The sequence below is a fragment of the Alcanivorax limicola genome (assembly GCF_019931215.1).
GTDB classification, from domain to species: Bacteria; Pseudomonadota; Gammaproteobacteria; order Pseudomonadales; family Alcanivoracaceae; genus Isoalcanivorax; species Isoalcanivorax limicola.
This window is the reverse complement of record NZ_JAIOUB010000002.1, coordinates 746,680-803,704: the sequence shown is the minus strand read 5'-3', so window position 1 is coordinate 803,704 and position 57,025 is coordinate 746,680. Positions and strand designations below refer to the sequence as shown.

Sequence of the window (57,025 nt, the reverse complement as noted above, 5' to 3'; positions counted from 1 at the left end):
GCCACCAACGCACGTCACGCATCTCGTCACTGATCCGGTAACCCAGCAGACTGTTGAAGTTGGGGCTGATGTAGGTGATCTGGCGGTCGTGGGCGCCAGCGCTGTAAATGACCGCCGGTGCGGAGGTCATCAGGCTGTCCAGCCGCCGCCGCTGCGCAGCAACATCGCGCTGCATGATGATGTGCTCGGTCTGATCGATGACATAGCTGCGCAAACCGACCAGCTCGTTACCGCCGCGCCATTCAGCACGAGTAAAATCGTAAAGCCAGCGTTCGGCGCCATCCGCGCGCAAAATGCGATAGGTCATTGCCCAGCTCGTGAGCCGTTGCTGCAGCGACTCCTCGATCTGGCGCGCCACGCGCTCGTGATCATCCGGATGCACCAACTCGGCGTACTCGAAATCTGCAGCCGTCATGTGCTCATCGGTATAGCCAAACAGGGATTTCACATTGGGGGAGACATAGACCAGCTTGCGCTGATCATCGTCATGCCAGACCAGCACCGCAACGGCGCCCCCCGCATACAGGTCCCGCTCGGCGCGCAGCATGGTGTTGGCATCTCTGATGCGCGTACCCATATACTGCCGCACATTGCGCACCCCCCACACCAGCGCCATGGCCAGCAGCAGAAACAACACCACACTGACATAGGTCGTGCGCAGACGCTGGGCGCGCATGGTTGTGTAACGCTGGGATTCATCACTCCAGACAATCAACGATCCTGATACCACCGCCTCTGTCGATTCCTGTGCGGCAGCATCTGAAAACAACTGCATGTCAGAACGGGCGACAAAGAACTTGCGCTTGTCATCACTGGGCTCCCACCATCCGCTATCCCGGGCAGGCAAGTGCTCTGCAACCGGCGTGAGGAACGGATCACCCACAACAATATCCGGCGCTCGGCCCGGCAGGTCGGCGAGTAACGCGATACCGATGCCAAGATCAGCAGCCAGACGTGACAACAGTTTTTCTGTATCCATGCCGACATCCACGACGGCAAGCAAACGCCCCGTCTCGTCCGTGATCGGCACGAGCCCACGGACACCGGACGCGCGCGTACCCAGATCTACGCCATGCCGCGCCACCCCGTCGGCAAACACCGCACGCACCATGGGCCGCTGCCAGCCATTGTGATCACCATAGGCATCCGGCGCCTGGGCCCGCAGCAATGCCACGCCTTCCGGCGCCAGATAAAAATGCAGTTGGTTAAGGCCCACCTTTTCCTGCAGCTTCGACCAGAGCGTGGCGATACGCCGTGTCAGCTGCGCCCGCTCTTCATCCAGCGTGGCCTGTCCCGCTGTCTCACGCAATTTACTTTCTGCGCTGGCGAGGATGGACGCCACGGCCGGATCAGCGGCGATCAGCTCCCCCATCAGCTGACCCTGTTCACCGGCCGTATCCAGCGCGCTGCGGATCAGGCTGCCGCGCTGTTCCGCCAGGGTATTCATTTCCGTACGCAGGTCCTCACCCAGGTGATACCAGTTCCAGCTCACCCAGGCCCCGCACAGCAACCCCAGAACGATCAGGATTGGCATGCTGGACAACAACTGTCGGGTGAAGAAGGCGCGCATCCGAGACATGCTCCGTGTCGTGATGGTTGATCGCATCTGGTGCATCAACTCAGTAAATCATGAAAAGCACTGCCATCACGAGTCCCGTGCCGATGATCCCCCGGCGCAACAGTTGATCCGGCAGATATCGGCCCCACCAGGCGCCGGCATAGCCTCCCAGTGTCGCCGCTACCATCATGGGCGCACCATAGCGCCAGTCAATGACATCACCGGCGCCATACACCAGCACGGCCACCAGCGTCAGCAGGGTCGACACCAGATTCTTGAGGGCATTGGCCTGCTGCAGCGACCGCATGCCAACCAGGGCAAACAATGCCATGAGCATGATGCCCAACCCGCCATTGAAATAGCCGCCATAGATAGCCACCAACAGCAGCCCGGGCAGCAACCAGCCCGCTGACAGTCGCTCCGCGCGCTGCAGCACTGCCGGTGCGGCAACAAACAACAGGGTGGCCAGCAGCAATAGCCAGGGCACCAGGGCCCGGAAGAAGGTATTGGAAGTTGCCAGCAGCAGCAGCGCGCCTGCCACACCGCCAATCAATGAGATCAGCAGGATGCGGCCCAGTGGATAGTGGCCCGCCAGCTGACGCAGCTCCCGGCGGTAGCCCAGGCAACTGGCCAGATACCCCGGCAGTAACGCCAGTGTGCCGGTGGCATTTGCCACCACCGGGGGCACGCCGACAGCCAGCAGCGCCGGCAACGTCAGGAAGCTACCGCCCCCGGCCACCGCATTCAGTGCGCCACCGAAGAAGGCGGCCACCAGCGCCAGACAGAGTGTCCACGTCACGTCAGAACCCGGCGCTGGAAAGACCCGGCATCACTCATCCAACTCGTAGGGTTCTACCTTGTCGGCAGTGATGGTGTACCCCGTCAGTGCCAGATCCGTTTCGCTGGTCTCCACGGTCATGGTGCCGGTCACCCAGACCGTGAAGAAGGCATAGCGAATGCGGGCACTTTTGCCCTCGGCCATGTTCACCAGCACGGTCTGGTTACGCGGCGGCGGCGGCACATGAATGCAGGCGCCGAAATACGGTACCAGCAGGAAACTGGTCACCGTGCGACTGTCGCCCTCCAGCGGAATCGCATAGCCCGGCAAACGCACGCGCTTGCCGTCCAGGGATTCCACCATCGGTGCTTCGTCCCACAGGGCCTCGATCTGGGCAAAGAACTCGATCGCTTCCGGATCGTCATCCTCCAGCTCATCCAGGTTGACGCCCTCAAACAGCTCTGGCGGCGGCCAGCCGGGAGGGATCATGTCATCCCATTCCAGCGTGATGTCTTCCGCCGCCAGCGCCGACGCCGCACATAACAGAAGCGCGGCACTGCATGCCAGCAGACGGGTCAGAATCAGACGTTGCATCAATTGGAAGCCTCTCAACAGGGTCGCAGCATGTCCGTTGCCATTACATACGAGTTGCCATTACATACGAATAGTCATGCCATCAGCCAGCGCATTGCGGTAGGCACGCCATGCTGGCCAGAGGCCAACCAGTATGCCACCGGCAAGCAGCGCTGCGAGTATTTTCAACTCGTGCAATGTGGGCGGCCAGAGGCTGATGGTCAAGCCCAGTTGGCCACTGATCCAGCCGGCCGCACCGAGCGCCAGCCCCTGCAACAGCAGCACGCCCAGCACAGCACCCAGCAGGCTCAACAGCAACGATTCACCGATGATCAACGCGAATATTTGCCAGGGGCGCGCGCCCAGTGCGCGCAGCAGCGCCATCTCCCGGCGGCGTTCGTTGAGGCCGGTGAGCAGCGCGGTAAGCATCACCGTCAAGGCCACCAGCAGCACCAGTGCCGATACCGCGAGCAACGCATTTTCGCCCACGCGCATCAGGTCCCAGAGTTGCTGCAGTGTCAGCCCGGGCAGAATCGCCATCATGGCCTCGCTGCGATCCGTATTGATCTGGCGCTGCACCTGGAACACGGCACGCCGTGAGGTCAGCCCCACCAGTACCGCCGTCACCGCATCCGGCGTCAGGTCCATATTGCGCACCCGATCCGCGCCGATCGACAACCCGGGTATCGGCGCGCCACCGCGCCAGTCCACATGCACCGCCTCCATACCCTGCAGGCTGATGTGCACACTGTTATCGACCGGCGTACCGGTCGGCGCCAGAATCCCCACCACCGTAAATGGCTTGTCATCGTGCTGCGTCAGGCTGACCTGGCCAGTGCCATGGGCCAACACAATGCTGTCTCCCAGGCCGTATCCCAGACGCCGGGCAACACTCGCCCCCAGCACGGCATCAAAGACATCGTCAAAGCGCTCACCTTGCGCCAGGCGCAGGGGCTCGCCGCGACCGTAACGATAGTGCTCAAAGTAATCCGTCGTGGTGCCGATCACCGGAAACCCGCGCAAGGAGTCGCCCAGCGACAGCGGCACGACCCAGTCCACCTGCGGGTGCGCGGCCAGTTTCTGATAGCTCTCCCAACTGACATTGCTGACCGGATCACCCAGCCGGAAGACGCTGTACAACAGCAGATTGATCGGCCCACTGCGGGCGCCAACGATCAGGTCGACACCGGAGAGGGTGTTGGCAAAACTTTCCCGGGCCTCGGTGCGCAGGCGCTCCACGCCCAGCAGCAGCGCAACACTCAAGGCCACGGAAAACACCACCAGCGCCGCGGTACTACGGCGATTCCAGAGACTGCGACGGGCCAGCGACAGCACGGTCATACACTACCCTCCGGCAATGCCGCGTTGATCTCGGCCAGACTGACCTGGCGCTGAAAGCGCGGCGCCAGGCTCAGGTCATGGCTGACAAATAACAGCGCGGCACCGGAAGCGTCGCACTCCTGCGCCAGCAGCTCGACAAATTCCAGCCGGCGGTCGGCGTCCAGCGCAGAGGTCGGCTCATCCGCGATCACCAGATCCGGCGCGCCCATCAAGGCGCGGGCCGCCGCCACACGCTGCTGCTGGCCCACCGACAATTCGGTCACCGGCCGGCGCAGCATGGCATCCGCCTGCAATCCCAGCGCGCCAAGCAAGCGCCGGGCTTGTGCCTCCTGACTGCCGTCCCGCGCCACTGCCTGCTGGCGGCGGGCGGGCGAAAAACGGCACGGCAGCATCACGTTGTCCAGCACCGGCAAATAGGGCAGCAGATTGAACATCTGAAAAATGACGCCCAGATGATCCGCACGAAAACGATCCCGGGCGGCCGCTCCCAGGCCGGGCAGGGAACGGCCCAGCACCTGCACATCGCCGGTCTGGGGGATGGCAATGCCGGCGATCAGCGCCAGCAGCGTGCTTTTGCCCGCCCCACTGGGGCCCGCGAGAAACACCCGCTCCCCTGCCGCCACCTGAAAGGCGGGGATCGTCAGGACCGGGGGCAGATCACGCCGCCAGCGGAAGCTGACCTGTTGCAGGTCCAGCACCGGCGCGCGCTCTGCGGCAGACACAGCATTCATAAACAATCCGTCTTTGCGTTCAGTGCAGGCAAGGATCAGCGAGCAATCGTCACGGCGTTGCGACGTGGCCCCAGTCGCTGCTGTGATTGCCCCGTGTCGGACACCACCTCGGCAATCACGCGTTCAAGCTGCGGCAGGTGCTCGAACAGCACCACCTTCAGGGCATCCAGCTTGTCCGGGTTGCTGCACTGGAAAACAAACGCCGCAGTGAAGTCGCCGTGGCCGTTGCCGCCCTGCTCAAGACCGGAGGCAGCGCTGCCTTCTGTCAGCGCACAACCCGCCGCGTCCGGCAGCTGCAGCACATTGTCGGCATTGCCCAGCAGCGCAATCGCGTCCCGAACAGCTTGCCGCCCCGCATCATCCTCCGGCGCGCGTTCGAACCCGACAACGTCCATGCCCGGCACCGTCAGATCGGCGTATACCGCATCGCCTTCCGCCACCAGCTGCAGGTTACCCTGCCCGTGCACGTGCGGGCCATGGGAATGGTCGTGATGCTCATGCGAGTGCTCATGTGAATGCTTGTCGTGCGAATGACTGTCATGCGCGTGGCTGCCATGCGAGTGACCGTCATGAGAGTGGCCGTCATGTGCTGCGGCAAACCCGGCAAACGTCATGCCGACACCCACCATCAAGAGGCGGCAACGCCCTGATAAAAGATCCATGCTGCTATCTCCGTACGCCTGAATAATTGTTACAGGGTAACACTTCCGCGATTTCGACACGCGCACTCCCGCACCGTTCCCCGATCTCACCGCGTCTTCACATGATGCGCATTGCCTCCGGGGCAAGCTGACGCTGTTATCCCCAGTATCCGGCATCATGATGAACCTTGTGTGCAACAGGCTCGCTCTGACCTTCTCCGTCCTGGCTCTGCTCGGCTCGGCCTTGACGGGCCTGGCAGGCTGTACCAGACCTGCGCCCGGCACGGCAACCGCGATGCCCGACCCACCGACCGGCGCCCGCATGCGGCCTGATGCCCTGCAAGCCCGCGATGGCACCTTGTTACCCTTGTCCGTCTGGTTGCCCGAGACCCGGGATTCCGCAGCAAACGCCGCCGATGGTGTGGCGGCTGATCGCATCGCGGGCACGATTATCGGGCTCCACAGTTTCGGCGATTACCGCGCCGCCTTCGACCACATCGGCCCCTGGTTTGCCAAGCGCGGCTATGCTTTCTATGCCTGGGACCAGCGCGGCTTCGGCAGTCATGACGACGCGGGCCACTGGCCCGGTCGAGAGCCGCTGGTCAGTGATCTGGAGGATGCCATTACCTTACTGGCAGATCAGCATCCCGGCCCGCTTTATCTGCTCGGCGAAAGCATGGGGGGTGGCGTTGCCATGATCACCCTGGCGGAAAATCCCGCGTTGCCCGTGGATGCCCTGCTTCTGGCCGCGCCATCCGTGCGCGAGGGATTGCGCACCCGTTATCTCTGGAACGCCGGTCTGGCCGTCGGCGCAACCCTGATGCCGGGCCACACCTTCAACCTGACCCGCGACGCTGCAGACCCGCGCTATGCGCCCCATAGCGCCGCGCGGCTGGCGGATGATCCGCAGATACTGCTGCAAGTGCGCATGGACACCTATCGCCAACTGATACGCTTTACCGACTATGCGTCGGACATCGCCCCTGCGCTGCAGCAACCCATCCTGTTGCTGTACGGCGGCCGGGACGACCTGATCCCGGCCGTGTCCATCGCGCGCCTGCGCGAGCATCAGCCCGCGCGACTCAGCTACCGATTCTATCCGGATGCGCCGCACCTGCTGCTGCAAGGCGCCGACTGGCAGCACTATGCCACCGATATGCTGGCCTGGCTGGACCAGACGGCGCCGCGCTCCGACAGCGACGGTTCTGGCCACGCAGCCGACAACACGCGACAATAAATGCCCCCTTGCCTGCGGAACTGTCATGAAAGCCCGCGCATCGCGCCATCCCGTCACCCGTTTCCTGCTCTGGTTTGTCGCCCTCGCCACGGCAGCGGTACTGCTGATGCATCTGTGGTTCGCCGCCTGGCTTGTCTGGTATCGCACTCATCCGCCGCTGGAAACCGCATTCATGGCACAGGAACTCTCGCGCCTCCAGGCAGCGCGTCCGGATTATCGTCTCCGCTATCAATGGGTCGATTACGCGCACATCTCCGTGCACCTCAAACGCGCCGTGCTGGCCGCCGAGGACACCCGCTTCACCGAGCATGGCGGCATTGACTGGGACGGCGTGCGCCACGCCTTCGACCGTAACCGCGCTGCGGGCAGCACCGTCGCCGGCGGTTCCACCATCAGCCAGCAACTGGCCCGCAACCTGTTCCTCTCCGGCCAGCGCTCCTATGTGCGCAAGGCGCGGGAGGCGAGCATCACACTGATGCTGGAACAGGTGCTGGAGAAACAACGGATTCTCGAGTTGTACCTGAATGTCGCGGAATGGGGTGAGGGCGTGTTCGGCGCCGAGGCCGCCGCACAACACATCTTCGGCAAGTCCGCCGCCGAACTGAGTGCCTGGGAGGCGGCCGATCTTGCAGCGCGCCTGCCGCGCCCGCGTTATTACGATACGCACGGGCGCACCGACTGGTTACGCCAGTACAGCGGCATCATCCAGTCACGCATGCACCAGGTTCAACTTCCCTGAGGAACCTCTGGCGTCCCGAAGGGCTCCTACCCATGCTGGCCGATCTCGTGTTGCCGATCACAGGTGACCGTAAACAGTTGGCCTGCCTCTGATTCCTTTTCCAGCCACCGGAGCCCGCCGCTATATGCGTTCGCTGATCTTTCTGTCATGCCTTGCCCTGCTCGCCTGCGGAGACCCGCAGCCCACGTCTGCGCCGCAGACAACGGCACCCGCCACACCGCCCGCAGAGGACGCCGTGGCACAACTTGGCGGCGTCTGGGTCAACAGTGACGCAGATATCATGATTCTGGCGGACGATGGCAGCCTGCACTGGCTGTCGATGGACGCGCTGCAGGGCCTGCACTGGCAGGCCGACAACGGGATGCTGACCCTGCACAGCATCGCGCGAAAGACCGGCAACGCGGTAACGCAGGTCCTGGGCTTCCAGTTCGACGGTGATCAGTTGATGCTTGCGGCGCCGCTCCCGAAGGCCACAGAGGAGGTCACAGAGGAGCCCCCGGAGGAGGCCACAGACGATCCCGCTGAGGACAGGCAAACGCAGCGCTGGCAGCGCCAGCCTGGTGCCGCGGCCAGCGTGACCGGTGAAGTGCGACTGCCCGGGGGCCACAGCCCCCCATCCCAGGCAGTGCTGGCGCTCAGCCTGGAAAAACAATCCTCCGATAGCGCCGACGATGGCGCCATACAGCGGCGCGTCACGCCACTGACGGAGGATAGCGCCTCCTATCGCCTTTACTACGACCCCGCTGCCCTTGATGATGGTGATATATTGCACATTCACGCGTCGATCATTGCTGACGGCACGCCTTATTACGGCGCCCGCGAGCCCGTGCCGCCACCGACACAGGCGGACAATGCGCTGATTCTGGAACTCTCACCGATGGGCCCCGGCCGCAGCAACGGCGCACCGGCACAGTAGGCCGTAACAAATGGCGGAGCAGCGATTTGCGGCTGGCGCAATGTCGGAACATTCGTCACAATATTCGCCGTCTGATTTGCCGCTTGAGTCGGCCACCCTGAAAAATGGAGTCCTTTGATGCAGCGCGCACTGATTATCCGGCATGTGCCTTTTGAAGGGCCGGGCGCCATCGCTACCTGGCTAACCCGTCGCGACATCGATTACCGCGTCATGGATGCCCAGCAGCCTGGCAAATGGCCCGCGCTGGAAGAATTCGACTGGCTGATCATCATGGGCGGGCCGATGAGCGCCCGGGACGACCTCATCTATCCCTGGATGCGGGAAGAAAAAAAACTGATCCGCCAGGCCATGGATGCGGGGCACAAGGTGCTGGGCATCTGCCTCGGCGCACAGCTGATTGCCTCGGTGCTCGGCGCGGATATCCGCCGCAATCCGGAGCGGGAAGTCGGCTGGTTTTCAATCACCCCGACCCGGGACTGCCCGGTGGATGTCACCAGCATGTTTGCCGATTCCCCCCCGGTCCTGCACTGGCATGGGGAAACCTTCACACTGCCGCGCGGTGCGCGCCACCTTTTCTCCAGCGAAGCGTGCGCACAGCAGGGCTTTCTCCACGGCGACACGATCATGGGGCTGCAATTCCACCTTGAAAGTGATGGCGACACCCTCGCCGGCCTGTGCGAGCACTGTGCGGCAGACCTGGCGCCAGGCCCCTGGGTGCAGCCGCAACACAAGGTGCTCGTCTCCGAAGCGGTGCTCGCGGCCACACACCAGCGGTTGTACCGGTTACTGACCTGGTTTGCCGACACCGCCTCCGCGTCAGACAACGCCTGACCTGTTCAGCCCACTGCCACCGCCTGGCGGGGCGCCGCCGTCGCACGCCCGACCGCTGACAGCACGGCCTGCAAGGTGGCAGAGGTGGTGTCATCCGCCAGCGCGGCGGCGCTGAAGATCTCACCATCAACCTGCATGCGCACACAGGCCATGGCGCTGGCGCGCGTGCCCTCGCCCAGAGCCATCTCGTCGAAGGATTCCACTGCAATACGCTGCCCGGCGCGGGCTTCCAGCGCCGATACCAGCGCATCAACCACGCCCTTGCCGCTGGCCGTGAGCTGTTCCGCCACCGCACCATTGCCGACGCGAATACTGGCCTCCACGGTGTCGCCGTCACGGCGCACATCGTAGCCCTGAAGCTGCCAGTTGACCGGGGCATTGAGGTAGTGGGTTTCAAACAGGGCATGAATGGCAGCGCCATCAAGCTCGCCGGCGGATTCCTCCGCCTGGCGCTGCACCACACGGGAAAACTCGATCTGCAACCAGCGCGGCAAGGTGATGCCGAAATCGCGCTCCAGCACATGCAACACGCCGCCCTTGCCCGACTGGGAATTGATGCGCACCACTTCCTCATAACGACGGCCGAGATCGCGCGGGTCGATGGGCAGGTAGGCCACATCCCAGGGTTCGTCCGGTTGCTGTGACACCAGGCATTTGCGGATGGCGTCCTGGTGGCTGCCGGAAAACGCGGTGAACACCAGCTCGCCAGCATACGGGTGCCGGGGATGCGTGCTGATCTCGGTGACCGCTTCCACGGTTTCGGTAATCTCGCGCATGTTGGCAAGATTCAGCCTCGGGTCCACGCCCTGGCTGTAGAGGTTCATGGCCATGGTCACCAGATCCATGTTGCCGGTGCGCTCACCGTTACCCATCAGGGTACCTTCAACACGATCGGCACCCGCCATCACCGCCAGCTCTGCTGCGGCCACCGCGCAACCCCGATCATTGTGGGTGTGCACAGAAATCTGCAGATGCTCGCGCTGCACGATGTTGTCGTTCATCCACTCCACCATGTCGGCGAAGACATTGGGCGAGCTGACCTCGACAGTGGCGGGCAGGTTGATGATGACCGGCTGCCCCTGCGCGGGCTGCCACACATCCACCACCGCATTCACGACCTCGGCGGCCACATCCAGTTCGGTACCGGTAAAGCTCTCCGGCGAGTACTGGAACACCCACTGGGTGTCCGGTTGCGCCGCCGCATGCCGGGCGACGGTTTGCGCCCCGTGCACGGCGATGTCGCGCACCCCGGCAACATCCATGCGGAACACCCGCTCGCGCTGGGTGCGCGAGGTGGAGTTATACAGATGCATGACTGCCCGGCGCGCGCCGCGCAGCGCCTCGAAAGAACGCGCAATCAATTCGTCCCGGGCCTGGGTCAGCACCTGAATGGTGACATCCTCGGGAATACGGTCCTGCTCAATGAGCGCCCGCACAAAATCGAAATCCGGCTGCGAGGCAGCGGGGAAGCCGACTTCGATTTCCTTGAAGCCGATGCTCACCAGCAGGTCGAACAGACGCATCTTCTGGGCCACGGTCATGGGCTTGACCAGCGCCTGGTTACCATCGCGCAGATCCACGGCGCACCAGTGCGGGGCCTTGCCGATAACCTGATCCGGCCAGCGACGCTGCGGGCGCGCTGGCGGGGTGAAGGGCTGATACTTGCGATGATCGAACGCCATCTGTCGAACTCCCGGGGATCGTTTGAGGACTGTCTGGAAAGTGTCTGGTCGGAAAATATGCCCGGGCCTGGCCACCGGATAGGTATGGGGCCCGGGGAGCCGCCGCAGGCTTGTGGCCGCGACGACAGAACCATTGTATGCGCGCCCTTGCGCAATGTGTTTGCCAAGTTGCCGCCATATCGCCCTATAATGGGTAATCATTGCCAGAATCACAGATTCTCAGCAATAAATAATCACTTATGGGAATGCCATGGCAAACCAACCGCACAAACTTGATCGCTACGACCGCCAGCTGCTGCGCGCACTGCAAGAGGATGGCGGCCTGACCAATCTGCAACTGGCGGAGCGCGTCGGCCTGTCGCCCTCGCCGTGCTCGCGGCGCGTCCAGAAACTCGAGGACGCCGGCATCATCCTGCGGCGGGCCGCGTTGCTGGACCAGAAAGCGCTGGGCCTGGATCTCACCGCGATCATCCAGATCAGCATGGACCGCCATACGCCGGAGCGTTTCGAACACTTCGAAAACACGGTGCGGGGCTTTGAAGAGGTGCAGCAGTGCTATCTGGTCACCGGGCAGGATGCGGATTATCTGCTCAAGGTTGCGGTGCCCGACATGGATGCCTATCAGCAGTTTCTGCTCAACAAGGTGACCCGCATCGAGGGCGTCAGTGGTGTGCACTCCAGCTTCGTGATGCGCAAGGTGGTGGATACCACAGCCCTGCCGCTGGGCTATCTGGCGCAATCCTGACGCCGAGGCCAAGGCAGGGACCGGGACAAGCGCCCGGCGCTGCGGCCAATGGCGCAAGCGCCACCATGGCTACACTGTCGCCCGCCTTTGCAACGCCTCACAGGTCACCTTCATGCTCTCAGCACTGCGCCACCGTTACCAGAACGCCCGGGACTGGCTGCGCCGGCCTGCGGATCTGATACAGGCCAACCGCACCCCGTTCGAGGTCATCTTCAGCGACGACATCGTCAGCCTGCGCTACTACCCGCCGCTGACCGACGAGCACATCATCGTCAACGGTGAAACCCTGCCTGTGACACAGACCCGGCAGCCGATCCCGCTGGTGCTGGTCACCCCGCTGGCGGCCAACACCCTGCTTTACGATCTGTTCGAGGATCGCAGCCTGGTGCGTTATCTGCGCGCCCGGGGCTTCGAGGTGTATCTGATTGACTGGGGACGGCCGCGCCGTCGGCACGATGCGTGGACGCTGGAAACCTATTTCGCTGACTGGCTGCCAAAGCTGCTGGCGGAGGTGCGCCAGCACAGCGGCAGCCAGAAGCTGGCGCTGCATGGCTGGAGCTTCGGCGCGCTGTTCAGTTATTGCTATACCGCGCTGGGCGACGATCCCGATATCGCCGCCCTGTCACTGATCGGCGCGCCCGGCGACTATCACGCCAACGGCGCCCTCGGCGTGCAATATCAGCGCCTGTCCCGCCAGTTGCGCGGACTCAAGCGCCGCACCGGGCGCCACGTGCATCAGCTGCCTGCGGCCCTGCTGCGCTCACCGGGCTGGGTCAATGCACTGAGCTTCAAGGCGGTCACGCCGGTGTCCACGCTCAAGGGGTATCTGGACCTGCTGCGCAATCTGGATGACCGGCAATACGTCAGCAACCACGCCACCAACGCCGCGTTTCTGGACGACATGTTTGCCTACCCCGGCGCCGTGATCCAGGACATCGTGCGTCATCTGTGGACCGACAACTGCGTCGCTCGGGGGCGTTTGCCCATGCGCCATCAGCGTGGCGATCTGGCCAGCGTTTCCACACCGGTGCTGTTGATCACGGGGCGCCAGGACACCATCGTGACGGCGGATTGCAGCCTTGCACTGCGCCAGCAGATGCCTGCTGCCGCGATCACGCATCATGTCGTCAAAGGCGGGCACATGGGTATTCTGGGGGGCAGCAATGCGCCGGTGGATAACTGGCCGGTGGTGGCAGACTGGCTGGCGAACATCGGCAAGGCGGCCCACGCCGAGAGCGGTGCGGCAACATCCGACGCGACGTCTGACGTTGCCTGAATAAACCCGAGCACTACTCACGGCAAGAGCGCCGAGCGCAGCAGAGAGAGCGAATCAGGCGGACTGATCGCCCGACGACTCGCTCTCTTCTTCCTCTGCGGCCCGCGCAGCCGCAGCCAGCTTCTCTGCCTCTGCGGCGCGCAGTTCCTTGAGTTTCTGCTCCGCCATGCGATTGGCAATGATCACGATCACTGCAGGGACGAAGAGAATGCGCCCCATCAACGCCACCAGCCCCAGCAGCGCGAACCCGATACCCCATGCCGGGCTGCGCACGACGAACATCAGCATGCCGGTGAATACCAGCGTCGTCAGCGCCGACACGCTGAACGCGATAAACACGGAGCGGGCCAGGTCCGGCGGCAGGGTGACGTAACCGCCAAGCGCCGCCAGAATAATCAGCCCCAGCAGAATGCACACCACAAATACCGTGAGCATGGCTCTGCGTCGCAGGGTGACAAGCTGAATCAGGCGCTGATTTTCAGTCATGGCGGTCTCTCGTGTCAGGCAGGCATGTGAAGTAAAAACAGGCGCCATGATACCCCGGAAGCCCGGCCGGGTCAGCCGCGCCCGAGCAAGCCCGCCAGCAAGTTGGTCACCGGTGACAGCAATTCCAGAATCTCACCCAGCGGCGTCAACGCATACTGGTCCAGATGAAACGCCACTTCCCGCGTTACAGACAACAGGCCTGCGGAGAGAAACTGGCCAGGCAGCACCGCCGTATCGCCTGCATCTTCAGAAAACATATCCAGCAGCAGCACGTCACGCGCGACCGTATCCAGCACCGCCTGAAGATGACCGACCAGCGTGGCGACGCCCGCGCTGGAATCCAGATTCACCACATCCGCCAACGCCAGCGCCGCCCCCTGGGACACGGTGCCCAGCACACGGGTAATACCGGCGAGCACCGGCACTTCCGCCGTCTGTGTGCCGACGCCTTCCAGAATATTCTCGATGTTGCGGGACAATTGCAGCAGCGGGCCGGCGATCAACACCAGGTCTTCCCGCACGGAACCGCCCTCTTGGCCCGGCTCCCGATCCATGCCGCCAACACCATTGGCGAGCAGTGCAAACGCCGTACCCAGTTGATCGAACGGCGCCGGGAATTCTGACGTGTCGATCCCGCTGAGCACATTGGCCGCTTCGATCACGGACAGCAGACTCTGCTCGGCCGCATCCTCGTCATCGCCGCCCAGCAAGGACGCCATGCTGTCCAGGCTGTTGAACAGCACGTCCAGACCACCCACCAGTGCGGAGATGGCTTCCTGCTGGGGCCCCTCCGGCAGTTCCGTCACAGCAAGATTAAGGCCCGATGTCAGTGCTGATTGAAAGGCCTGCAAAGGACCGCTGAAAGACGGATCGAAGCCGGTGCTATCGCCGGCCAGTTCCTGCAGCGCCGGGCCGATGAACGGCACGGAAGAAAACCGGTTCGGTGTCTGCATGCCGGCCAGCGGCTGCTGGTCGTAACAGTGGCGGTATGCCGGAACCAGCACATCATTCGCCACGATGCCCAGACCGGCCTCGTCCTCAGGATCGACAACGTAGGCTTCCGTGCAGAGTTGCGCGGGTCGCCCCAGCGCAGGCACCGCATCGACCGCTTCCATCCAGAAGAAGCCATATACATCACCCCGCTGAAAATGCGCAGGGTTGCGCGATTCATCCGTCAGGCCTCGTGTCTTGCCCGCAGCGCCGCTGACGACAAACTCGGTGCGCCCGCAGCGCGCCACGGGTTTCAGCTGCTGCAGATCGTGGTCATGCCCCGACATGTAGAAATCGGCCTGATCACAGATGCCTTCCTCGAGGAAGTCGCGCCAGCGCTGGCCTGCCAGCACCGGCAGCAAGGCACCGGGGATACCGTCGTAATTGCCCGCGTTACCGTGCAGACCATTCGAGATGTAAGGGTGATGCGCCATGGCAACACGAAAGGTTGCCGGCGATTGACGAATACCTTCTTTGGCCCAGGACAGCTGCTGCAAACCATAACGCTGGTAGGAATAATTGAAATTGGCGTCAGCAAAACCACCGGCAATCTGATTCGAGTCCAGACCAAAGAATTCAATCAACGGCTCGCCGTTGGCATTCTCGCCCCAGCTGAACCGATAGTAGCGGTCCGGCATCTGCCAGCGATCCGTCATCCGATCAGCACGAAAGTGGTAATCCACCTGGAATTCACCACGGGCATTGCCTGCACCATCACCACCAATAAAGCCGGTGTTATCGTGATTGCCCAGAATCATGTAGAACGGCAGCTCGACCGGCTCGAAGGGCAGCTCGAATTTTTCCTCGAACTGTTCATCGTAGACGTGCGTGACGCCGGACTCGTAGATGTTGTCCCCGAAGCCCAGCACGAATTCGCAGCCCGGCATGGCCTGATCATCGAGACCGGCTTTACGCTCACATACCTCGGCCATGGCACGGGCCACGGCATAGTGCTGCGGCGATCCGGTGCCGGAATCTCCCATGGCGATGAAGCGCACACGCGCCGGCGATTCGCCACCAGTCGGCGGCGACGTGTCAGGCGGCGTAACGCCCGGCGGCGTGGTGGCTGTCCCTCCCACGGAGGAATCACCTCCGCAGGCGGCCAGCATCAATGCCGCCAACAATACACTCGAGACGGGTAGCACAGGCTTCATGACAGGATCTCCGGCGTGGACGGGTTATTCAGCGCAGTGCGCAGGGTACGTGGTCGTGATAGCGGTGGATCACGCACGAGGCGACTGCTGCCGCTGTCCACTTTCATGCTCTTGGTGCGTGACAGGTCGAGCTGCCCGCGCTGATCAAAATCCGTGATGCTGCGCACGTAGTACCATTCCGCCTGCGCGCGCTGCCGGTTCACATCCATCAGGACAAAGCCGCGGGACTTCCCCTCGAAGTAGCGGATATGCGGATTGACCAGGGGCAGTGCGATGCCAGCCAATTCCGACAGCCCTTCCGGAAACCCCGGTGAGGTCACCGACGGCGTCACGAACTCGGCCGCCAATGGCTGTGCAAACAGCTCGCCGGTAATCGGTACCGGATTACGGTAGACCTCACTGGCCCAGGAGCTGTGGATATCGCCGGTGAGGATCACGACATTATCAATGGCCTGATCCCGGATGTGATTGAGTAGCCGCAAGCGTTCTGCCGCATAGCCATCCCACTGGTCCATATTGATCGCCGAAAGATTACCGCGCAGTTCAGGCACCCGCGGGTCAATGGCAGGAATCTCTGCAATATTGATCTGCGCAAACATGACCTGTTGACCGATCACGCGCCAGCGCGCCGACGAGTCGGCCAGGCCATCGCGCAGCCATTGTGACTGGGCCTCACTGATCATGCGTCGGCTGGCGCTGTTGCGGGCCGGATCAAACGGCACGGATAAAGGTTCATCGCGCCCTTCCAGCCGCGTATCAAGCATGAACAGATCAATCAGATCACCGAAACGGAAATCACGCCATATCCGCTCGATGTTGCCCGGTGTCTGCTCGCGGATTGGCAGCCATTCGAAGTACGCCTGCTGTGATGCAGCCTTGCGCGGCGCCCAATCGCCTTCCGTGGCGACCTGATGATTCTCGGCACCACCGATCCAGCTGTCATTGGCGCTCTCGTGATCGTCCCAGACGCAGATCATGGGGAACTGCTGATGCGCGCGCTGCAGATCCGTGTCGGTACGATACTGGGCGTAACGCGCGCGGTAATCCGCCAGCGAAATGATTTCCCGGGGCGGCAACGGCTCACGATCAGGAAAATTGCCGTACTCGCCCGGGCCGTACTCGTAAATGTAATCGCCAAGATGCAACACGAAATCCAGATCACTCTGCTCGGCAACAGCGCGATAGACGGAAAACAGACCGAAGGCATAATTCGAGCAGGACACCACGGCAAACCGCGCCCGATCCACGAACCGACCGGCAGCCGGGAAAGTGCGGGTGCGGCCCACCGGCGAACGCTGATTACCCACTGAAAACTGATAGTAGTACCAGCGGTCCTGTTGCAGCCCGGTGGCATCCACCTTGACGCAGTAATCCCGTTCGGGCCGCGCTTGCGCCTGGTATTGCCTGACCGTCTGCGTCATGCCGACATCGTGGGCCACGGTAACGGTGACCGGCACCACCGGTTGCTCATGAGGCGCGGTATTCTGTGGCGTCACGCGCGTCCACAACATGACCCTGTCCGACAGCGGATCACCGGAGGCAACACCGTGCTCGAACGCCACGGGCTGCTCTGTGCCACGCGGTACATCCGGCGTCGCCAGATCACCGGATGTGCTGCCCCCGCAACCGGTTACTGCCGCTGCCGATACAGCGGCAAGCCCCTTCAATACCGTACGCCGGTCGTCGTTCATGAATTGTTGTTCCCCTCAGGTGATCGCTGTGCGCTATGCTATGCCCACCGAGTTGGAACGAACGTATCAATAACGTTACTTTAGGTAGCTGCAATGAAAATCCTTGTACAGCGTATAGCGGTTACATTTGTCATTCTGATGGCGGCCGCATGTCAGAAACATGAACCCGACTGGGCGCAGCTGATCAGCGCAGAACTTGCAAGACAGGAAGCCCATGAGCGCGCCCCTCGGCACGCACGCATCGTGGGCGTTGATCAATGTCGTGCGACACAGCAGGGCGATATCGCCAGCGTGCGCTGCCAACTGGAAGCCGAGATGCTGATCAGCCGCAGCGAACTGGAAGCGCGCCACGGCAGCGCCGCAGAAAGCATCACCGTTGCCGAAATGACGCATCGCTTCGGCGACTTCGAGAAAGGCGAACGCAAAAGCGTGCCGCTGACTGCGGTGTTCATGCTTCTGGATGGTGAATGGCAGATGCAGCCTTGAGATGCTGCGGGGCGTGCTACACTGCGGCGTTCTTGCACGCCTGCCTTACACGCCTGCTCGCAAAAACCCGGGCGCAATAAATAAACGGAGCCTTCAGTGACGCATCAGCATCCCGTTCTTCCTGCCGTCGAGATCGAGCCGCAACATCGCGACGCCGACGCTGCCATTATCTGGCTGCATGGCCTCGGCGCAAACGGCCATGATTTTGAACCCATCGTGCCGGAGCTTCGGCTCCCGTCATCCATCGCCGCGCGTTTCATCTTTCCTCACGCACCGGAAATTCCGGTCACGGTAAATGGCGGCATGCGCATGCCCGCCTGGTATGACATCAAGGCCATGGATCTGGAGCGTGTCGTGGACGAAGCGCAGTTGCTGGAATCCGCGCGCCGCACCACAGACCTCATCGAGCGGGAAATCGCACGCGGCATCGACAGCCGCCGCATCATCGTGGCCGGTTTTTCACAAGGCGGCGCGGTGGCCTACCACGCCGCCCTCACGTTTGAAAAACCCCTGGCAGGCCTGATGGCGTTATCCACCTATCTGGCCACGCCGGACATCACGCGCCCCAGCGACGCCAACCGGCGCTTGCCGGTGCGCATCTATCACGGCAGCGCCGACCCCATGGTGCCCATGATGCTGGGCGAGCGCGCCGCCGTGCAGTTGCGGGAAATGGGGCTGGAGCCCTCGTGGCAAAGCTACCCCATGGGGCACGAGGTCTGCCTGCCACAGATTCGCGATATCGCGGGCTTTATCACGCAATGCCTGAATGCCTGAAGGGTGCGTACTGTCATGATCCTGACCCAGATCAAAAAAAGCTGCGATAGCCGTTGCTGCACCACGCACGCCGGAACACCATGGGTTTAAAGCGCCGCCCAACAGGCCCCTATCATGCACAGCATCGCCAACCCAAGCGCCCGCGCCTGGCTCGCCTCGCCCCTGATGGCGACGCTGCTGTGCTGGAGCCTGCTGGTCTGTCCCACCCTGGGGCTGGCAGCCAACATACTGCCGCCACACGCTGAAACACTGAGCACACACCCGCCGGGCTGCCCGCTTGCTGCAGATAATGCGATGCCTGGAACTGAAAGTGATTGCTATCCCTGTCAGGCCGCTGAGCAAATACCGGCCGAGCTCGAGCAGAGCGCACATCAGCCTGCGAGCGTCCTCCACGGCGACGCGCTGCCCGCTCATCCCGCGCGGGCACAGCCGGATCAAGCCATCCAGCCGCGCCATGGCCCACCCTTTTATCTGATGAACCAGGCCTTCCTGATTTGAACAGGGCCCGCCAACGGCTGCGCCTTTGTTCTTTGCTATTCAGGAATACCTCTCATGCAACAGACTGTCTTCGCGACCCGCCGGGTTGCTGCCAGACCACCCACCGCCGTCGGCCACCGCCGGCGACTGTTGGCACTGCTGCTGTGCTTCGGTCTGCTGTGGCCTGCGCCAGCCACCGCAGACACAACAACGCCAGAATCACTACATGCGGACGCCTCGCTCAGCGAGATGGTGCGCTACGCATACCACCATCATCCGCGCCTGCAGGCCAGTCAGGCGCTGGTGGGCGCCGCCGCAAGTCGCGGCCAGCGCGAGGCGGCCTGGCCCGATCCGATGCTCGAGCTGAATCAGGGCCTGCGCGAATCCGGCAACCAGAGTCTGGCTGTGACTCAATCCATCCCGTTGTGGGGAAAGCGCGGACTGACACGCCAGCGCGCCGACCATGAGGTCGATGCGGCCCGCGCCACGCTGCATGCCAATCAGTTAGCGGTCGAGCGTGAGCTGCGTCGCGCCTGGATCGACTATGCCTGGAGTCAGGCCGCTGAGGCGCTGATTGGCGAACAATTGTCCCTGCTGACCCAACTGACCGAGCAGACCCGGCGCCGTTATGAAGCCGGTCGCAGTGACCTGCCAGCGCTGCTGCGGCTGCAGAATGAGCAGGCACGGCTGGCTAACGAACAACAGGCGCTGCGCAGCCAGCAGCAGGCCGCACACTCCCGGCTGGCCTCTGCCCTGGCTATCGACAGCGCGGCACTGGGTCATCCCGCTACCACCTTGCCCGCCCCGCCCATACCGCCCGACGACACAGCGCCACTGCTGACCTCACTGACCGAGCACAATCCGCAACTACATGCTCTGCGTCACCAGATCGACGCGCGCGCCCGTGGCCAGCAACTGGCCGACCGCGCCGGCCGGCCGGATCTGAAACTGGGTCTGGAGTACATGCGCCAGGACATGATGCCCCGGGACGAGCTGGCGCTGATGGTCGGCATCCAGTTGCCCCTGCAGCGTGGCCGTTACCGCGCCCAGCGCACGGAAGCCGACGCCCTGCATCGCGCCAGCCACTGGCAGTTGCAGGAACAACAGCAACGGCTGGCGGCAGACCTGGAGATTGCGCTGTTCAACCTGCAACAGGCCGCGCGCACCGCCCACCTCTACCAGGACAGCCTGCTGCCACGCGCAGAACAGGCACTGGCCGTGACCGTGACCGCCTGGCAGGCCGGGCAAGCCAGTTTCGCCGACCTGATTGCCAGCCAGCGTGAGCTCCTCGGCCTTGCCCTCGGTCACCAGCGTGCCCTGGCCGACGCCTTCAGCTATCAGACCGACATCGACGTCCTGACCGGTCGTTCGCTGCTGACACATCACGGAGAGACACCATGAAACGCCTCCTGCAGCCACTGCCACTGACTTTGCTGGCGCTGCTCACCACCGGCCTCGTACCCGCGGCCAGCAGCGATGATGCGCACCACCAGCACGCGGCGCCCGCCAGCCCCGTGCCCGGTAGCAGCCTCCTGCCAGCGAGCGCGGCCCGGCAGCAATACACCTGTGCCATGCATCCGCAGGTACGGCTTGACGACGCCAACGCCCGCTGCCCGATCTGCGGCATGCAACTGGTGCCGGTCAGAACGGCAGACCACACCACCGAGCATGAGGCAACAGACACCGCACTGGTGCTCGATGACCGCGCCCAGGCGCTGATGGCACTGCGCACCGCGCCAGCCCAATACCTGAGCCTGTCCCGCCAGCTCTCGCTGGCCGGCCGCATCGGCTATGACGAGCAGCGGCTGCGCACCCTGACGGCCCGCTTTCCGGGCCGCATCGAGCGGCTCTACGTCACCAGTGCCGGCGCCCATATCGACAGCGGCACCCTGTTGGCCAGCGTCTACAGCGCCGAGTTGATGGCCGAGCAAGAGGCCCTGCTGCAGACCGCCCGGGCAGCGCGCCAGCAAGGCGACAGCAACCTGCAGAACGCCGCCCGACAACGACTGCGCCTGCTGGATATCGACAACGCCACCATCGACGCCATCCTCGCTGCGGGACGCCCCCGCCAGCACCTGCCGGTCCATGCACAACAGGCGGGCACCGTTATCGAGCAACTGGTGCGCGAGGGCGACTACGTCAGTACCGGCAGCCCCCTGTACCGGCTGGCCGATCTGTCGCGAGTGTGGGTGCTGCTGGAGGCGTACGAACAGGATCTGGCCGGCCTGACGCCCGGCGTCAACGCCGAGGTTGAGATCGACGGCCTGCCGGGCAGCCGCTTCAATGCTCGCGTGACACTGGTGGAGCCTATGCTCGACGAGCGCCGCCGTACAGCACGCGTGCGGCTGGCGCTGGACAATCCGGACGGCGTATTGCGGCCGGGCATGCTGGCCCGGGCACGGCTGTCGCTCCCGCAACCGGCGGCCGTGGTGATTCCGCGCAGTGCGCCGCTGCTCACCGGCCGTCGCGCCCTGGTCTATGTCCGCACCACCGAAGAGCCCGCCACGTTTGAGCCACGTCAGGTCACGCTCGGCGCCGAAGTCGGTGACTACTACATCGTGCTGGACGGTCTGGAGGCGGGTGAAACACTGGTGACCGAGGGCGCCTTCCGTCTCGACAGCGAACGGCAGATTCGCGGCTTGCCCAGCATGATGGCGCCGACCGGCGGACGCGGAGGGGAACATGTCCACTGACGGCCGCGGCCCGCTCAACGCACTGATCCATTTCTGCCTGACACGCAAGCCCGTGGTCTTGCTGGCGACACTGCTGCTGATCGGCACCGGCATCGCCGTGGCGCCGTTTGACTGGGATACCGGCCTGCCACGCTCGCCGGTGCCGGTGGATGCCATTCCCAACCTGGGCGAGAACCAGCAAATCGTGTTTGCCGACTGGCCCGGCCGCTCGCCACGGGATGTCGAGGACCAGTTGACCTATCCGCTGTCGGTAACCCTGATGGGGGTGCCGGGCGTCAAGGATGTGCGCAGCCTGTCCATGCTCGGCTTCAGCTCGATTGCCGTGATCTTTGACGACAACATCGACTTCTACTGGTCGCGGGCGCGCCTGCTGGAAAAGCTCAACAGCTTGCCATCCGGCACCCTGCCCGACGGCGTGCAGCCGGCATTGGGGCCAGACGCCACCGCGCTCGGCCAGGTCTACTGGTATACCCTCGAAGGCCGCGACCCGGACGGCCAGCCCACCGGCGGCTGGGCGCCGCACGAACTGCGCAGCCTGCAGGACTGGTATGTGCGCTTTGCGCTGCTGGCCGCTGAAGGCATCAGTGAGGTGGCGTCGCTGGGCGGCCATGTGCGGGAGTACCAGATCGATCTCGACCCGGAGGCCCTGCAGGTCCATGGCATACCACTGTCCGCCGTATTGAATGCCGTGCGCCGCAGCAATCTGGACATGGGCGCCCGCACCACCGAGATCAACGGTGTCGAGTACCTGGTGCGCGGCGTCGGCTTCATCCGCTCGCTGGAGGATATCGAGCAGGCCGTCGTGCGACCGGGGCCCGATCAGACACCGCTGCGTATTCGCGATATCGCCCATGTCACGCTGGGCCCGGCCGACCGCCGGGGCGCGCTGGACATCAACGGCGCCGAAGCGGTTGGCGGCGTGGTCACGGTGCGCGAGGGCTACAACCCGATGCAGGCGATCCACAATACCCGGGAACGCATTGACACGCTCAGCACCGGCCTGCCGGCACGCGCTGTGATCGACTGGCAGACCACCCGCCCCGAAGACGTGCGCCGCTTTGCCACCGCGCAGCAATTACCGGTGGACCAGAGCTGGCAGCACACGGCCGATGACGAGGCCTGGTTGCAGTGGCTGCGCAGCCACCCGCGCAGCGAGTGGCCGTCCTGGCTGACCCTGAGCCAGGTCACCCTGGTGCCCTTCTACGACCGCACCCACTTGATCCAGGAAACGCTCGGCACCCTGAACGACGCGCTGACCCAGCAACTGCTGGTCACCGCAGTGGTCGTGCTGGCACTGCTGATGCATCTGCGCACGGCCATGGCGGTCGGACTACTGCTGCCACTGGCCGTACTGATGAGCTTCATCGCCATGCGTCTGTTCGGCATCGATGCCAATATCGTTGCCCTGGCCGGCATTGCTATCGCCATCGGCACCATCGTCGACATGGGCATCATCGTCGCCGAGAACATTATTCGCCGCACCCGGGACCACCCTGACGAGTCGCTGTACGAACAGGTGCTGCAAGGCACACAGGAAGTGGGGTCAGCGGTCATCACCGCTATTGCCACCACGGTGATCAGCTTCCTGCCGGTATTCACGATGACCGGCGCCGAAGGCAAACTGTTCACGCCGCTGGCCTGGACCAAGACCTTCGTGCTGCTGGCGGCGGTCATCCTGACCCTGACGCTGGTGCCGACGCTGCTGCAGCTGCTCTTGCGTTTCGATGCGGCGCGCCGCCGCGGTCTGACACTGGCACTGGTGGCCATCCCCCTGCTGGCGCTGGCGCTTCACTACAGCTGGCTGTGGCTCCTGCTGACCACACTGGCCCTGGCGGCGATGGCGTTCTGGCAGCTGCGCGGCAGCCCGCTGCCGGCGGCCCTGCGTCCGTATGCCGGGCGGCTGCCAGCGCTGGCCTGCATCCTGGTGCTGCTGGTGGTATTGGCCCTGGTCTGGGAGCCTCTCGGCCCGGCGCCCGGCATGCTGCGCAACATTCTGTTTATCCTGCTGCTGTTTGCCGCCCTCCTCGGCCTCCTGTGGCTGTTCATGATGTGCTACCCGGCGCTGCTGCGCTGGGCGCTGGTGCACAAGGGCGTCTTTCTGCTGCTCCCGGCAGCGGTCGTGCTGGCTGGCACGCTCAGCTGGATCGGGTTTGATCGCACGCTGGCGCCACTGGCCAAACCGTTGGCGGCAGTGGGTCTGGAACTGCGCCACAGCACGCCGTGGCAGGCGGCCAGCCGCACCTTGCCCGGGCTCGGACGCGAGTTCCGCCCTGCGCTCGACGAAGGCAGCTTCCTGTGGATGCCCAGCACCATGCCACACGCCGCCATCAGCGAAGTGCTGGACGTGATGACGCGGCAGAATCAGGCGATCAGCGCCATACCGGAAGTAAAACTGGCGGCCGGCAAGCTCGGTCGCATGGACAGCGCCCTCGACCCGGCGCCACTGTCGATGATCGAAACCATCATCCAATACCACAGCGAGTACCGCACTGACGCGCAAGGACGGCGCATCAACTTTCGCTATGACCGGCACAGCGACAGCTTCGAGCGCGACGCGACGGGCGCCTTGATCCCGGACCGGCGCGGGCGCCCCTACCGTCAGTGGCGCGATCATATCCGCTCGCCGGACGACATCTGGCACGAGATTGTTGCCGCCGCCGAGTTACCCGGGGTGATTCCGGCACCGAAGCTGCAACCGATCGAAACCCGGCTCCTGATGCTGCAGACCGGCATGCGCGCCAGCATGGGTATCAAGCTGAGCGCACCAGATCTGGATACGCTGGAGCAGATGGCCAACCTGTTTGAATCACTGCTGCGCGACGCACCGGGTATCCTGCCGGAGACGATCAACGCCGACCGGGTGGTGGGCAAGCCCTACCTGGAAATCGTACCGGATCGCCGCACCATCGCCCGCTACGGGCTGGCCATGCAGGATGTCCAGGAGGCCATCGCGCTGACCGTCGGCGGCCAGCGTGTCACGCAAACCGTCGAGGGGCGCGAACGGTATCCGGTGCGCATCCGCTACGCGCGCGAACAACGCAATACCCTCGAGCAGCTGGCGCGAGTGCTGATCGATACCGGCGACGGCAACCGCGTGCCGCTGGGCCAACTGGCACAGATCAACTACGTGCGCGGTCCGCAGATGATTCGCGCCGAAAACACCTTCCTGACGGCCTACGTCACCTTCGGCGGGCAACCGGCGCTGGCAGAAGTGGACATCATCGAGGGCGTGCAGGATTACCTGGCGCAGCGCATCAACAGCGGCGACGTGCATATCCCGACCGGCGTGAGCTATGCGTTCGCTGGCGAGTACCAGCATCAACTGCGCGCCACACGCACCCTGCAACTGGTGATACCGGTCTCGCTGCTGCTGATCTTCCTGATCCTGTACCTGCAGTTCCGCAGCACCGTCACGGCCTTGATCGTGTTCAGCGGCATCGCCATTGCCTGGGCGGGCGGCTTCATCATGCTGCACCTGTATGGCCAGAGCTGGTTTGCCAACTTCGCCGTATTTGGCGTCAACATGCGCGACCTGTTCCAGCTGCAACCGATCAATCTCAGCGTCGCCGTCTGGGTCGGCTTCCTGGCCGTGTTTGGCATCGCGGTCGACACCGGCGTGGTCATGGCTACCTACCTGACACAGCGCATGCGCGCGACACCGCCGGACAGTGTCGCCGCCGTACGCGCTATCGCCATGGAGGGCGGCATGCGACGCCTCCGCCCGGCAGTGATGACCATCGCCACCACCATTCTGGCCCTGCTACCGGTCCTCAGTGCCAGCGGCCGGGGTGCTGACCTGATGATCCCGATGGCAATTCCCTCGGTCGGTGGCCTGCTGTTCGTCCTGCTCAACCTGATCACGGTGCCGGTGCTCTACGCCTGGCACCAGGAGTTCCGCCTGCTGCGCCGGCCTGCGCCGGCCTCAATCAAGGAGGTGTCACCATGAGTCCCACATCGACTGCGGCCGACCGGCGTCTGCTCTTTGCCGGCGCTCTGTTCGCGACCCTGTTACTGCTGGCCTGGCTCAGCCATGGTCGCGGCATTATTCGCGATGACCCGCAACGCAATATCGTCATCCCGCAGCAGCTGCTGATGCCACTGACCCTGCAGGCGGCCTACAACGAAGAGGAAATCTGGTTCCGCTACCGCTGGCCCGCAGAACGTCCTCACATCGCCATGGACATGCTGCGCTTCGACGGCCAGCACTGGCAGCGCCACGGCACCAGCCCGGTCGGCCAGGACCCGGATGGCCTCTATGAAGACCGCCTGACGATGCTGGTCGACGACGGCCGGGTCGCAGAATTCCGCCTGTTCGGCGGTTACATCACCGCCCATGGCGGCCAGCGCTTCATGTCCGACGCGGTCGATGCCGCCAACGTGCGTGCCCACCCTCACCTCGGCGCCACTCTGGGCGCCAGCGATGTGCGCAAGTATCTGCCAGCAACCCGCCAGGCCCCGCATGACTGGGACGCACTGGTGGATGCCGACACCCTGGCCCGCCAGCGCCAGGCCGGCTATTTCCTCGATCTCTGGCACTGGCGCGCGCACCGCTCCAACCCGGTCGGCATGGCCGATGACCAGCATGTGGCCGAATACCGCCTGAACGACAGCGGCCGCGGCACCTTCAGCAGCAATCAGGACAGCGATACCGGCCTGCCACACTTCATGTTCGATCCGTCCCTCGGGCAACCGGCGCTGCGCTGGTCTGAAATCACCACCACCACCGATTTCGACAGCCGTTATTTCCTGTCCCGCGATCAGGCGGTGCCGTTCGACCCGCAGCACCCCTGGCAAGTCGGCGATACCCTGCCACGACTGCTGCTGCAGCATGCCGACGGCTCGCGCGGCGCGATCCGCGTTGTCGGTTCAGCGCGCTGGCAGGACGGACACTGGGAACTGGTGCTGGCGCGGGCGCTGGACACCGGCTTTCCGCTGGAAGACAAGATATTGCACGACCAGGGCAGCTATGACCTCGCCGTCGCTGTGCATCGCGATGCCAGCGGCAGCCGCTGGCATTACGTTTCTCTGCCGTTCCAGCTCGGTCTCGGCCGCGACGCGACACTGCGCGCCGACCGCTTCGCCGGCAGTGCACCGGACTGGTCACAGCGATCGAGTCTCGAATTGACCCTGTTCTACCCCGGCCAGGTGACCTATGCATCGCTGCTGTCCCGCCGCCATGCCGGCGCCAAGGCCATGCGCCAGGGTATCCCGGCGCGGGCGCGCCACAGCGAGCAGCAGTTGGCCCATTACGCGGTCGAAGGCGAATTCCGCCAGCAGATCACCCGCCAGTGGTTGTGGACTCTGAGCGCCGGGCTGCTGCTCATCGTCGGCTTTGCCGCCACCCTGTTCAGCCTGCTGCCGCGCCCGGCAAGGAGCACCTCATGAGCGCCTATCACGCCCTGCTGTCCCATTTCCCTGTGGCGCTGTGGATCACGGCGACCCTGATCATCGTCTGGCGCAGCCTGTCCGCGGCGACACTGGCACAGGCCGCAGCACGTCTTTTGCCGCTGCTGCTGCTGTGGGCAGCGCTGATGGGATTGATCACCTTCAGCGCCGGGCTGCTGATCTGGCCGCTGGAAGCCGTCAGCGCCTCACCGCTGGCGCGCAACCACCTGCTCGCCGCCAGCTGGACGCTGGCCTATTGGGTGCTGCTGCTGGCGCTTTGCTGGCGTGGCGGCAACCTGATCTGGCACGGCAGCTGGCGGCTGCTGATGCCGGCACTGGCGCTGATCGGCGTCACGCTGCTCGGCGTCACCGGCGCCCTCGGCGGCCATCTTATCGGCAATCCAACCATGATCGGCAGCCTGCTGCGCGCCCTCGGCTGGGAGATCTACACCACTTTTTATCTGCCCGGCTGGATGCTGGTGCTGACGCTGGCCGGCGCGCTGCTGTTTCTCGGCCTGGCCTGGCTCTGGCGCCCGCGACCAACGACCACCACGCGGGGAGGCCCTCAACCATGAGCACGGACACGGTCACCAACACAGACACCAGCACAGACACCGCCCAACTGCAGCTGAACGTACCCGGCATGGGCAGCGATCACTGCGCCGGTATCATTCGCCGCACGCTGGAGCGGCTCGACGGCGTGCTCAGTATCAGCACCAATATCGCCAGCCACCGGGTCACCGTGGACATCGATAAACAGCGCACCGATGCCGACACGATACGCCAGGCGGTGGAGCAGGCCGGGTACGCGGTGGCGGCGCTGCATGACGAGACCGTGGATGCCGAGGAAGACGTGGCCGTGGATCTGGCCTATCTGGCGCAGGCGCGGCGACGCCTGTGGATCGCGGCGGTGCCGGCAACGCTGATCATGCTGATCATGGTCCCGCACATGTTCTGGCAGCCGCTGCCCGGCTATCTCGTGCTGGTCGCCCTGCTCGCCTTCCCGGTGGTATTTCTGTATGGCGGTGCCGCCACCCACAAGGCCGCCTGGCGCTCGCTGCGAAACCGTCAGGCGAACATGGACGTGCTGATCTCGCTTGGCAGCCTGCCGCCTTACTTTATCGGCTTGATCGGCTTCGTTTATCCGATGACCTCCTTCATGGAGATGGCCGCCACCATCATGACTTTCCACCTGCTCGGCCGGTATCTGGAGGCACGCGCCAAGGGCAGCGCGTCGCAGGCGATCCGACGCCTGCTCACCCTTGGCGCCAAAACCGCAAACATCGAGCGTGACGGCAAAGAGCAGCAGATCAGCGTGCGCGAGCTTGTACCCGACGACATCATGATTGTGCGCCCCGGCGACCGCATCCCGACCGACGGCGAGGTCATCGACGGCGAAAGCCATGTGGATGAATCGCTGGCCACAGGCGAATCCGTGCCGGTCTACAAGCAGGTCGGCGACAGTGTGCTCGGCGCCACCGTCAACAAGGAAGGACGGTTACGTGTGCGGGCAACGCGTGTTGGCGACGATACCTTCCTGGCACAGGTCATTCGGCTGATTGATGAAGCCCAGGGCTCACGCGTGCCGATCCAGGAGTTTGCCGATCGTATGACCGGGCGTTTTGTGCCCCTGGTGATACTGACCGCGCTGGCCAGCCTGACGCTGTGGCTGGTGGCCGGCGAGGCGATGCGTCCCGTGCTGGTGTGGGGCGCGACGTTTCTGCCCTGGGTCAATGCCGAGGCGGGCACCGGCACGGTGGCCATCATCGCAGCCATCGCCGTGCTCGTGATTGCATGCCCCTGTGCGCTCGGCCTGGCCACGCCCACCGCGCTGATGGTCGGCGCCGGCATCGGCGCCGAGCGCGGCATCCTGATTCGCTCTGGCGAGGCCATCCAGACCTTCAAGGACGTCAAGGCGATCGTGCTGGACAAGACCGGCACCATCACCCGCGGCGAACCCACGCTGATCCAGGTCACACCGGCCGCCGGCATCGATCACGACACCCTGCTGCAGCTGACGGCGACCGTCGAATATGCCTCGGAGCATCCGATTGCCCGGGCCATTGTCGACGGCGCCCGGGCACAGAGCATCACGCCCGGGCAGGTGACACAATTTCGTTCTCTCGGCGCGCGCGGCGTTGCCGGCCAGGTGGATGCGCACGAGGTGCTGATCGGCAATCGCGCCTTGCTGGCGGAGCACGGCATCAGCGGCCTCGACGCCCTGGATGAACAGCTGGCCGAACTGGAATCGCGCGGCTGCACCGTCGTGCTGGTCGCCCGCAACGGTCAGGCACTCGGCCTCGTAGCGGTGGCCGACACAGTGAAGGATGACTCCGCCGCCGCCATTGCCGCCATGCATCGCCTCGGCCTGCACGTCGTGATGATCACCGGCGATAACGAACGCGCCGCCCGGGCGGTCGCGCGCCAGGTCGGCATCGATGAAGTGCGCGCCGGTGTCTTGCCCGAAGGCAAGGTCGCCGCCATCCGCCAGTTGCAGGAGACCTTTGGCCCACACGTTGCCATGGTGGGCGACGGTATCAATGATGCGCCGGCGCTGAAGCAGGCCAATGTCGGCATCGCCATCGGTGCTGGCGCCGATGTGGCCATCGAAGCCGCAGACGTGACCCTGGTACGCGGCGAACTCAGCGGGGTGGTCGAGGCCATGCGCCTGTCACAGGCCACCTTCCGCAAGATCGTCGAGAACCTGCTCTGGGCCAGCGGCTACAACGCCGCCGCCATTCCCGTCGCCGCCCTCGGACTGCTGCACCCCATGATCGGCGTTATTGCCATGACCGCCAGTTCGCTGTCGGTGATCGGCAATTCGCTGCTGCTCCGGCGCCGCTTCCGGTCGCCGAACCACTCTTCCCAACTACAGTCCCGACTACAGTAATGACCAGGAGAAACACCATGAAAACGTCACTGAAAACCTTGACCGGCACCGCCCTCGTCAGCTTGCTGGCATTGGCCCTGCATAGCCCTGCCCTGGCCGCCTGCCCGATGGCCGACAACATGGCGCGACACGCCGAAGCGCTGCAACAAAGCATGGCACGCATCCATGCGCAAACCGATGATGCCGGGCGCCTGCAACAGGTCATTGCCCATCTGGAATTGATGACCGAACAGATGCAGGAGATGACGCACCTGCATGCCGAGGACCCGGCCAGCACCCAACAGGAAAGTCGCGAGAAGCGTCATCAACACCGCTAGCAAAACGTGGTTATACAGCACCGGTGAACACCGGTGTTGTGTAACCAGAAAGGAGAGAATCATGCCCCGCTCACAATACCGCTGGCATCGCTTGCATGCCGGGTGCCTACTGCTGCTGGGAGCAGCAGCGTTCTACGTACTCCTGCTCGATCATGGCGAACATCTGCGCCCGTGGCTGCCGCTGCTGGTCCTGCTCGCTTGCCCGCTGATGCACCTGTTTCTACACCGTAGTCACGGTCGTCAGCATGAGCATGGGCCAGCGAGCGCAAACAAGAATGAGCGACGACCGCGCTGAACAGCCCCATGCGCCATCAGGGGTACTGGCTGAACACCTGGGTCTCGCCGTCGGCATCGAATAACAACACAGCGTAGGCATCCATACGACCATCCATTTCCATGCCCGGCGACCCCACCGGCATGCCCGGCACGGCCAGGCCGCGAGCAAACGGCTGCTCCCGCAGCAGACGCTTGATATCCGCCGCAGGCACATGGCCCTCGATAATATAGCCCTCAACCATGGCGGTATGACAGGAGGCCAACTCGCCGGGGAGGCCGAGGCGATATTTGATCTGCGGCACATTGTTCTGGATATGCTTGTGCACCGTAAAGCCGCTCTCTTGCAGATGTGTCACCCAGTCACCGCAGCAACCACAGGTCGGGCTGTGCCAGACGGTAATCGGCGGCAAGGCGTCGTCTGCTGACACGGTTGCAGCCGCAGGTTGTGCATTGGCATCCGGTCGCGGTGCAAATTGCCAGGCGGCGCCGGCAATAATCACCATGACCAGCAGCACCATGAATATCAACATGGCGACACCTTGCTGCCGGCGCGCGGGGCTTTCTGTTTTCATCAGGTCATCTGTTTTCATCATACGTTTCCTTCATAACGTTCATAACGCTCAATGGTGCGAATGATCCCTGCGCGGTACCGGCAGAGCATCGCTGTCGTCTGTCAAAGGTGTGCCACGCCGTGTCGGTGCACCAAAGTCCGGATCACTGCTCACCTTGTGGGCCACGCTGCCGTCCGGGTGGCGATACCAGCCCGGGTCGCTGAAATCCCCCGGGCGCAGGTCGTCACGCACCTTGATCAGGGTAAACATGCCGCCCATGCCGATATTGCCGAAAGGGCCCTGCCCCATCATCATCGCCAGCGTGTTGTCCGGGCCTTTCATATGACCGCTGTCGGTGTGCGCCTGGTGTTCCGCCATGCCATGCTTTCCCATCGCCATATAGTCTGGCAGCAGTGTCCTGATCTGTGCTTCAAGATCGGACTGCCGCACACCCAGCGTGTTGGGAATATCATGCCCCATGGGATTCATCACGTGATGTGACATGTGGCAATGGAACGCCCAGTCGCCCGGCACCGCTTCGAACTCGAAGTCACGAGCCTGGCCCACCGCCACAATTTCCGTCGCTTCCCGGCGCCAGAGATTGCGCGGCCAGCGCCCCCCGTCGCCACCCGTCACCTCGAACTTGACCCCATGCACATGCATCGGGTGATTCCACATGGACAGGTTGCCGATACGCAGACGCACGCGCTCACCTGTCCTGGCCACCAGCGAATCAATGGCCGGGAACACTTTCGAGTTCATGCTCCACAAATCGAAGTCCTGCATCACCGAGGGATCGGGTCGAGAGGTGTCAGGATGCAACGCCCAGTTATGCAACAGAATGGCGTAGTCACGATCCACCGGCACCTGTTCACCCGCCTTCGGGTGAATGATGAACATGCCCATCATCCCCATGGCCATCTGCACCATTTCATCCGCATGCGGGTGGTACATATGCGTGCCATGCTGCTGCAGGGTAAATTCATAGACGAAGGTTTCGCCCGGCTTGATCGGGGGTTGCGTCACGCCGGTGACACCGTCCATGCCGGAAGGCAGGATCAGGCCATGCCAGTGCACCGAGGTATATTCCGGCAACCGGTTGGTGACATAGATGCGCACCCGATCGCCTTCGACGGCTTCAAGGGTTGGCCCCGGCGTGGTGCCGTTATAGCCCCAGCACCGGGCTTTTGAACCGGGCGCAAATTCGTGCTCGATTTCTTCAGCCACCAGATGAAATTCTTTCACCCCGTCATTCATTTTATAGGGCAAGGTCCAACCGTTGGGTGTCTGCACCGGCATGTAGCCTTGCGGGTGTCGTCGCCCGGCGGTGGCTTCGCCAGCGTTATGGTGCGCATGCCCGGCATCGGCCAGCGCGCGGGTCAGTGTGGCGGCGGGCAACAATGCCCCGGCCGCCAGCATGAAATCTCTGCGTTTCATCAGTGATGGCCTCCCTGATGATGATTGTGATGATCGTGGTTGTGGTGTTCGTGATGGTCGTGGTCTTCATGAGTGGCTGCCGCCGCATCATGCTCCAGCCGCCGGGTGTCGAGCACCGCCGCTTCGGCCTGCGCATCCCGCTCGCTCCCTTCCCATTCGCCGCCCACCGCCAGCACCAGACGTGTGTGCACCTGCCAGTAATCCGCCAGCGTCGCCACCTGCGCACGCCATGCGAGCAACTCATCCTGCTTCGCCGCCAGCAAGTCGAAAATGCCGTCGAACATGTAGTTCACCCGCTCCTGCCGCCGCGCCACCACCTGGGCACGAGCAGGCAACAATGCATCCTCGCGCACTGCCAGGCTTTCGCGGAGCCAGTGCAGTTCCTGATGCAATTGCGCGATGGTATGTCCGGTCTCCTGGCGCAACTGCTCGCGGGAAAGCCGGGCCCGACCCAGCTCCGCCCTGGCGGTCAGCAGCCCCGCCTGATTGCGATGAAAAAGCGGTAACGCCAGGCCCAGAGTGGGACCGGTAAGACGGGTGCCATCACCTTCCCGTTCGTGACGTACCCCGACCTCAAGATCACCCAGCCAGCGATAGCGATTCACCAGCGCAAGATTGTCTTCCAGCCAGGCCTCATCCGCCTGCGCCGCCAGAATATCCGGGCGACGTACCAGTGCCGTGTCGATCAGCGCGGCGACGGGCGGCATGTCAGCGGGCGGCAACGGCAACAAGGTCGGCACCGTCCAGTTCATTGCCGCGTCGTTCGTGGCAGGCGCCGCATCCATGAGGCTGGCCAATTCGTTGCGTGCCCGATCCCGGGCGCGGCGGGCAGCTACCAGCGCCAGGCGCGCCTCCGCCGCCTCTGCATGCAACGTCGACACGGTGAGCGCATTCATATTGCCTGCTTCACGGAAACGGTCGCCGAGCTCCGCAGCCAGCATCGCTGCGCGTGCCACCAGTTCCTGCACCTGCAATGTCTGTTCTGCCGCCACGAGGGCATACCAGGCACTTTCCGTATCGGCTGCCAGGTGGTGAATGGCCGCTTCTGCGCGCAGCAATCCCGCTTCATAACGCGCATCTGCCTGCTCACGCAGTGCGGGCCGCAACAACAGGCCGGCAAAATTTTGCGCAATGCCGATACCCGTTTCATTGCCACCGCCGCCTTCCGGCCGCAGCCAGGACAATGACAGACGCGGGTTGCTCAACTGGCTGGCAGCAACGATATCCGCAGCGGCCAGATCCAGTCGTTGATACTCCAGTTGTACATTGGGGTTACGGGTCAGGGCGTGCAGCACGGCATCCGCGCGGGTCAGTGTGCCCTGCACTGGCGTTGAGGCATGCATGGCTGACTCGGCGACGACACCGCGCGCCGCCAGCGCCTCATTGATGCGCGCTTTCCCGTCGTCCGGTGGCGCGGCCGCGCAGGCCGCCAGCCATGGCAACAACAGCCAGACCAGCCCGGCAGGCGAATAACTTTTCACGATAAAAACTCCCTTGAATGGCTCACTTAAATGGCTTGCAGAAAACCGGTCACACGCGACCGGCAAGGCGCAGCACGGGATTAGCGCGCATGCACCCGCAGCGATTCAGGCAAGGCGCAGGGAGGGTGGCCGCAGTAGCGGCGAAGTATGGGCAGATAGCGGCGGGAAGTGCCGCTGCTCGAAGAAGATATCGACGGTGTCACTGTGCCACTGCAGCACCGACACGGTGAGCGCACTGGCGGTGCTGCACTTGATCAGGCAGAGGGTGTCGCAATCGCCGCAATCATGATCAATGACGGCATGATCACTGGTGGCATGATTGCTAACGGCATGCTCACCAACAGCACGATCGCCAGCATCCGGATCGCTGTGCTGCTGCGGAGCGGCTGCGTGCGCACTGACCGGATCGGCTGCCGAGGGCTCGCCGTCCGCGCAGCCGCCATGCCCCTGCGCCATGAGCGGCAGGGTCATCATGCACAGCACTGCAATCAGATAACGTAGCAACATAGGCTTGAGCATAGCAGAGCCCTCCGCACCCGGCACCCGCTTTCCCGCACGCTTGACCTTGCCATGGTGGTAAGGTTGATCCTGCGCCTGATCTCATTCAGAAGCAGGCCTGCAGAGGGCGCGGAGGGCTATATGTCCGGCAAAAAACGGATCGATCTGGATATCACCGGCATGACCTGTGGCGGCTGTGTCGGCAGAGTCGAGCGGGCGCTCAACGCGGTGCCCGGCGTGACCGAGGCCACGGTGAATCTGGCCACGGCACGCGCCAACGTCACGCACTCCGGCGACGCCACGGTCGAGACACTGCAATCCGCCGTCGCTGACGTAGGCTATGGCGCCACGGCGACAGGCGACACCCCTGGCGCAGATTCACCGGCGGCAGACGCCCGGGAAAAGGATGCAGAGGCCCTCAAACACGCAGTCTGGTTTGCCGCAGCGCTGACCCTGCCGGTATTTGTGCTGGAGATGGGCAGCCATCTGATCCCCGGTATGCATCATTGGGTGATGCACACCATCGGCGAGCGGCCCAACCAGCTCATTCAGGCACTGCTGACCACGCTGGTACTGTTCGGTCCGGGGCTGCGTTTCTTTCGCGCCGGCGTGCCCGCCTTGCTGCGCGCCGCGCCGGATATGAATTCACTGGTCGCGCTGGGCACCTCCGCCGCCTGGAGCTATTCCATGGTGGCCACTTTCGCGCCGCACTGGTTACCCGAAGACACCGCGCATATCTATTTTGAAGCCGCCGCCGTGATCGTCACGCTGATTCTGCTGGGCCGCTATCTGGAGGCGCGGGCCCGGGGCCGCACCAGCAGCGCAATCAAGCATCTGCTGCAATTGCAGCCGGACACGGCGCGGGTGCAACGCGACGGCCGTGAGCAGGATGTCCCGGTTGCCGAGTTGGTGACCGGTGACCGGATTCGCGTGCGCCCCGGCGAGCGCATCGCTGTGGATGGCGAGATTGCAGAGGGCAGTTCCTTCGTTAATGAATCCATGATCAGCGGCGAACCGCTGCCGGTGGCCAAGGAGCCCGGCGACAAGGTGGTGGGTGGCACCGTCAATGAGCGGGGCAGCTTTGTCTTTCGTGCCGAACGTGTCGGCGCGGATACGGTGCTGGCCAGCATCGTGCGCATGGTCGAAGCCGCTCAGGGCGGCAAGTTGCCGATCCAGGCGCTGGTGGACAAGGTCACCCTGTGGTTCGTGCCCGCCGTGATGGCGGCAGCCGTCGTCACCTTTGTGGTGTGGCTGCTGCTCGGGCCGACACCGGCGCTGACGTTTGCGCTGGTCAATGCGGTGGCGGTACTGATCATTGCCTGCCCCTGTGCCATGGGCCTCGCCACCCCGACATCCATCATGGTCGGCACGGGACGGGCCGCCGAGCTGGGCATTCTGTTCCGCCATGGCGAAGCACTGCAAAGCCTGCGCGACACCGGCATCGTGGCGTTCGACAAGACCGGCACCCTGACCCGGGGCGAACCGCGCCTGACGGATCTGATACCGGCTGCGGGACAGGATCGTGACACGCTGCTGGCGCAGGTGGCCGCCGCCGAACAGGGCTCCGAACATCCACTGGGCCGGGCATTGGTCGATGCCGCCGAGGCCGCAGGCCTGACGCTGCCCGCCACGTCGCAGTTCTCCGCCACGGCCGGGCGCGGCATCGAGGCCACCGTGGGCGGAGAGCGTGTATTGGTGGGCAACCGGCAATGGCTTGAGGACCAGAACGTCGACACCTCTGCCATGCAAAAAGAGGCCGCCAGCCTGTCCGCTGCAGCGAAGTCGCCCCTCTATGTGGCGGTGGCCGGGCAACTCGCCGGGCTATGCGCCGTCGCGGATGCATTGAAACCGAATGCCCGGCAAGCCATCGCCCAGCTCAAGGCCATGGGCCTGAAGGTCGTGATGATCACTGGCGACCAGAGGGCCACGGCGCAAGCCATTGCCCGCGAGGCCGGCATTGATGACGTGCTCGCCGAGGTCATGCCGGACGGCAAGGTCGAGGCACTGGAGAAGCTCCGTCGAGGCGGTACTCCTGTCGCCTTCGTCGGCGACGGCATCAATGATGCCCCGGCCCTGGCCACTGCCGATGTCGGCATCGCCATCGGCACCGGGACCGATATCGCCATCGAGAGCGCCGATGTGGTGCTGATGTCCGGCCAGTTGCCGGGTGTGCCGCGCGCCATTGCCCTGTCGCGGGCCACGCTGCGCAATATTCGCCAGAATCTGTTCTGGGCCTTCGCCTACAATACTGCGCTGATTCCGGTGGCCGCCGGGGTGCTTTATGTGCCGCTGGGCATTCTGCTCTCACCGGTGTTTGCCGCAGGCGCCATGGCCTTGTCCAGCCTGTTCGTGCTGACCAACGCCTTGCGACTGAAGCGCTTCCGGCCCGCAGGTCTGACGGGCGACGAACAGGGGGAGCACGCATGAAGATCGGTGAAGCAGCGGACGCCTCCGGCGTTTCCGCAAAGATGATCCGCTACTACGAAAGCATCGGTCTGATTGATGCGCCACCGCGCTCGGCATCCGGTTACCGGCACTACCGGGAGGATGACATCCACATGTTGTTGTTCATTCGTCGGGGACGGGAGTTGGGGTTCTCCATGGCACAGCTGCGCACGCTGACCAGCCTGTGGCGGGACAAGAGCCGCGCCAGTGCCGATGTGAAACGCCTGGCCAATGCGCACATTGAGACGCTCAATGAACGCATCGCGTCACTGCAGGCCATGGCGGACACGCTGAAAACCCTCGCCCGCCAGTGTCACGGTGACGCGCGCCCCGATTGCCCGATACTGGATGCATTCGCGGCTCACAACGGCCAGAAATAGCTGATCGCCGGCACCGCCACCAGCACGATGATGATTTCCAGCGGCAGGCCCATGCGCCAGTAGTCGCCAAACCGGTAGCCCCCCGGGCCCATCACCAGGGTATTCGACTGGTGGCCGATGGGGGTCAGGAACGCGCAAGAGGCGCCGATCGCCACCGCCATCAGGAAGGCATCCGGGTTCGCGCCCATATGCACGGATACACCATAGGCAATCGGCGCCATGATCAGCGCCGTGGCGGCGTTATTCACCAGATCGGACAGAAACATGGTGGCAACCAGAATAAGGGTCAGCACCCAGATCGGCGACAGGCCGCCGGTCACCTGCACAATAGAGGCGGCCACCAGATCCGTGGTGCCCGTGGTCATCAGCGCCTGCCCCACGGCCATCATGCCGCCCAGCAGCACCAGCACCGACCAGTCGATATCCCGGTACAGTTCGCGCACCGGCAACAGATCAATCAGCACATACACCACCACGGCCAGTAGCAGGGCAATTGGCAGTGACATCACTGTCGCCCCCAGCGCCAGCGCCAGGGCGAACACCGCCAGGCCGGTCAGGGCGCGCATGGGCCGGTTGAGTTTGATATCCCGCTCGGCCAGCGGCAGCAGGCCCAGGTCCGCAATGCTGTCATCGATGCTGTCCGGCTCCCCCTGCAGCAGCAACACGTCGCCGGCCCGAAACGTCTGATCGCGCACCCGGGTGCGGATGGATGCGCCCTCCCGGGCCATGGCCACCACGCTCACCGTCTGCCCAGTCCGGCGCCGCAGAAAGGCACTGTTACGCCCTTCCAGTGGCGAGCGCGGCGGTACCGTGGCTTCCACCAGACGCAGGTCCTCCGGTTTGATGTTCTCCAGCCCGCTGAGCTTGCTGGCGACCAGCTCCAGGCCGTTTTTCTCCAGCAATGGCCGCAACGCTTCCGGGTCGGTGCGCACGATCAGCAGATCACCTTGCTCCAGCACGCGCCAGGCGTGCGGGTGCATATACTGGTTCTTGCCACGCACCAGCCCCACCGCCATGGCATCGTCGGAAAAGACCTCGGAGAGGGAGCCGAGCCGCTCGCCGATGAGGCTGCTGTCTTCAGCAACCCGCAGCTCACAGATATAGCTGTCGATTTCCACATGCCCGCCACCGTCCGCGCCCACGCCCCGTGGCAGCAAACGCCAGCCGATCAATGACACGAAGGCAATGCCTGCCAGTGCCACCAGCCCACCAACGGGCGTGAAATCGAACATGGAAAAAGCTTCACCGGTCAGGTCTGCACGATAGGTCGCGATGATGATATTCGGCGGGGTGCCGATCACTGTGGCCAGGCCGCCCAGAATCGAGCCGAACGCCAGCGGCATCAGGAGAATGCCCGGTGAGCGTTCACGCTTGCGCGCCGACGCCAGCGCCACAGGCAACATGAGCGCCAGGGCACCGACATTGTTCATAAATGCCGAGGCGAAACCCACCACCAGTGCCATCAGGCCGATATGCGCATACAGCGATCCGGTCAGCGGCATGATGCGCGCCGTCAGCAGGTCGACCGTGCCGGCGTTACTCAGCGCACGGGAGATGGTCAGCACAGCCGCCACAGTAATCACCGCCGGGTGGCCGAAGCCGGCCAGCGCATCATTGGCGGGCACCCAGCCCGCCAGCACCACCGCCAGCATCGCCATCAATGCCACGACGTCGTAGCGCCATCGCCCCCAGGCGAACAACACCAGGACAATCAGCAACAGCCCCAACATGCTGATGTGGGCAAATTCCATGACCGACAAGACTCCTGTGCAGGACCAAGCGTCAGCATGCCCGTTCCACCGTCAGTGGTCGAGGTCGTCATTGGTAGATACGGCGTCATTCCTTTTACACTGACAGCAAAGGCCATCAACGGAGACAGACGATGCCCGCCAAACAACTGCTGGTCGTCGCCCACGCGCCGTCTGCCAATACACGCAAGCTGGTGGATGCCGTGCTGCGCGGCGCCAGCCATGACGATATCGAGAACGTGAAGACGCGCTGGCTGCCGCCGCTGGAAGCCGGGCCGGATGACGTGCGACAGGCCGATGGCATCATCCTCGGCACAACCGAAAACCTGGGCTACATGAGTGGCGCATTGAAAGATTTCTTTGATCGCAGCTACTACCCGGTACTGGAAGAAAAGCAGGGGCTGCCTTGCGCCGTGTATATCCGCGCCGGCCACGACGGTACCGGCACACGCCGGGCACTGGAAAGCATCCTCACCGGCCTGCGCTGGAAGCTGGTACAGGACATGCTGACCTGCCGGGGAGAATGGCAGGATCAGTTCGAGGCCGATTGCGAAGCGCTGGGCCTGTATATGGCCGCCGGCCTCGACAACGGCATTTTCTGAACTTACAAAACCCACCTTAAATATAGCCGTTTTTTACACTCCGCCCTGACTGATATCGGCATCATGGAAAGGCCTTGCAGGTAACAGGGCGCTGCATTCGGCAGCGCCGGGACCGGGAGTCGTCGTGCTCCCTTTGTCAGGAATACGAAGTGACGTATGAGGAGTGACTTATGAAACGGATGCTGCCCCTTCTGGCACTGGTTGTTGCCGGTGCCACGCATGCCCAGCCCGGATACTGGCTGGATAGTGATGGCGAGCATGTACGAGACGGCTACGGGAACTGTGTGCGCACAGGCTCATGGAGCGAAGAAAAAGCCACAGTGGAATGCGACCCGGACCTGGTTGCCACGCCCCGCGCAGAGCCTGCCCCTCCACCGCCGCCCCGCCCCCGCGCCCCGCGTTTGCACGAAGTCACCCTGTCTGCTGGCGCCACCTTCGCCATCGGCAGCGCCGAGCTGAGCAACGACGGCAAGCGTGAACTGGACGTTCTGGCCGCACAGATCAAGGAGATGGGCAGCAACGTCTCCATGATCACCGTCTCCGGCCACACCGACAACACTGGCAGCGCCGCACTCAACCAGCGACTCTCCAAAGAGCGCGCCGAATCGGTGAAAGCCTATCTGGTGTCAAAGGACATCGAGGCGGACAAGATCGAGACCGAAGGACATGGCTTCGACAAGCCCATTGCCGATAACGACACCGCTCAGGGTCGGGCCCAGAACCGCCGCGTCGAAATCGCGGTTGATGGTGCCATCGCACGCTAACCGCCCTCGCGCTGCGGCCCGCAACGCGGTGCCGCAGCGCCCGACGGGGAGCCTTCACGGGAAATAATCATTGACTACCGGGCAGATTAGCCTAGTCTATACGGGGTGTGACAGTACGAAGTCTTCTTATAAGATCCATTTCGATGCCCGTTTCGGTAGTGTTCGGTCTGTTCTTTATAAGTAAGTACACCGTGTTAAAGCACCAAACCGCTCGCCAACATCATCCCTAATGGCTGATGACGGCAGGCAAAATTACTTATGAAAACAGGAATTTATATCATGTCCGATACCGTAACCGGCACTGTAAAATGGTTCAACGAAGCTAAAGGTTTTGGTTTCATCGAGCAGCAAGGCGGCCCTGACGTGTTCGCTCACTTCAGCGCTATCTCTGGCTCAGGCTTCAAGACACTGACCGAAGGTCAGGCAGTACAGTTCACTGTAACTCAGGGCCAGAAAGGTCCTCAGGCAGAGAACATCGTCGCTATCTGAATTTCAGAATAGCGTGCAACCCGGCTCCGGCCGGGTTGACCAGAAAAAGGCTGCACTCCGGTGCGGCCTTTTTTTGTGGCGCCGACCACCACCGCCGGAAATGACCCCAGGGACCAGGTGTGGCATACTCCGCGCCCCTTGCAGCGCCATCGCCGCCCTGCCTGTACGCCCCTGCCCTCTGATTCCGGAAGAAGACATTGCTGACCACCGCCAACATCACCATGCAGTTCGGCCCCAAGCCACTGTTCGAGAACGTCTCCGTCAAATTCGGCGACGGCAACCGCTATGGCCTGATCGGCGCCAATGGCTCCGGCAAGTCCACCTTCATGAAGATTCTCGGTGGTGATCTGGTCCCCTCCTCCGGCAACGTCTCCAAGGATCCGAACGAGCGCGTCGGCAAGCTGCGCCAGGACCAGTTCGCCTACGAGAAATACTCGGTGGTGGATACCGTCATCATGGGGCACGACGAGCTATGGCAGATCAAGGCAGAGCGCGACGCCATCTACGCCAAGGCAGAAATGACCGAGGAAGACGGGCTGCGTGCCGGTGAGCTGGAAGGTGAGTTCGCGGAAATGGACGGCTACACCGCCGAGTCCCGGGCCGGCGATCTGCTGCTGGGCGTGGGCATTCCCGTGGAGCAGCACTTCGGCCTTATGAGTGATATTGCCCCCGGCCTGAAACTGCGGGTGCTGCTCGCCCAGGTGCTGTTCTCGGACCCGGACATCATGTTGCTGGATGAACCGACCAACAACCTGGATATCAACACCATCCGCTGGCTGGAAGGCGTTCTCAACCAGCGCGATTGCACCATGATCATCATTTCCCACGACCGCCACTTTCTCAACAGTGTCTGCACGCATATGGCGGATCTGGATTTCGGTGAGCTGCGTCTGTACCCGGGCAACTATGACGAGTACATGACTGCCTCCACCCAGGCGCGTGAACGGGTACAGTCTGACAACGCCAAGAAGAAGGCGCAGATTGCCGATCTGAAGCACTTCGTCAGCCGCTTCTCGGCCAATGCCTCGAAATCCAAGCAGGCGACCTCCCGCGCCAAGCAGATCGACAAGATCAAGCTGGAGGAAATCAAGCCCTCCAGCCGCCAGAGCCCGTACATCATCTTCGAGCAGGACAAGAAACTGTTCCGCAACGCGCTGGAAGTAAAGGGGCTGGCCAAACGCTTTGATGAGGAGCTGTTTGCGGATCTGGATCTGACGGTGGAAGTCGGTGAGCGCGTCGCCATCATCGGCCCCAACGGCGTGGGCAAGACCACGCTGCTGCGTTGCCTGGTCGGTGACCTGGCGCCCAGCGCCGGTGAGATCAAGTGGTCCGAAAACAGCACGCTGGGGTATTACGCGCAGGATCATGCCTCGGACTTTGCCGATCCGCTGACGCTGATCCCCTGGATGAATCAGTGGGGCAAGCCCAGTGACGACGAGCAGGTGATTCGCGGCACGCTGGGCCGGCTGCTGTTTTCCCAGGACGACATTGCCAAGAAGGTCAACGTGCTCTCCGGGGGTGAACAGGGCCGCATGCTGTTCGGCAAGATCATGCTGCAGCGCCCGAACATCATGCTGCTGGATGAGCCCACCAACCACCTGGACATGGAGTCCATCGAGTCGCTGAACCTGGCGCTGGAAAACTATCCCGGCACATTGCTGTTCGTCAGCCATGACCGGGAATTCGTGTCATCCCTGGCCACCCGGATCATCGAACTGACGCCCACCGGCATCGTCGATTTCCACGGCAGCTATGAAGACTATCTGCGCAGCCAGGGTGTTGCCTGAAGGGCGCTGCCTGAGACAACCCTAAGGCCGCAACTGCTCCGTCAGAAAGGCGAGCGTGCGATCCAGCGCTTCACGGGTCGGCTCGCCCTGCTCATCAATCAGGTGCGTGGTCAGCACACTGTGGGCCGGCGTGCCGGTGCCCTGGCGGGCATGGCGCGCATCGATCTCGATCGCCTCGAACGCGTCACCGAACTCTTCCCGCAAGCGATCAAAGCGCTCGCCCCGGCAGAGCATATCCTGACTGAAGCGCAGCCCCAGAATACGCGCGCCCTGCAACGCGATCTTTTCGTGGGCCGCCGCGACCTCTTCATCGGAAGCATGCAATGCCGCACGCTGGGCACGGGTCGGGCCCACCGGCAATGAAGGCTGCGACAGCACCGGGGCGATGACCGGCGCATCCAGCATCATCGCCAGCCCGAAGTTCCCCGTCAGGCACATCCCCACGACCCCCACGCCGGGGCCGCCGCATTCTTCATGTGCCTGCCGGGCCAGTGCCCGCAGCCAGTCAATCACCGGGCTCGACCGGTTCGCCGCCAGCACCCGGAATTCGCGACTGATACATATCTTGCCGAGGGTCTGCGCGGCATAGGCTTTGGTCAACGGCTTGCCCGGCGTACCGAACAACTGCGGCATATAGACCCGGAAGCCGGCATCCGCCACCCGTTCGGCAAAAGCTGCCACCTGGGGCGTGATGCCCGGCACTTCCGTCAACACGACCACCGCCGGTCCGGAGCCACGGACAAATACAGTGCGCGGCACGGACAGCAAATCATAGTACTGCTGCTCAAATCCCTTTAATGAAGACGTCATAACACCTCACCGTTCCCCTTGTGCAGAAATCAGATGTGCAGAGACCAGACAATAGCAGATTCCGGCACCCTGCCCTCCACAATGCCCCTCGACAATGCCGCCCGTACCGCGCGGTAAACCGCCGCTCTCGCCTCGTGTCATCGTCGTCCGGCCACAAGCTGCTATGATGCCAGCTTTTCAGCAGCCTCCGGAGAAACACAATGACGTCACCTGATCAGTCCCCCGCCACCGTCATGGTCACCGGCGCCTCCGGCTACATTGCGGGCTGGATCGTCAAGGATCTGCTGGATGCCGGGCACACCGTGCACGCCACGGTGCGCAATCCGGATAACGCTGGCAGCGTTGCTCACTTGCAGGCCATTGCGGCACAGGCACCGGGCACACTCAAGCTGTTCAAGGCGGATCTGCTGGACGCACAGAGTTTTGATGCTGCGATGCAAGGCTGCGATATCGTGATGCACACCGCATCGCCGTTTGTGCTCACCGGCTTCAAAAGCGCCCACGAGGCGCTGGTCCGGCCTGCCGTTGAAGGCACCCGCCATGTGCTGGAAGCGGTGAACCGCAACGCCAGCGTGAAGCGTGTGATTGTCACCAGCAGTGTCGCCGCGATTTATGGCGACAATGCGGATCTCGCGCGCAGCGGCAAGGCGGCCTTCAGCGAAGACGACTGGAATACCACCAGCAGCGAGACCCACAACCCGTATCAATACTCCAAGCTCGCCGCCGAACGTGAAGCCTGGGCCATACACTCTCAGCAAGAACGCTGGGACATGGCCACCATCAATCCCGGCATGGTCTACGGCCCGTCACTGACCAACGCCAGCAAATCCGCCAGCATTGATGCCCTGTGCCAGATCGGTGATGGCCGCCTGCGCACCGGGGTGCCGGACCTGCGTTTCGGCGTGGTCGATGTGCGGGATGTGGCCCGCGCGCACCTGCTGGCGGCCTTCAGCCCCGATGCGAGCGGGCGCTATATTCTGGTCAATCAGGACATCAGCATGCTGGGCATCGCGCGTATCCTGCGTGGCCATTTCGGCAAGGCCTACCCGTTCCCGCGCCTGCGTGCGCCGAAGCTGATCGCCTGGGCCTTCGGCCCCTTGATGGGCCCGGTCACACGCCAGTTCATTCGCCTGAATGTGGGCCACAAGATTCGCTTCGACAACCGCCGCAGCAAGGCGCTGGGCGTGCAGTACCGGCCGTTGGCCGACACGCTGACCGAGCATTTCCAGCAAGCGCTGGATGATGGGCTGGTGCGCAAAAGAGGCTGATCACGCCCGGATACGCGGCGCGCGCAGCCACTGGGTCAGCGTCGCTTCGTTCTCCTCCACCGCCGGCATCGGCTCGCCCGGCAGCCGGTTGGCGACCCACCCCGCCAGCCGCAAGCCGCTGGCGCGGATCACTTCTGCGCTGAGCAGGGCGTGATTCAGGCAGCCCAGGCGCATCCCCACCACCAGTATCACCGGCAGTTCCAGCTCTTTGGCCAGATCGGCGAGGGTCTCCCGATCGTTGAGCGGCACCAGCCAGCCCCCCGCGCCTTCCACCAGCAGCAGATCAGGCTCCCGGGCCTGCTCACTGAGCAGCGCCCCCCGTACATACCCCGCCAGGCGCGCCACAGAGAGCCGCTTGCCTTCCTGTTCGGCAGCCAGGTGCGGCGCCATGGGCGCCTGCAGCAGCACCGGATTGATCTGGTCATAAGGCAATTTGATGCTGGCGGCCTGCATCAACTCGCGGGCGTCTTCGTTGGTGGGGCCCGTATGCGTGCCGCAGGGAGAGGGCATGTCATCAGCGCCGGCGGCCACGGGTTTCAGGCCGAGGGTGCGCAAGCCGGCGGCGCTGGCGCGCTCCAGCAGGCGGCTGGCGACCCAGGTCTTGCCGACACCGGTATCGGTGCCGGTGATGAAAAAGCGGCCGCGGGGAACAGGTCTGTCAGTCATGGTGGTGTATCCGGTTGCTGGCTTATTCGGGGCGCCGCAGCACCAGCTGACCGATCTGCCAGGTCACCGGCAGACCCGCATCGGTGCGACGGGTATCGTAGGCCGCCATCATGGCCTGCAGGCGGCGGCGGCCGGTCAGGCCCTGGGGCTGACTGCGGAAGACATGATGGGCGCCGGTGGCGCGCAGCATATGGCTGATGGCGCGCACGTCCGGGTAATGCTGCTGTACTTGCCATTGATGCGCGGTCTCGGTGAACCAGCCCGCCGCGACAAAGGCCGCCTCCCAGTCCTGCAGTGTATGGAAGCGGTTGACGTGTGGCGCGCTGTCCGCTTCGGCCCAGCTGTCGCGCAACTCGCCCAGAGTCCCGGCCACCGGCACGCACAGGGCAAAGACCCCGCCGGGTGCGGTGACACGGGTCAGTTCGGCGGCCAGCGCAGGCAATTGCTGGCACCACTGCAGGGCGAAGGAGGAGTACAGCAGATCCATGCTCTGGTGCGCCAACGGCAGGCGCATGACATCGGCACACACGGCGCTATAGCGCGCATTCAGGCGGCCGCGGGTTTGCGCCTCCTGCAACATCGGCAGGGCAATATCCAGTGCCAGCCAGTGGGTTTGCGGCAAACGTTCCTGCAACCGGCGCGCCATGGGCGCTGTGCCCGCGCCAAGGTCCAGCGCCCGGGTCGGCTGCAGATCAGCAGGCAATAACGCGATCAGGGCGCGGGCGGCACTGAGCTGCACATCGGCGTGGGCATCATAGGTGCGGGCGGCGCCACCGAAATGACGGCTGACCGCACGGCTGCCCGGCGTCGCGGCGGGCGGACTCATGCTTCCCACGGGACGATCTCCTGCTCCCGGTAGAAATCCAGCACCGCCTGCAGAAAGATATCCGGCGCCGACACAAACGGTACGTGCGCCATGTCTGCCAGCAGGGCCCAGTCCATTTCCGGGTGCAGGTGCTGGATGTCGGGAATCACAGCGGCGGGCACCAGATTGTCGTTCTCGCCGAACAGCATCAGCAACGGTTGCTTCAGGCTGGCCAGTGCGTCGCGCAGATCGACATCACGCAGAATCGCCAGACCGCCGCGCAACGCCCGGCCCGCCGGCAGCCCGCAAAAATAAAGGATTTCCTTGAGCCGCCGCGTGTCGTCACGCTGGGTGGCGCTGCCCTTGCAATTCAGGGCGAGAAAACGGATCAGGGTGCCCGCTTCGTCTTCGTCGAACACTTCCGTGAATTTATCCAGAATCGCCGGTGCCATGGCGGCGGGCCAGCCGTCGGCGGTGGTAAAACGCGGGCTGGTGCCGACCGTGATCAGGGACTGCACCCGCTGGGGATACCGGGCCGCCAGGGCGATCCCGACCATGCCACCCAGGGACCAGCCCAGAACATGCGCCTTGTCCGGCATCACTGCGGCCATCTGTTCCACCAGAAAATCCAGCGTGTAATCGTCGTTGGGGAGTGGACTCTGGCCCATGCCGGGCAGATCAATCACGGTCACACGAAAATGCGCCAGCAGGCCGGGCATGACGTCATCCCAGACGATGGAATGCAGGCCCCAACCATGCAACAACACCAGGTCCCTTTTCTCGCTCTGGGGCCCGTCCGGCTCAGCCGCTGTGCTCTGGTACGTGTTATGAAACGGGATCAGTGTCGCCATCAGCGTGCGCTCTCCTCCAGTGCAGCCAGCAGCGTATCCACATCCTGCGGCGTGTGCGCGGCAGACAGGGTGATGCGCAACCGGGCCGTGCCCTCGGGCACCGTGGGTGGGCGGATGGCGGAGATCAGGCAGCCCCGCTCTCGCAACCGCTCGCTCAATGCTACCGCATCGGCATCGCTGCCGATCAGTAGCGGCTGGATCGGGGTCGCGGAATCCATCAGGGTGTAGCCGAGCTGTGCCGCGCCGTCACGGAAGCGGCGGATATGCGCCGCCAGCAGCTCACGGCGATCATCGGCAGCCTGCGTCAGCCGCAGGCTGACCAGAGTCGCCGCCGCCACGGCCGGTGGCATCGCGGTGGTATAGATGTAGGGTCGCGCAAACTGGATCAGCGTCTCGATCAGATCGTCACTGCCCGCCACGAAGGCGCCGAAGCTGCCCAGCGCCTTGCCCAGTGTCGCCATATACACCGGCACCCGATGATCCACGCCCTGCGCGGCAGGGGTGCCTGCGCCCTGCGGGCCGAGCACGCCGAAGCCATGGGCGTCATCCACCATCAGCCAGGCGTCACGGCTTTCTGCGGCATCGCACAACGCAGCCAGTGGCGCCGCGTCGCCATCCATACTGAAGATGCCATCAGTGACCACCAGCTTGCGGCGGGCATCACCGGCTTTATCGAGCTGGGCTCCCAGACTGGCCGGATCATTGTGGAGATAGCGGCGGAACCGGGCGCCGCAGGCCAGCCCGGCGTCGATCAGTGAAGCGTGGTTCAGGCGGTCCTGAAATACCGCGTCCTGCTTGTCGAGCAATGCCCCGATGATTCCCAGGTTGGCCATATAACCGGTGGAAAACAGCAAGGCCCGGGGGCGCCCGGTGGCGTCTGCCAGGGCCTCTTCCAATGCGTGATGATGATAGCTGTGGCCACAGACCAGATGGGAGGCGCCGCTGCCCGCACCCGTATCGCTCGCAGCGTCCTGCAGCGCGCGGATCACATCCGGGTGGTTGGCCAGGCCGAGATAGTCGTTGGCGCAGAAGTTGAGATAGTGCCTGCCGTCCACCCGCGCTTGCCGCCCGGCGGGTGCGGTCTGGGTCAGACGCTGGCGGTAGCGATGCAGGCGCCGGCGCTCGGCCAGCGCCGGCGCCAGATCAAAGGGGTGAGATGCCTGGGCCGTGCTGGCGGGGGCGGACATGCTGGCGAGATGGCCGGCGGCTCAGGAGACGCGTTTGTTCAGCACCGGTTTCGCGGCGCGTTTGCCCATGGCGTCGTAGAACAGCCCCTGTTCTTCCGCTTCCTGCCCGGCGATCTGCGCCTGCAGGGCCTGCTCGGCCGCTTCGTCGGAATAGTCTCCGGCTTCCAGCGTCAGCGGGTGAATGCCCAGGCGATTGAACAGCTGCCGGTCGTGGGTCGCTTCCGGGTTGTCGGTGGTGAGCAAACGCTCGCCGTAGAAGATGGAATTGGCACCGGCCATGAAACACAGGGCCTGGGTCTGGTCGTTCATTTCCTGACGCCCGGCAGACAGGCGCACAAACGATTCCGGCATCAGGATGCGCGCCACCGCAATGGTGCGCACAAACTCGAACGGGTCCAGATCATCGACATCCGCCAGCGGCGTGCCTTCGATCTTGACCAGCATGTTGATCGGCACTGATTCAGGATGGTGCGGCAGGTTGGCCAGTTGCTGGAGCAGGCCGACGCGATCGTGGCGCCCTTCGCCCATGCCGACGATGCCGCCGCAGCACACCTTCATGCCCGCATCGCGGACATTGGCCAGGGTGTTGATCCGGTCATCATAGGTCCGGGTCGTGATCACCTTGCCGTAGTATTCCGGCGAGGTATCCAGGTTGTGGTTGTAGTAATCGAGACCGGCATCTGCCAGCGAGTCCGCCTGATCTTTGGTGAGCATCCCCAGGGTCATGCAGGTTTCCATGCCGAGCGCCTTGACCTGCTTGACCATCTCCAGGACGTAGGCCATGTCTTTCTCACGCGGGCTGCGCCAGGCGGCCCCCATGCAGAAGCGGGATGCGCCTTTCTCTTTGGCCTGCTTCGCCTCCTCGATCACTTTTTGCACTTCGAGCAGCTTCTCTTTTTCCAGCTCGGTGTTGTAGTGCCCGGACTGGGAGCAGTATTTGCAGTCTTCCGGGCAGGCACCGGTCTTGATCGACAGCAGCGTGGACACCTGCACCGCATTGGGATCGAAGTGGGCCCGGTGCACCGAGGCGGCCTGGAACAGGAGATCGTTGAAGGGCAGGGAAAACAGCGCCTCGATGTCATCCCGGCGCCAGTCGTGGCGGGTGCCGGCGCGTGCGCCCTGGCTGACAGAAGACGGGGCGGATGTCGTCGGTGAATTGGCGGTAATGGCTGTCATGTTCCCTGCTCCGGGGCGGCTAGTCTGGGGGCAGATTAGGTAGCCGACAGGGACATGTCAACCAGATGAGCATCTCAAAAGTTTACGAATGGACAATTTTTAACCTGCTCCAGCCACCCTGCCCCCTCTGCCGCTTGCCCGCCGAGATCCCGTCGGGCCTGTGTGCAGGATGCCTGGCAGACATCACCCCCATGGCAATCTGGCAACCCGGCGCGCGGCCGGGCGGGTATGGTGCCTGCCGTTGCGGCTTGCCGCTGGCAGCAGGCGCTGGTCGCGACGGCGGCGCGGCGGGTGATCTGCCGCCGCTGTGTGGCCGTTGTCTGCGCCACCCGCCCGCCTTTGATCGGGTCGTTGCCCCGCTGGCGTACCAGTTTCCGCTGGATTTGCTGTTGCTGGGCTACAAGCGCCAGCGGCGCCTGGTGCTGGAGCGTCCCCTGCTGCATCTTTGGCACACACAGCTGGCACTGATCGCCGACGGCCGTCTGGCTGTGCCGCGCCCGGAAGCGCTGGTGCCCGTGCCGCTGCACTGGCGACGGCTGTGGTGGCGTGGCTTCAATCCCGCTGCACGGCTGGCGGACACGGCGGCCACGCGGCTGGCTATTCCCGTGTTACCGGCCCTGATCCGGCCTACTGCCACACCCTCCCAGCAGGGGCTCGACGCCAGCGCCCGACGTCGTAATTTGCGCAACGCACTGATTGTCGACCGTCCCGTAGACGGCCTGCACCTGGCACTGGTGGATGACGTCGTGACCACCGGCAGCACCGCACAGACCGCCGCGCTCGCACTGCTGCGCGCCGGCGCCGCGCGGGTCGATGTGTGGGCACTGGCGCGCACGCTGCCGGGACCGTCGGACACCTGATCTGCGAGACCCACCTACGCATTGCCTGCCGGACACGGCATAATGCGCGAACAAGAGTCGGCATGCAGCCGACCGGTTGTGTGGGGCTCTCCTGATGATGCACAAAACAAAAAGCACGATAGACGCCACGTTCCAGACGATGCTCAAGGCCAGGCTGGCCAGAACCCTGATCTCCCTGGTTGCCTGCCTGGCTGCCCTCTTTGGCACCAGCACAGCCATCGCCGATCAGGAGCGTTATGGCGGTGTGCACCTGATCCGCGGCACCGTACTGTCCATCGGCCGGGTCGATCCGAGCGCCGACGTGGAGACCGGTTTCTTCGTCGATGCCAATTATTCCAGCGTGGCGCTGAACGCCGGTATTGGCAGCAAGACCTTCGGCGACGCCCGCTCGTCTACACCGGATGCGGATGCCGAACGTGTCGCTGAAAAACGGGTCAACAATGTCTACGCTGGCGTAGGCTTCGGCCGGATCATCCAGTTCCAGGGCGGTTATGGCAATCAGGGCGAACTGCTGCGGCTGCGCTCGGACTTCAATTTTCGTTCCATCGTGGATTTCCTGACACAGGAAAGTACGCCGCGCCAACGGCTGCTCCTGGCAGACCGCATCACCTTCACCATTGCGGTGGAACGCTACAGCGGCAAATATGACGCCTTCAATAACGCCACCTGGGGCGTGGGCCTGCTGTTCTAGCTGCCGTTTTACCCGCTGCCGCGTTAAAGGGAGCCGTGTTGAATATCACGATCTATCAGGGCCACTACCCGCCGCCCAACCCGGATGGCATCACCGTCGTCATCGATGTGATCCGGGCCTTCACCACCACCCACTTTGCCTTCGTTGGCGGCGTGACGCAGATATTGCCGGTAGCAACTGCCGAGCAGGCGTTTGCGTTGCGGCAACAGTTCCCCCGCGCCCTGCTGGCTGGTGAGGTCGACGCCTTGCCGATTGAGGGCTTTGATTTCGGCAACTCGCCCTGGGAAGTGGATAACGCGGATCTCGCCGGGCGCACCCTGATCATGCGCACCACCAATGGCATGAAAGCCACCCTCAACGCACGGCCCTGCGCCGGCCTGTTTGTCACCGGCCTGATCAGCGCCCCGGCAACCGCCGAGATGATCCGCGCCCGCAACCCCCGGCACGTGCTGCTGGTGGCCTCCCACCCCACCGGCGACGAGGATATGGCCTGCGCCGAATATCTCAGCCTGCTGCTGGGCGGCGCCGGCATCAGCCGGGATCAGGCCCGGACGCGCACCCGGCAGGCACGCTCTGCCGTCAAATTCCTGAACGGGAGCAACCCCCGTCTGCGCGCCGCAGATATCGACATGGCCGCCCGCTGCGAACCCACCGGCTTTGCCATGGAGGTTACCGGCGAGGCGCCCATTGCCATTCACGCGGTACCGCTGGTGCAGGGCAAAGAGTCCACCCCGGGTGTCCTTTAAAGTCATGTGACTTCACGGTCGGCTGCTGTAGGCTGTTAATCAAACGGTTGTTTGAATCAACCTTCTATCAGCCTTCCGGGAGAAGCCTCCATGATCGAATGGAATGAACAGCAGCGCATGATTCAGGGCATGGTGCGGGATTTCGTCCAGAAAGAAGTCGTGCCCCAGCTGGACGATATCGAGTACAACGGCGTGCCGCCGTACGACATCCTGCGCAAGATGATCAAGACCTTCGGCATGGATGTGATGGCGAAGCAGAACTTCGACAAGCAGATCGCCCGCGAGAAAGCCATTGCTGCCGGGGAGCAGGTGGAAGAGAAGAAGAAGGACGGCGCCTCCGCTGGCGCGGGCGAACAGGCCGCCATGACCATGATCCCGATCATCGAGCTGTGCCGGCATTGCCAGGGCCTGGTAACCGCCATGGGCGTCTCCATGGGCCTGGGGGGCGGCGCCATCATGAGCAAGGGCACCACCGCGCAGAAGGAGCGCTGGGCGCTGCCGCTGCTGACCATGGAGAAGATCGGCGCCTGGGCGATTTCCGAGCCGAACTCCGGCTCTGATGCGTTCGGACAGATGAAGACGCTGGCCAAGCGTGATGGCGAGGGCGGCTACATCATCAACGGCAGCAAGACCTGGATTACCAACGGGCCGTATGCGGACACCATCATCCTGATCTGCAAACTGGATGAAGAAGGCGTGGCGCCGCAGGACCGCAAGATCGTGTCCTTTATTCTCGACAAGGGCATGCCGGGTCTGGAGCAATCCAAACCCTTCAAGAAGATGGGCATCGGCGCCTCGCCCACCGGCGAGCTGTTCCTCAGTGATGTGAAGGTCGGTGTGGATCGCCTGTTGGGCGGCAGCGAGGACAGCTACGGTCGCTCCGGCGCCAAAGCCACCTTCATGCAGGAGCGGGCCGGGGTCGCGGCCATGGCACTGGGCATGGTGGAGCGCGCCCTGGAGCTGTCGGTCCAGTACGCCAAAGACCGGTCCCAGTTCGGCCGCCCCATTGGCCAGAACCAGCTGATCCAGCTGAAACTGGCGAAGATGGAAGTGGCCCGCATGAATCTGCAGAACATGGTGTTCCGCTATCTGGAAACCGTGGCCAGCGGCAAGCTGATGACCATGGCGGAGGCCTCTGCCATGAAGCTGTATGCCGCCCAGACAGCCATGGAGGTCAGCACCGAGGCGGTGCAGATACATGGCGGCTATGGCTACATGCGCGAATCCCGAGTGGAGCAGCTGATGCGGGACGCCAAGATCCTGCAAATCTATGCCGGCACCGATGAAATGCAGATCATTGCCATTGCCAGAGACCTGCTGAGCCGCGACTGAGCCCGCGCGGGCGGGCAATGCTACATTGCCCGCCCTTCGTGTTATTCTTCAAGCCTGACAGTCCTCGACACCCAGTCCCAGACACCAATAACAAGAATCAGGGCGAGAATAATGACGACAGCTCACACCTCCCGGTGGCGGCATGGCCGCACATCTACCTGTGCCATTCTTCTGATCGCCATCGCGGCGCTCACCAGCGGCTGCCAGCGGCTGCAGGGCGAGCGCGATGGTGATACCTATTACGCACCGGCCGCGGCCTACGCCGTGGACCTGTCGATCAATACCTTTCGTGGCAAAGTCACGTTGGAAGAGCGCTGCGATGCCCACAGCGGCTCTACCACCTTCTGGGACGGCAGCGGGCGTATGTTCCGCATCGATTACCACCGCGCCGAGAGCAACCCGAATTTCGATACACCCCGCTTTGCCTCGGACCTGACGCTGATGAATCTGGTGCTCAACCACTATCTGCGCGACAAGATCGCGCCGACGGCCATGATTACGTCCGTCGAGGCCGCGCACCGGGAATTTCTCCAGGACGCCACACCGCGCTCACTGTTTGCTATTGTTGGTCTGGATGTGGACCCTTCGCGCCAGCCAGAGGCCGGTGCCGTCGGTGGCAGGCACTATTACGGCTTTCTGCTGTTCAAACAGGGTGAGATGATATACGTGGTGCAGCACCGGCAGCCGGTGCTGATGCCGGAAAAAATGAAGTCCGTGCTGCTGCACCTGGCAGAGGCCATGGCGATTCCGGGGCGCGAACGCAGCGCCTCTGAGATGGAGCGCTTGCGGCGCCTGCTGGCACGCATGGCGCCGGGCGTGCGCGGACCGGAAAGGCTGTGCAGCCCGGACTGAACTGGCTGAGCGAATCCGAAGGCGGAATGAACCAAAGGAGAGGCATATGTCTTCCGAGCACAACACACTGGCCCAGGAAAGCTGTGACGCCTGCCGGGCCGACGCCCCGCAGGCAACCGAGGCAGAGATCCGCGAATGGCGGCAATCATTGCCACAGTGGAAGTTGATCGAGGAAGATGGCGTACAAAAGCTGGAACGGGCCTTCACTTTCAGCAACTTTGTCCAGGCCATGGCCTTTACCCGGCGCGTCGCAGATCTGGCAGAAGCCGAAGGCCATCATCCGGCACTGCTGACCGAATGGGGCAAGGTTACCGTGACATGGTGGAGCCACAAGATCGCCGGCCTGCACCGCAATGACTTCATCTGTGCAGCAAAAACAGACACGCTGAACACCTGAGGCGTCGAAGACGACTCTCTCTGCGGGAAGAAACTGCTTGAAACACTCCCTGTTGATCGCTGCCGCTGTGGCGGGGCTGCTCCTGATCGCGTTGACGCCGACGCTGATCCTGCATTGGCACATTCAGATGGACTATCAGCCGGAGCCGGAGGAGCCGCCCATCTGGCCCATCCCCGATGATGAGACGGCGGCACGCAAGGCGCTGTTCATCAATATGATGCTGCCCGCCGTGCAGGCCAGCAACCGGGAGTTGCTCACCGAGCGCGAACAGGTACAGGGAATTCTGGAACGCCGCGAGCGGGGCACACACGTCACAAAGAGCGAATACACCTGGCTGGCAGAGCAGGCCTCGCGCTACAGATTGTCGGTACCGGAGGAGAGCGAGGACATCACGGCAGGCTGGCTCAATACCCTGTTACGTCGCGTGGATATCGTACCGGCCGATCTGGCACTGGCACAGGGCGCACTGGAGTCCGCCTGGGGCACCTCCCGCTTCGCGGAAGAGGCCAACAACTACTTTGGCCAGTGGTGCTTCAGCCCTGGCTGTGGCGTGGTGCCTGCGCGACGCCCACTGGGCGCCCGCTATGAGGTGCAACGCTTTGACTCACTGGACGCCGCCGTTTCCAGCTACATGCGCAACCTGAACTCCCATCCGGCCTACCGCGAGCTGCGCGCGCTGCGTGAGCGCCAGCGGCACGAGGGCGCCTCGCCCAGCGGCCATGTCATGGCAGCCGGCCTCTCGCTATACGCCGAAATCGGCGACACCTATATCGACCATATTCGCAGCGTCATTCGCGTCAACAATCTGAATGAATTTGCGGACTACTGATCTGCTCGTGGTGTGGCTCACTCCGCATACCAGCGACCGTCGGCCTTGCGCATCCACAGGTGCGAATACCAGTAGAAGCGTCCGCCGCCGGCACTTGCCGTGCAATTGACCAGGCTGCGGCCGGCGGCAAGATCCCCGGCCGGAGTCACCCTGACGCGCGCCGCGCCCTGCCCCGCAGTCCATTCGGTTTTCGCAGCCTGACCGCGCGCAAAGCAATTCAGCCCGCGACCATGCCAGCTCTCCGGCAATGTCAGCTCAAAAGAAGGACGAGCCTCTTCGGTAATGCTGGCATCCGGCGTGACGCGGGATACCGGCATCGGCAAGGCACGCACCTTGTCGCCCAGCCCATCCCAGTTCGCGAACTGTCGATTGACCGGAATGCGCGGCACGTCCAGCCAGTTCACGTTGCCGTCCAGAGCGCCGCTGCGCTGGGCAAAGCCGATGTAACCCAGGTTGCCCAGCAGCTCACGCACGGCCGGGTCATGCTCGCCGTAGGGATAGGCGAAGTATTTCGGCAAGGATTCGCCGATCCATTCTTCCAGCAGCGCCTGGCCCCGCTGCACATCATCACTGATGCGCTTGCGCCAGGCGCGCGAGGACTCGCCATCCTGACGGCGCACCAGGTGCGGATGGGTATGACTGTGGTTGACCATCAGGTGGCCGCGCTGATGCAGCGCCCGAATCTGGTCGATACTCATCATTGGTCTGCGGCGCTGCTGCACCGGCTCAGTGGCCACGAAGACCGTGGCCTGCCAACCGCGCTCCTCCAGCATCGGGATAGCGTTATCAATGATGCTGTCGTAGGCATCATCAAAGGTAATGCTGGCCAGTTTCTCCCGCGGGTCTGCGCCATCCCGAACGCGCTGCACCAGCTCATCAAGGCGCACGACCTCGAAGCCTTCCTCATCCAGGCGCTGCAGATGTTCACGGAACTGCGCCGGCGTCACCGAGGTGGCGGCAGGTGTCGTATCGCTGACGTGGTGATAGAGCAGAATCACCGCAGCCTGCGCAGGCAACGCGGCGGACACCAGCAGCAACAGGGCAAGCAGTCTGATCATTTGCATCACCGGTCTGTCAGTTTCGGTTAGTGTTGGCTCTGGCAGCGGGTGCTAGCATCCCGCCATGCCGTGTACTTCACGTACCGTGAAGCAACAAGTCTGGAGCCTGACATGTCCCTGAGCAAGGAACAACTCGACACCATCAAGACCGCCGCCTCCACCCCGTTTCCGTTTGCCACGCGCTGCGGCTCCACGGTGGACGAACTGGAGCGCGGCTACTGCAAGATGAGCATGCCCCTGGCGCCGAACGTCAATCACATCGGCACCATGTATGCCGGTGCGCTGTTTACCCTGGCGGAGCTGCCCGGCGGCGTGATCTTCCTGTCCACCTTCGACACGCGCAATTTCTACCCCATCGTCAAGGACATGCAGATCCGTTTCCGGCGCCCGGCAAAAACCGATATCACGGTTGAAGTCCGCATCACCGAAGAGGAAGTACAGCGCATCCAGTCCGAAGCGGACGCCAACGGCAAGGCAGACTTTGAATGGGAATGTGAGCTGAAAGACACCAGCGGCGAAGTCGTCGCGATCTGCCGCAACCTGTATCAATTGCGCAAGATCGGCATGTAAATCATTTGTCTGGCCGCCGGAAAGCCCTCGAAGGAGAACGTCATGTCATCCGCTGCCGTACGTGAGGCGCCTGCCCCC

55 protein-coding genes (2 of these 55 running past the window's edge) are annotated in these 57,025 nt (G+C 63.6%); 33 read left to right on the top strand and 22 right to left on the bottom strand.

The genetic code is table 11. The features are described from left to right. The 6 genes in view from K8B33_RS09650 to K8B33_RS09625 are tightly spaced (at most 60 nt apart) and all read right to left on the bottom strand, a layout consistent with a single transcriptional unit that may run on beyond the window. Positions 1–1,579: the 5' end (the start) of a PAS domain-containing protein gene (locus tag K8B33_RS09650; RefSeq protein ID WP_223425907.1), read on the bottom strand. The gene continues 2,129 nt to the left of window position 1, outside the view; 1,579 of the gene's 3,708 nt are visible here — the first part of the coding sequence; the start codon lies at positions 1,577–1,579; the stop codon falls past the left edge of the window. Between the two features lie 40 nt (positions 1,580–1,619). Continuing rightward, positions 1,620–2,357 carry a sulfite exporter TauE/SafE family protein gene (locus tag K8B33_RS09645; RefSeq protein ID WP_223425906.1) on the bottom strand — a complete coding sequence of 246 codons (738 nt, stop codon included), beginning with the start codon at positions 2,355–2,357 and terminating at the stop codon, positions 1,620–1,622. A gap of 30 nt (positions 2,358–2,387) precedes the next feature. Then, complete coding sequence (locus tag K8B33_RS09640; RefSeq protein WP_223425905.1) at positions 2,388–2,930, bottom strand: DUF3299 domain-containing protein; 543 nt, start codon at positions 2,928–2,930, stop codon at positions 2,388–2,390. Between the two features lie 60 nt (positions 2,931–2,990). Then, on the bottom strand, positions 2,991–4,250 hold the full coding sequence (locus K8B33_RS09635) for an ABC transporter permease (RefSeq protein WP_223425904.1): 1,260 nt from the start codon (positions 4,248–4,250) through the stop codon (positions 2,991–2,993). Beyond that, the gene (locus tag K8B33_RS09630; RefSeq protein WP_223425903.1) at positions 4,247–4,981 is read right to left on the bottom strand and encodes an ABC transporter ATP-binding protein; all 735 of its coding nucleotides are present in this window, start codon (positions 4,979–4,981) and stop codon (positions 4,247–4,249) included. The genes K8B33_RS09635 and K8B33_RS09630 overlap by 4 nt, the downstream gene beginning before the upstream one ends. A gap of 35 nt (positions 4,982–5,016) precedes the next feature. Beyond that, positions 5,017–5,643 (bottom strand): ZrgA family zinc uptake protein, encoded by a 627-nt coding sequence (locus tag K8B33_RS09625; RefSeq protein ID WP_223425901.1) that lies wholly within the window; start codon positions 5,641–5,643, stop codon positions 5,017–5,019. Positions 5,644–5,917: 274 nt separating this feature from the next. Here K8B33_RS09625 and K8B33_RS09620 point away from each other — a divergent pair, with 274 nt between their 5' ends. From K8B33_RS09620 to K8B33_RS09605, 4 genes are all read left to right on the top strand, one after another. Further along, positions 5,918–6,859, top strand: a complete 942-nt coding sequence (locus K8B33_RS09620; protein WP_223425899.1) for an alpha/beta fold hydrolase — start codon at positions 5,918–5,920, stop codon at positions 6,857–6,859. Positions 6,860–6,884: 25 nt separating this feature from the next. Continuing rightward, positions 6,885–7,598, top strand: coding sequence for a monofunctional biosynthetic peptidoglycan transglycosylase (mtgA, locus tag K8B33_RS09615; protein WP_223425897.1), 714 nt, complete (start codon positions 6,885–6,887; stop codon positions 7,596–7,598). A gap of 124 nt (positions 7,599–7,722) precedes the next feature. Next, positions 7,723–8,514, top strand: coding sequence for a hypothetical protein (locus K8B33_RS09610; RefSeq protein WP_223425895.1), 792 nt, complete (start codon positions 7,723–7,725; stop codon positions 8,512–8,514). Positions 8,515–8,631: 117 nt separating this feature from the next. Further along, positions 8,632–9,345, top strand: a complete 714-nt coding sequence (locus K8B33_RS09605) for a type 1 glutamine amidotransferase (RefSeq protein ID WP_223425893.1) — start codon at positions 8,632–8,634, stop codon at positions 9,343–9,345. 5 nt (positions 9,346–9,350) lie between these two features. Here K8B33_RS09605 and K8B33_RS09600 read toward each other — a convergent pair whose 3' ends face one another. Then, the gene (locus tag K8B33_RS09600; protein ID WP_223425891.1) at positions 9,351–11,027 is read right to left on the bottom strand and encodes a 2-isopropylmalate synthase; all 1,677 of its coding nucleotides are present in this window, start codon (positions 11,025–11,027) and stop codon (positions 9,351–9,353) included. Positions 11,028–11,277: 250 nt separating this feature from the next. Here K8B33_RS09600 and K8B33_RS09595 point away from each other — a divergent pair, with 250 nt between their 5' ends. Further along, positions 11,278–11,772 carry an Lrp/AsnC family transcriptional regulator gene (locus K8B33_RS09595; protein ID WP_223425889.1) on the top strand — a complete coding sequence of 165 codons (495 nt, stop codon included), beginning with the start codon at positions 11,278–11,280 and terminating at the stop codon, positions 11,770–11,772. A gap of 112 nt (positions 11,773–11,884) precedes the next feature. Then, positions 11,885–13,048, top strand: a complete 1,164-nt coding sequence (locus tag K8B33_RS09590) for an alpha/beta fold hydrolase (protein ID WP_223425887.1) — start codon at positions 11,885–11,887, stop codon at positions 13,046–13,048. Between the two features lie 54 nt (positions 13,049–13,102). On the opposite strand, the gene K8B33_RS09585 is transcribed toward K8B33_RS09590, so the two are convergent. The 3 genes from K8B33_RS09585 to K8B33_RS09575 all read right to left on the bottom strand — a co-directional run bounded on the left by K8B33_RS09585 (position 13,103) and on the right by K8B33_RS09575 (position 17,369). Beyond that, positions 13,103–13,534, bottom strand: coding sequence for a hypothetical protein (locus K8B33_RS09585; RefSeq protein WP_223425886.1), 432 nt, complete (start codon positions 13,532–13,534; stop codon positions 13,103–13,105). A gap of 71 nt (positions 13,535–13,605) precedes the next feature. Beyond that, positions 13,606–15,678, bottom strand: a complete 2,073-nt coding sequence (locus K8B33_RS09580) for a metallophosphoesterase (RefSeq protein ID WP_223425885.1) — start codon at positions 15,676–15,678, stop codon at positions 13,606–13,608. After that, positions 15,675–17,369 (bottom strand): alkaline phosphatase D family protein, encoded by a 1,695-nt coding sequence (locus K8B33_RS09575; protein WP_223425884.1) that lies wholly within the window; start codon positions 17,367–17,369, stop codon positions 15,675–15,677. The genes K8B33_RS09580 and K8B33_RS09575 overlap by 4 nt, the downstream gene beginning before the upstream one ends. 93 nt (positions 17,370–17,462) lie before the next feature. On the opposite strand from K8B33_RS09575, the gene K8B33_RS09570 reads away from it, so the two are divergent. The 11 genes from K8B33_RS09570 to K8B33_RS09520 all read left to right on the top strand — a co-directional run bounded on the left by K8B33_RS09570 (position 17,463) and on the right by K8B33_RS09520 (position 30,686). After that, a complete protein-coding gene (locus K8B33_RS09570) occupies positions 17,463–17,855 on the top strand; it encodes a hypothetical protein (RefSeq protein ID WP_223425882.1) in 393 nt (130 codons plus the stop codon). Between the two features lie 96 nt (positions 17,856–17,951). Continuing rightward, positions 17,952–18,629: an alpha/beta hydrolase gene (locus K8B33_RS09565; RefSeq protein WP_223425881.1), complete on the top strand. Its 678-nt coding sequence runs from the start codon at positions 17,952–17,954 to the stop codon at positions 18,627–18,629. Positions 18,630–18,743: 114 nt separating this feature from the next. After that, positions 18,744–19,127, top strand: a complete 384-nt coding sequence (locus tag K8B33_RS09560) for a hypothetical protein (RefSeq protein WP_223425880.1) — start codon at positions 18,744–18,746, stop codon at positions 19,125–19,127. A gap of 54 nt (positions 19,128–19,181) precedes the next feature. Further along, on the top strand, positions 19,182–20,507 hold the full coding sequence (locus tag K8B33_RS09555) for a TolC family protein (RefSeq protein ID WP_223425879.1): 1,326 nt from the start codon (positions 19,182–19,184) through the stop codon (positions 20,505–20,507). Continuing rightward, the gene (locus K8B33_RS09550) at positions 20,504–21,799 is read left to right on the top strand and encodes an efflux RND transporter periplasmic adaptor subunit (protein ID WP_223425878.1); all 1,296 of its coding nucleotides are present in this window, start codon (positions 20,504–20,506) and stop codon (positions 21,797–21,799) included. Before K8B33_RS09555 ends, K8B33_RS09550 begins: the two co-directional genes overlap by 4 nt. After that, positions 21,789–25,745 (top strand): efflux RND transporter permease subunit, encoded by a 3,957-nt coding sequence (locus K8B33_RS09545; RefSeq protein ID WP_223425877.1) that lies wholly within the window; start codon positions 21,789–21,791, stop codon positions 25,743–25,745. The genes K8B33_RS09550 and K8B33_RS09545 overlap by 11 nt, the downstream gene beginning before the upstream one ends. Further along, complete coding sequence (locus K8B33_RS09540; protein WP_223425875.1) at positions 25,742–27,184, top strand: ethylbenzene dehydrogenase-related protein; 1,443 nt, start codon at positions 25,742–25,744, stop codon at positions 27,182–27,184. The genes K8B33_RS09545 and K8B33_RS09540 overlap by 4 nt, the downstream gene beginning before the upstream one ends. Continuing rightward, entirely contained in the window at positions 27,181–27,759 is a 579-nt protein-coding gene (locus K8B33_RS09535) for a hypothetical protein (RefSeq protein ID WP_223425873.1), read from the top strand. The genes K8B33_RS09540 and K8B33_RS09535 overlap by 4 nt, the downstream gene beginning before the upstream one ends. Continuing rightward, on the top strand, positions 27,756–30,074 hold the full coding sequence (locus K8B33_RS09530) for a heavy metal translocating P-type ATPase (RefSeq protein ID WP_223425871.1): 2,319 nt from the start codon (positions 27,756–27,758) through the stop codon (positions 30,072–30,074). Before K8B33_RS09535 ends, K8B33_RS09530 begins: the two co-directional genes overlap by 4 nt. 17 nt (positions 30,075–30,091) lie before the next feature. Then, a complete protein-coding gene (locus tag K8B33_RS09525) occupies positions 30,092–30,391 on the top strand; it encodes a hypothetical protein (RefSeq protein WP_223425869.1) in 300 nt (99 codons plus the stop codon). A 61-nt stretch (positions 30,392–30,452) separates the two neighbouring features. Then, positions 30,453–30,686, top strand: a complete 234-nt coding sequence (locus K8B33_RS09520) for a DUF2933 domain-containing protein (RefSeq protein WP_223425867.1) — start codon at positions 30,453–30,455, stop codon at positions 30,684–30,686. A 16-nt stretch (positions 30,687–30,702) separates the two neighbouring features. Here the strand turns inward: K8B33_RS09520 and K8B33_RS09515 are convergent, their stop codons facing one another. From K8B33_RS09515 to K8B33_RS09500, 4 genes are all read right to left on the bottom strand, one after another. Then, entirely contained in the window at positions 30,703–31,257 is a 555-nt protein-coding gene (locus K8B33_RS09515; protein WP_223425864.1) for a DUF411 domain-containing protein, read from the bottom strand. A gap of 30 nt (positions 31,258–31,287) precedes the next feature. Continuing rightward, positions 31,288–32,655: a multicopper oxidase family protein gene (locus K8B33_RS09510; RefSeq protein WP_223425862.1), complete on the bottom strand. Its 1,368-nt coding sequence runs from the start codon at positions 32,653–32,655 to the stop codon at positions 31,288–31,290. Beyond that, entirely contained in the window at positions 32,655–34,136 is a 1,482-nt protein-coding gene (locus K8B33_RS09505; RefSeq protein WP_223425860.1) for a TolC family protein, read from the bottom strand. Before K8B33_RS09505 ends, K8B33_RS09510 begins: the two co-directional genes overlap by 1 nt. A 105-nt stretch (positions 34,137–34,241) precedes the next feature. Next, the gene (locus K8B33_RS09500; RefSeq protein ID WP_223425858.1) at positions 34,242–34,655 is read right to left on the bottom strand and encodes a hypothetical protein; all 414 of its coding nucleotides are present in this window, start codon (positions 34,653–34,655) and stop codon (positions 34,242–34,244) included. Between the two features lie 120 nt (positions 34,656–34,775). Here K8B33_RS09500 and K8B33_RS09495 point away from each other — a divergent pair, with 120 nt between their 5' ends. Then, positions 34,776–37,061 carry a heavy metal translocating P-type ATPase gene (locus tag K8B33_RS09495; protein WP_223425856.1) on the top strand — a complete coding sequence of 762 codons (2,286 nt, stop codon included), beginning with the start codon at positions 34,776–34,778 and terminating at the stop codon, positions 37,059–37,061. Further along, the gene (gene cueR, locus K8B33_RS09490; protein WP_223425854.1) at positions 37,058–37,459 is read left to right on the top strand and encodes a Cu(I)-responsive transcriptional regulator; all 402 of its coding nucleotides are present in this window, start codon (positions 37,058–37,060) and stop codon (positions 37,457–37,459) included. The genes K8B33_RS09495 and cueR overlap by 4 nt, the downstream gene beginning before the upstream one ends. Here cueR and K8B33_RS09485 read toward each other — a convergent pair. Further along, positions 37,441–39,210, bottom strand: coding sequence for an SLC13 family permease (locus tag K8B33_RS09485; protein WP_223425853.1), 1,770 nt, complete (start codon positions 39,208–39,210; stop codon positions 37,441–37,443). The genes cueR and K8B33_RS09485 overlap by 19 nt on opposite strands. 131 nt (positions 39,211–39,341) lie before the next feature. Between K8B33_RS09485 and K8B33_RS09480 the strand changes: the two genes are divergently transcribed. From K8B33_RS09480 to K8B33_RS09465, 4 genes are all read left to right on the top strand, one after another. Then, a complete protein-coding gene (locus tag K8B33_RS09480; protein WP_223425852.1) occupies positions 39,342–39,809 on the top strand; it encodes a flavodoxin family protein in 468 nt (155 codons plus the stop codon). A 170-nt stretch (positions 39,810–39,979) separates the two neighbouring features. Next, positions 39,980–40,573, top strand: a complete 594-nt coding sequence (locus K8B33_RS09475) for an OmpA family protein (RefSeq protein ID WP_223425851.1) — start codon at positions 39,980–39,982, stop codon at positions 40,571–40,573. 279 nt (positions 40,574–40,852) lie between these two features. Next, a complete protein-coding gene (locus K8B33_RS09470) occupies positions 40,853–41,062 on the top strand; it encodes a cold-shock protein (RefSeq protein ID WP_223425850.1) in 210 nt (69 codons plus the stop codon). Positions 41,063–41,259: 197 nt separating this feature from the next. Then, positions 41,260–42,849, top strand: coding sequence for an ABC-F family ATPase (locus K8B33_RS09465; protein WP_223425848.1), 1,590 nt, complete (start codon positions 41,260–41,262; stop codon positions 42,847–42,849). 21 nt (positions 42,850–42,870) lie between these two features. Here the strand turns inward: K8B33_RS09465 and K8B33_RS09460 are convergent, their stop codons facing one another. Next, complete coding sequence (locus K8B33_RS09460; RefSeq protein WP_223425846.1) at positions 42,871–43,659, bottom strand: dienelactone hydrolase family protein; 789 nt, start codon at positions 43,657–43,659, stop codon at positions 42,871–42,873. Between the two features lie 200 nt (positions 43,660–43,859). On the opposite strand from K8B33_RS09460, the gene K8B33_RS09455 reads away from it, so the two are divergent. Next, positions 43,860–44,927: an NAD-dependent epimerase/dehydratase family protein gene (locus tag K8B33_RS09455; protein WP_223425845.1), complete on the top strand. Its 1,068-nt coding sequence runs from the start codon at positions 43,860–43,862 to the stop codon at positions 44,925–44,927. On the opposite strand, the gene bioD is transcribed toward K8B33_RS09455, so the two are convergent. From bioD to bioB, 5 genes are read right to left on the bottom strand one after another with little or no spacing between them, the layout of a single operon-like run. Then, positions 44,928–45,593 (bottom strand): dethiobiotin synthase, encoded by a 666-nt coding sequence (gene bioD, locus K8B33_RS09450; protein ID WP_223425844.1) that lies wholly within the window; start codon positions 45,591–45,593, stop codon positions 44,928–44,930. 22 nt (positions 45,594–45,615) lie between these two features. Next, on the bottom strand, positions 45,616–46,419 hold the full coding sequence (gene bioC, locus K8B33_RS09445) for a malonyl-ACP O-methyltransferase BioC (protein WP_223426085.1): 804 nt from the start codon (positions 46,417–46,419) through the stop codon (positions 45,616–45,618). Beyond that, positions 46,416–47,249, bottom strand: a complete 834-nt coding sequence (gene bioH / locus K8B33_RS09440) for a pimeloyl-ACP methyl ester esterase BioH (RefSeq protein ID WP_223425842.1) — start codon at positions 47,247–47,249, stop codon at positions 46,416–46,418. The genes bioC and bioH overlap by 4 nt, the downstream gene beginning before the upstream one ends. Further along, the gene (gene bioF, locus K8B33_RS09435) at positions 47,249–48,436 is read right to left on the bottom strand and encodes an 8-amino-7-oxononanoate synthase (protein ID WP_223425841.1); all 1,188 of its coding nucleotides are present in this window, start codon (positions 48,434–48,436) and stop codon (positions 47,249–47,251) included. Before bioF ends, bioH begins: the two co-directional genes overlap by 1 nt. Positions 48,437–48,457: 21 nt before the next feature. Next, positions 48,458–49,612 (bottom strand): biotin synthase BioB, encoded by a 1,155-nt coding sequence (gene bioB / locus K8B33_RS09430; RefSeq protein WP_223425840.1) that lies wholly within the window; start codon positions 49,610–49,612, stop codon positions 48,458–48,460. A gap of 191 nt (positions 49,613–49,803) precedes the next feature. On the opposite strand from bioB, the gene K8B33_RS09425 reads away from it, so the two are divergent. From K8B33_RS09425 to K8B33_RS09395, 7 genes are all read left to right on the top strand, one after another. Further along, positions 49,804–50,472, top strand: a complete 669-nt coding sequence (locus tag K8B33_RS09425; RefSeq protein WP_223425839.1) for a ComF family protein — start codon at positions 49,804–49,806, stop codon at positions 50,470–50,472. Positions 50,473–50,566: 94 nt separating this feature from the next. Continuing rightward, positions 50,567–51,163, top strand: coding sequence for a hypothetical protein (locus K8B33_RS09420; protein ID WP_223425838.1), 597 nt, complete (start codon positions 50,567–50,569; stop codon positions 51,161–51,163). Between the two features lie 38 nt (positions 51,164–51,201). Next, positions 51,202–51,909 (top strand): 2-phosphosulfolactate phosphatase, encoded by a 708-nt coding sequence (locus K8B33_RS09415; protein ID WP_223425837.1) that lies wholly within the window; start codon positions 51,202–51,204, stop codon positions 51,907–51,909. 90 nt (positions 51,910–51,999) lie between these two features. Continuing rightward, entirely contained in the window at positions 52,000–53,241 is a 1,242-nt protein-coding gene (locus K8B33_RS09410; protein WP_223425836.1) for an acyl-CoA dehydrogenase family protein, read from the top strand. 111 nt (positions 53,242–53,352) lie between these two features. Further along, positions 53,353–54,093: a hypothetical protein gene (locus tag K8B33_RS09405; protein WP_223425835.1), complete on the top strand. Its 741-nt coding sequence runs from the start codon at positions 53,353–53,355 to the stop codon at positions 54,091–54,093. A gap of 46 nt (positions 54,094–54,139) precedes the next feature. After that, on the top strand, positions 54,140–54,490 hold the full coding sequence (locus K8B33_RS09400; protein ID WP_223425834.1) for a 4a-hydroxytetrahydrobiopterin dehydratase: 351 nt from the start codon (positions 54,140–54,142) through the stop codon (positions 54,488–54,490). Positions 54,491–54,527: 37 nt separating this feature from the next. After that, entirely contained in the window at positions 54,528–55,319 is a 792-nt protein-coding gene (locus K8B33_RS09395; RefSeq protein ID WP_223425833.1) for a glucosaminidase domain-containing protein, read from the top strand. 17 nt (positions 55,320–55,336) lie between these two features. On the opposite strand, the gene K8B33_RS09390 is transcribed toward K8B33_RS09395, so the two are convergent. Then, complete coding sequence (locus tag K8B33_RS09390; protein WP_223425831.1) at positions 55,337–56,377, bottom strand: polysaccharide deacetylase family protein; 1,041 nt, start codon at positions 56,375–56,377, stop codon at positions 55,337–55,339. Positions 56,378–56,488: 111 nt separating this feature from the next. Between K8B33_RS09390 and K8B33_RS09385 the strand changes: the two genes are divergently transcribed. Continuing rightward, the gene (locus K8B33_RS09385) at positions 56,489–56,947 is read left to right on the top strand and encodes a YiiD C-terminal domain-containing protein (protein WP_223425829.1); all 459 of its coding nucleotides are present in this window, start codon (positions 56,489–56,491) and stop codon (positions 56,945–56,947) included. A gap of 42 nt (positions 56,948–56,989) precedes the next feature. After that, positions 56,990–57,025 carry the 5' end (the start) of an acetoacetate decarboxylase family protein gene (locus K8B33_RS09380; RefSeq protein ID WP_223425828.1) on the top strand. 630 nt of this gene lie beyond the right edge of the window, so 36 of the gene's 666 nt are visible here — the first part of the coding sequence; the start codon lies at positions 56,990–56,992; the stop codon falls past the right edge of the window.

Excerpts from the sequence above, each read along its gene's own strand:
- K8B33_RS09495 (WP_223425856.1), top strand. The coding sequence starts at position 34,776 with ATGTCCGGCAAAAAACGGATCGATCTGGATATCACCGGCATGACCTGT.
- K8B33_RS09405 (WP_223425835.1), top strand. The coding sequence starts at position 53,353 with ATGACGACAGCTCACACCTCCCGGTGGCGGCATGGCCGCACATCTACC.
- K8B33_RS09385 (WP_223425829.1), top strand. The coding sequence starts at position 56,489 with ATGTCCCTGAGCAAGGAACAACTCGACACCATCAAGACCGCCGCCTCC.
- K8B33_RS09400 (WP_223425834.1), top strand. The coding sequence starts at position 54,140 with ATGTCTTCCGAGCACAACACACTGGCCCAGGAAAGCTGTGACGCCTGC.
- K8B33_RS09595 (WP_223425889.1), top strand. The coding sequence starts at position 11,278 with ATGGCAAACCAACCGCACAAACTTGATCGCTACGACCGCCAGCTGCTG.
- K8B33_RS09590 (WP_223425887.1), top strand. The coding sequence starts at position 11,885 with ATGCTCTCAGCACTGCGCCACCGTTACCAGAACGCCCGGGACTGGCTG.
- bioC (WP_223426085.1), bottom strand. The coding sequence starts at position 46,419 with ATGAGTCCGCCCGCCGCGACGCCGGGCAGCCGTGCGGTCAGCCGTCAT.
- K8B33_RS09575 (WP_223425884.1), bottom strand. The coding sequence starts at position 17,369 with ATGAACGACGACCGGCGTACGGTATTGAAGGGGCTTGCCGCTGTATCG.
- bioD (WP_223425844.1), bottom strand. The coding sequence starts at position 45,593 with ATGACTGACAGACCTGTTCCCCGCGGCCGCTTTTTCATCACCGGCACC.
- K8B33_RS09610 (WP_223425895.1), top strand. The coding sequence starts at position 7,723 with ATGCGTTCGCTGATCTTTCTGTCATGCCTTGCCCTGCTCGCCTGCGGA.
- K8B33_RS09525 (WP_223425869.1), top strand. The coding sequence starts at position 30,092 with ATGAAAACGTCACTGAAAACCTTGACCGGCACCGCCCTCGTCAGCTTG.
- K8B33_RS09420 (WP_223425838.1), top strand. The coding sequence starts at position 50,567 with ATGATGCACAAAACAAAAAGCACGATAGACGCCACGTTCCAGACGATG.
- K8B33_RS09600 (WP_223425891.1), bottom strand. The coding sequence starts at position 11,027 with ATGGCGTTCGATCATCGCAAGTATCAGCCCTTCACCCCGCCAGCGCGC.
- K8B33_RS09635 (WP_223425904.1), bottom strand. The coding sequence starts at position 4,250 with ATGACCGTGCTGTCGCTGGCCCGTCGCAGTCTCTGGAATCGCCGTAGT.
- K8B33_RS09605 (WP_223425893.1), top strand. The coding sequence starts at position 8,632 with ATGCAGCGCGCACTGATTATCCGGCATGTGCCTTTTGAAGGGCCGGGC.
- K8B33_RS09515 (WP_223425864.1), bottom strand. The coding sequence starts at position 31,257 with ATGAAAACAGATGACCTGATGAAAACAGAAAGCCCCGCGCGCCGGCAG.
- K8B33_RS09480 (WP_223425852.1), top strand. The coding sequence starts at position 39,342 with ATGCCCGCCAAACAACTGCTGGTCGTCGCCCACGCGCCGTCTGCCAAT.
- K8B33_RS09585 (WP_223425886.1), bottom strand. The coding sequence starts at position 13,534 with ATGACTGAAAATCAGCGCCTGATTCAGCTTGTCACCCTGCGACGCAGA.
- K8B33_RS09550 (WP_223425878.1), top strand. The coding sequence starts at position 20,504 with ATGAAACGCCTCCTGCAGCCACTGCCACTGACTTTGCTGGCGCTGCTC.
- K8B33_RS09410 (WP_223425836.1), top strand. The coding sequence starts at position 52,000 with ATGATCGAATGGAATGAACAGCAGCGCATGATTCAGGGCATGGTGCGG.
- K8B33_RS09460 (WP_223425846.1), bottom strand. The coding sequence starts at position 43,659 with ATGACGTCTTCATTAAAGGGATTTGAGCAGCAGTACTATGATTTGCTG.
- K8B33_RS09620 (WP_223425899.1), top strand. The coding sequence starts at position 5,918 with ATGCCCGACCCACCGACCGGCGCCCGCATGCGGCCTGATGCCCTGCAA.
- K8B33_RS09630 (WP_223425903.1), bottom strand. The coding sequence starts at position 4,981 with ATGAATGCTGTGTCTGCCGCAGAGCGCGCGCCGGTGCTGGACCTGCAA.
- K8B33_RS09520 (WP_223425867.1), top strand. The coding sequence starts at position 30,453 with ATGCCCCGCTCACAATACCGCTGGCATCGCTTGCATGCCGGGTGCCTA.
- K8B33_RS09555 (WP_223425879.1), top strand. The coding sequence starts at position 19,182 with ATGCAACAGACTGTCTTCGCGACCCGCCGGGTTGCTGCCAGACCACCC.
- K8B33_RS09390 (WP_223425831.1), bottom strand. The coding sequence starts at position 56,377 with ATGATCAGACTGCTTGCCCTGTTGCTGCTGGTGTCCGCCGCGTTGCCT.
- K8B33_RS09640 (WP_223425905.1), bottom strand. The coding sequence starts at position 2,930 with ATGCAACGTCTGATTCTGACCCGTCTGCTGGCATGCAGTGCCGCGCTT.
- K8B33_RS09455 (WP_223425845.1), top strand. The coding sequence starts at position 43,860 with ATGACGTCACCTGATCAGTCCCCCGCCACCGTCATGGTCACCGGCGCC.
- K8B33_RS09545 (WP_223425877.1), top strand. The coding sequence starts at position 21,789 with ATGTCCACTGACGGCCGCGGCCCGCTCAACGCACTGATCCATTTCTGC.
- K8B33_RS09500 (WP_223425858.1), bottom strand. The coding sequence starts at position 34,655 with ATGCTCAAGCCTATGTTGCTACGTTATCTGATTGCAGTGCTGTGCATG.
- K8B33_RS09510 (WP_223425862.1), bottom strand. The coding sequence starts at position 32,655 with ATGAAACGCAGAGATTTCATGCTGGCGGCCGGGGCATTGTTGCCCGCC.
- K8B33_RS09485 (WP_223425853.1), bottom strand. The coding sequence starts at position 39,210 with ATGGAATTTGCCCACATCAGCATGTTGGGGCTGTTGCTGATTGTCCTG.
- K8B33_RS09625 (WP_223425901.1), bottom strand. The coding sequence starts at position 5,643 with ATGGATCTTTTATCAGGGCGTTGCCGCCTCTTGATGGTGGGTGTCGGC.
- K8B33_RS09580 (WP_223425885.1), bottom strand. The coding sequence starts at position 15,678 with ATGAAGCCTGTGCTACCCGTCTCGAGTGTATTGTTGGCGGCATTGATG.
- K8B33_RS09560 (WP_223425880.1), top strand. The coding sequence starts at position 18,744 with ATGCACAGCATCGCCAACCCAAGCGCCCGCGCCTGGCTCGCCTCGCCC.
- K8B33_RS09425 (WP_223425839.1), top strand. The coding sequence starts at position 49,804 with ATGGCAATCTGGCAACCCGGCGCGCGGCCGGGCGGGTATGGTGCCTGC.
- K8B33_RS09535 (WP_223425873.1), top strand. The coding sequence starts at position 27,181 with ATGAGCGCCTATCACGCCCTGCTGTCCCATTTCCCTGTGGCGCTGTGG.
- K8B33_RS09540 (WP_223425875.1), top strand. The coding sequence starts at position 25,742 with ATGAGTCCCACATCGACTGCGGCCGACCGGCGTCTGCTCTTTGCCGGC.
- K8B33_RS09470 (WP_223425850.1), top strand. The coding sequence starts at position 40,853 with ATGTCCGATACCGTAACCGGCACTGTAAAATGGTTCAACGAAGCTAAA.
- bioH (WP_223425842.1), bottom strand. The coding sequence starts at position 47,249 with ATGGCGACACTGATCCCGTTTCATAACACGTACCAGAGCACAGCGGCT.
- K8B33_RS09475 (WP_223425851.1), top strand. The coding sequence starts at position 39,980 with ATGAAACGGATGCTGCCCCTTCTGGCACTGGTTGTTGCCGGTGCCACG.
- cueR (WP_223425854.1), top strand. The coding sequence starts at position 37,058 with ATGAAGATCGGTGAAGCAGCGGACGCCTCCGGCGTTTCCGCAAAGATG.
- bioB (WP_223425840.1), bottom strand. The coding sequence starts at position 49,612 with ATGACAGCCATTACCGCCAATTCACCGACGACATCCGCCCCGTCTTCT.
- mtgA (WP_223425897.1), top strand. The coding sequence starts at position 6,885 with ATGAAAGCCCGCGCATCGCGCCATCCCGTCACCCGTTTCCTGCTCTGG.
- K8B33_RS09530 (WP_223425871.1), top strand. The coding sequence starts at position 27,756 with ATGAGCACGGACACGGTCACCAACACAGACACCAGCACAGACACCGCC.
- bioF (WP_223425841.1), bottom strand. The coding sequence starts at position 48,436 with ATGTCCGCCCCCGCCAGCACGGCCCAGGCATCTCACCCCTTTGATCTG.
- K8B33_RS09570 (WP_223425882.1), top strand. The coding sequence starts at position 17,463 with ATGAAAATCCTTGTACAGCGTATAGCGGTTACATTTGTCATTCTGATG.